The sequence below is a fragment of the Enterobacter sp. UPMP701 genome (genome assembly GCF_053709515.1).
Genome location: NZ_JBSKJN010000010.1, coordinates 52355 through 110025, shown reverse-complemented (window position 1 = coordinate 110025; position 57671 = coordinate 52355). Strand labels below are relative to the sequence as shown.

At 57.2% G+C, this 57671-nt stretch carries 48 protein-coding genes (2 of these 48 running past the window's edge); 28 read left to right on the top strand and 20 right to left on the bottom strand.

The annotated features are described in order from the left end of the window. The 6 genes from asd to glgP form a co-directional block, all read left to right on the top strand. Positions 1-12: the final stretch of an aspartate-semialdehyde dehydrogenase gene (gene asd / locus ACWKXT_RS19040; protein ID WP_454529550.1), read on the top strand. 1092 nt of this gene lie to the left of the window's left edge; only the last 12 of its 1104 coding nucleotides appear in the window; the start codon falls outside the window, past its left edge; the stop codon is at positions 10-12. Positions 13-252: 240 nt separating this feature from the next. Next, entirely contained in the window at positions 253-2439 is a 2187-nt protein-coding gene (gene glgB / locus ACWKXT_RS19035; protein ID WP_454533119.1) for a 1,4-alpha-glucan branching enzyme, read from the top strand. Beyond that, positions 2436-4409: a glycogen debranching protein GlgX gene (glgX, locus tag ACWKXT_RS19030; RefSeq protein WP_454533118.1), complete on the top strand. Its 1974-nt coding sequence runs from the start codon at positions 2436-2438 to the stop codon at positions 4407-4409. Before glgB ends, glgX begins: the two co-directional genes overlap by 4 nt. Positions 4410-4426: 17 nt before the next feature. After that, a complete protein-coding gene (gene glgC / locus ACWKXT_RS19025) occupies positions 4427-5722 on the top strand; it encodes a glucose-1-phosphate adenylyltransferase (RefSeq protein ID WP_003861582.1) in 1296 nt (431 codons plus the stop codon). Further along, the gene (glgA, locus tag ACWKXT_RS19020) at positions 5722-7155 is read left to right on the top strand and encodes a glycogen synthase GlgA (protein WP_454529547.1); all 1434 of its coding nucleotides are present in this window, start codon (positions 5722-5724) and stop codon (positions 7153-7155) included. Before glgC ends, glgA begins: the two co-directional genes overlap by 1 nt. Before the next feature lie 18 nt (positions 7156-7173). Next, positions 7174-9621 (top strand): glycogen phosphorylase, encoded by a 2448-nt coding sequence (gene glgP / locus ACWKXT_RS19015; RefSeq protein ID WP_454529546.1) that lies wholly within the window; start codon positions 7174-7176, stop codon positions 9619-9621. Between the two features lie 109 nt (positions 9622-9730). Here the strand turns inward: glgP and glpD are convergent, their stop codons facing one another. Beyond that, the gene (gene glpD / locus ACWKXT_RS19010; protein WP_454533117.1) at positions 9731-11239 is read right to left on the bottom strand and encodes a glycerol-3-phosphate dehydrogenase; all 1509 of its coding nucleotides are present in this window, start codon (positions 11237-11239) and stop codon (positions 9731-9733) included. Positions 11240-11427: 188 nt separating this feature from the next. Here glpD and glpE point away from each other — a divergent pair, with 188 nt between their 5' ends. Genes glpE through ACWKXT_RS18995 form a run of 3 tightly spaced genes read left to right on the top strand, consistent with a single transcriptional unit; the run spans position 11428 to position 13413 of the window. Beyond that, positions 11428-11760, top strand: a complete 333-nt coding sequence (gene glpE / locus ACWKXT_RS19005; protein ID WP_080329056.1) for a thiosulfate sulfurtransferase GlpE — start codon at positions 11428-11430, stop codon at positions 11758-11760. Positions 11761-11807: 47 nt separating this feature from the next. Further along, complete coding sequence (gene glpG, locus ACWKXT_RS19000; protein ID WP_454529544.1) at positions 11808-12638, top strand: rhomboid family intramembrane serine protease GlpG; 831 nt, start codon at positions 11808-11810, stop codon at positions 12636-12638. Between the two features lie 16 nt (positions 12639-12654). Next, on the top strand, positions 12655-13413 hold the full coding sequence (locus tag ACWKXT_RS18995) for a DeoR/GlpR family transcriptional regulator (protein ID WP_045259370.1): 759 nt from the start codon (positions 12655-12657) through the stop codon (positions 13411-13413). Positions 13414-13894: 481 nt separating this feature from the next. Here the strand turns inward: ACWKXT_RS18995 and malT are convergent, their stop codons facing one another. Then, entirely contained in the window at positions 13895-16600 is a 2706-nt protein-coding gene (gene malT / locus ACWKXT_RS18990) for an HTH-type transcriptional regulator MalT (protein WP_059355755.1), read from the bottom strand. Positions 16601-17185: 585 nt separating this feature from the next. Between malT and malP the strand changes: the two genes are divergently transcribed. Together malP and malQ are read left to right on the top strand one after the other, a co-directional pair. Then, a complete protein-coding gene (gene malP, locus ACWKXT_RS18985; protein ID WP_454533116.1) occupies positions 17186-19579 on the top strand; it encodes a maltodextrin phosphorylase in 2394 nt (797 codons plus the stop codon). 9 nt (positions 19580-19588) lie between these two features. Next, on the top strand, positions 19589-21670 hold the full coding sequence (gene malQ / locus ACWKXT_RS18980; protein ID WP_454533115.1) for a 4-alpha-glucanotransferase: 2082 nt from the start codon (positions 19589-19591) through the stop codon (positions 21668-21670). Positions 21671-21728: 58 nt separating this feature from the next. Here the strand turns inward: malQ and gntT are convergent, their stop codons facing one another. The 3 genes from gntT to gntX all read right to left on the bottom strand — a co-directional run bounded on the left by gntT (position 21729) and on the right by gntX (position 24673). Continuing rightward, a complete protein-coding gene (gene gntT / locus ACWKXT_RS18975) occupies positions 21729-23045 on the bottom strand; it encodes a gluconate transporter (protein ID WP_454529540.1) in 1317 nt (438 codons plus the stop codon). A 307-nt stretch (positions 23046-23352) separates the two neighbouring features. Continuing rightward, on the bottom strand, positions 23353-23928 hold the full coding sequence (nfuA, locus tag ACWKXT_RS18970) for a Fe-S biogenesis protein NfuA (protein ID WP_003861601.1): 576 nt from the start codon (positions 23926-23928) through the stop codon (positions 23353-23355). 61 nt (positions 23929-23989) lie between these two features. Continuing rightward, on the bottom strand, positions 23990-24673 hold the full coding sequence (gene gntX / locus ACWKXT_RS18965; protein WP_454533114.1) for a DNA utilization protein GntX: 684 nt from the start codon (positions 24671-24673) through the stop codon (positions 23990-23992). Positions 24674-24709: 36 nt separating this feature from the next. Here gntX and bioH point away from each other — a divergent pair, with 36 nt between their 5' ends. After that, entirely contained in the window at positions 24710-25483 is a 774-nt protein-coding gene (gene bioH / locus ACWKXT_RS18960) for a pimeloyl-ACP methyl ester esterase BioH (protein WP_454529538.1), read from the top strand. A gap of 111 nt (positions 25484-25594) precedes the next feature. After that, complete coding sequence (locus ACWKXT_RS18955; protein ID WP_454533113.1) at positions 25595-25864, top strand: YdgH/BhsA/McbA-like domain containing protein; 270 nt, start codon at positions 25595-25597, stop codon at positions 25862-25864. A 33-nt stretch (positions 25865-25897) separates the two neighbouring features. On the opposite strand, the gene feoC is transcribed toward ACWKXT_RS18955, so the two are convergent. From feoC to greB, 5 genes are all read right to left on the bottom strand, one after another. Further along, positions 25898-26134 carry a [Fe-S]-dependent transcriptional repressor FeoC gene (gene feoC, locus ACWKXT_RS18950; RefSeq protein ID WP_041911908.1) on the bottom strand — a complete coding sequence of 79 codons (237 nt, stop codon included), beginning with the start codon at positions 26132-26134 and terminating at the stop codon, positions 25898-25900. Positions 26135-26145: 11 nt separating this feature from the next. Then, complete coding sequence (gene feoB, locus ACWKXT_RS18945) at positions 26146-28464, bottom strand: Fe(2+) transporter permease subunit FeoB (RefSeq protein WP_454533112.1); 2319 nt, start codon at positions 28462-28464, stop codon at positions 26146-26148. A gap of 30 nt (positions 28465-28494) precedes the next feature. Continuing rightward, positions 28495-28722 carry a ferrous iron transporter A gene (feoA, locus tag ACWKXT_RS18940; protein WP_008503050.1) on the bottom strand — a complete coding sequence of 76 codons (228 nt, stop codon included), beginning with the start codon at positions 28720-28722 and terminating at the stop codon, positions 28495-28497. A gap of 303 nt (positions 28723-29025) precedes the next feature. Beyond that, on the bottom strand, positions 29026-31356 hold the full coding sequence (locus tag ACWKXT_RS18935; RefSeq protein WP_454533111.1) for a Tex family protein: 2331 nt from the start codon (positions 31354-31356) through the stop codon (positions 29026-29028). 86 nt (positions 31357-31442) lie between these two features. Continuing rightward, on the bottom strand, positions 31443-31916 hold the full coding sequence (gene greB / locus ACWKXT_RS18930; protein WP_454529535.1) for a transcription elongation factor GreB: 474 nt from the start codon (positions 31914-31916) through the stop codon (positions 31443-31445). A 228-nt stretch (positions 31917-32144) separates the two neighbouring features. Here greB and ompR point away from each other — a divergent pair, with 228 nt between their 5' ends. Both ompR and envZ read left to right on the top strand, forming a co-directional pair. Beyond that, positions 32145-32864 carry an osmolarity response regulator transcription factor OmpR gene (ompR, locus tag ACWKXT_RS18925; protein WP_074434975.1) on the top strand — a complete coding sequence of 240 codons (720 nt, stop codon included), beginning with the start codon at positions 32145-32147 and terminating at the stop codon, positions 32862-32864. After that, entirely contained in the window at positions 32861-34207 is a 1347-nt protein-coding gene (gene envZ, locus ACWKXT_RS18920; protein ID WP_029882169.1) for a two-component system sensor histidine kinase EnvZ, read from the top strand. The genes ompR and envZ overlap by 4 nt, the downstream gene beginning before the upstream one ends. A gap of 95 nt (positions 34208-34302) precedes the next feature. Here envZ and pckA read toward each other — a convergent pair whose 3' ends face one another. The 5 genes from pckA to ACWKXT_RS18895 all read right to left on the bottom strand — a co-directional run bounded on the left by pckA (position 34303) and on the right by ACWKXT_RS18895 (position 40463). Next, positions 34303-35922 (bottom strand): phosphoenolpyruvate carboxykinase (ATP), encoded by a 1620-nt coding sequence (pckA, locus tag ACWKXT_RS18915; RefSeq protein WP_454529458.1) that lies wholly within the window; start codon positions 35920-35922, stop codon positions 34303-34305. A 354-nt stretch (positions 35923-36276) separates the two neighbouring features. Continuing rightward, positions 36277-37161 carry an Hsp33 family molecular chaperone HslO gene (gene hslO, locus ACWKXT_RS18910; RefSeq protein WP_161495995.1) on the bottom strand — a complete coding sequence of 295 codons (885 nt, stop codon included), beginning with the start codon at positions 37159-37161 and terminating at the stop codon, positions 36277-36279. A gap of 18 nt (positions 37162-37179) precedes the next feature. After that, the gene (hslR, locus tag ACWKXT_RS18905) at positions 37180-37581 is read right to left on the bottom strand and encodes a ribosome-associated heat shock protein Hsp15 (protein WP_454529459.1); all 402 of its coding nucleotides are present in this window, start codon (positions 37579-37581) and stop codon (positions 37180-37182) included. Continuing rightward, positions 37578-38261, bottom strand: a complete 684-nt coding sequence (yrfG, locus tag ACWKXT_RS18900; protein ID WP_080329043.1) for a GMP/IMP nucleotidase — start codon at positions 38259-38261, stop codon at positions 37578-37580. The genes hslR and yrfG overlap by 4 nt, the downstream gene beginning before the upstream one ends. Before the next feature lie 66 nt (positions 38262-38327). Further along, positions 38328-40463 (bottom strand): intracellular growth attenuator family protein, encoded by a 2136-nt coding sequence (locus tag ACWKXT_RS18895; RefSeq protein WP_454529460.1) that lies wholly within the window; start codon positions 40461-40463, stop codon positions 38328-38330. Positions 40464-40788: 325 nt separating this feature from the next. Between ACWKXT_RS18895 and nudE the strand changes: the two genes are divergently transcribed. After that, entirely contained in the window at positions 40789-41349 is a 561-nt protein-coding gene (gene nudE / locus ACWKXT_RS18890) for an ADP compounds hydrolase NudE (protein ID WP_008503041.1), read from the top strand. 79 nt (positions 41350-41428) lie between these two features. On the opposite strand, the gene mrcA is transcribed toward nudE, so the two are convergent. Further along, positions 41429-43981: a peptidoglycan glycosyltransferase/peptidoglycan DD-transpeptidase MrcA gene (mrcA, locus tag ACWKXT_RS18885; protein WP_454529461.1), complete on the bottom strand. Its 2553-nt coding sequence runs from the start codon at positions 43979-43981 to the stop codon at positions 41429-41431. A gap of 120 nt (positions 43982-44101) precedes the next feature. Between mrcA and ACWKXT_RS18880 the strand changes: the two genes are divergently transcribed. The 12 genes from ACWKXT_RS18880 (at position 44102) to trpS (ending at position 54069) form a co-directional block, all read left to right on the top strand. Continuing rightward, complete coding sequence (locus ACWKXT_RS18880; RefSeq protein WP_454533110.1) at positions 44102-44878, top strand: DNA utilization protein HofM; 777 nt, start codon at positions 44102-44104, stop codon at positions 44876-44878. Next, positions 44875-45369, top strand: coding sequence for a PilN domain-containing protein (locus ACWKXT_RS18875; RefSeq protein ID WP_454529463.1), 495 nt, complete (start codon positions 44875-44877; stop codon positions 45367-45369). The genes ACWKXT_RS18880 and ACWKXT_RS18875 overlap by 4 nt, the downstream gene beginning before the upstream one ends. Before the next feature lie 3 nt (positions 45370-45372). After that, positions 45373-45834, top strand: a complete 462-nt coding sequence (locus ACWKXT_RS18870) for a HofO family protein (protein ID WP_454533109.1) — start codon at positions 45373-45375, stop codon at positions 45832-45834. Beyond that, positions 45824-46228 (top strand): HofP DNA utilization family protein, encoded by a 405-nt coding sequence (locus ACWKXT_RS18865; protein WP_454533108.1) that lies wholly within the window; start codon positions 45824-45826, stop codon positions 46226-46228. The genes ACWKXT_RS18870 and ACWKXT_RS18865 overlap by 11 nt, the downstream gene beginning before the upstream one ends. After that, a complete protein-coding gene (gene hofQ, locus ACWKXT_RS18860) occupies positions 46140-47378 on the top strand; it encodes a DNA uptake porin HofQ (RefSeq protein ID WP_454533107.1) in 1239 nt (412 codons plus the stop codon). Before ACWKXT_RS18865 ends, hofQ begins: the two co-directional genes overlap by 89 nt. Before the next feature lie 286 nt (positions 47379-47664). Next, positions 47665-48186, top strand: coding sequence for a shikimate kinase AroK (gene aroK, locus ACWKXT_RS18855; protein WP_003861630.1), 522 nt, complete (start codon positions 47665-47667; stop codon positions 48184-48186). A 56-nt stretch (positions 48187-48242) separates the two neighbouring features. After that, entirely contained in the window at positions 48243-49331 is a 1089-nt protein-coding gene (gene aroB, locus ACWKXT_RS18850) for a 3-dehydroquinate synthase (protein ID WP_454533106.1), read from the top strand. A gap of 92 nt (positions 49332-49423) precedes the next feature. Continuing rightward, positions 49424-50719 carry a cell division protein DamX gene (gene damX / locus ACWKXT_RS18845; protein ID WP_454533105.1) on the top strand — a complete coding sequence of 432 codons (1296 nt, stop codon included), beginning with the start codon at positions 49424-49426 and terminating at the stop codon, positions 50717-50719. Between the two features lie 67 nt (positions 50720-50786). Further along, complete coding sequence (dam, locus tag ACWKXT_RS18840; protein ID WP_080329033.1) at positions 50787-51599, top strand: adenine-specific DNA-methyltransferase; 813 nt, start codon at positions 50787-50789, stop codon at positions 51597-51599. 41 nt (positions 51600-51640) lie between these two features. Continuing rightward, positions 51641-52318, top strand: a complete 678-nt coding sequence (gene rpe, locus ACWKXT_RS18835) for a ribulose-phosphate 3-epimerase (protein WP_003861634.1) — start codon at positions 51641-51643, stop codon at positions 52316-52318. After that, positions 52311-53072 carry a phosphoglycolate phosphatase gene (gene gph / locus ACWKXT_RS18830; protein ID WP_454533104.1) on the top strand — a complete coding sequence of 254 codons (762 nt, stop codon included), beginning with the start codon at positions 52311-52313 and terminating at the stop codon, positions 53070-53072. The genes rpe and gph overlap by 8 nt, the downstream gene beginning before the upstream one ends. Then, the gene (trpS, locus tag ACWKXT_RS18825; protein WP_121426113.1) at positions 53065-54069 is read left to right on the top strand and encodes a tryptophan--tRNA ligase; all 1005 of its coding nucleotides are present in this window, start codon (positions 53065-53067) and stop codon (positions 54067-54069) included. Before gph ends, trpS begins: the two co-directional genes overlap by 8 nt. A gap of 144 nt (positions 54070-54213) precedes the next feature. Here trpS and ACWKXT_RS18820 read toward each other — a convergent pair whose 3' ends face one another. From ACWKXT_RS18820 to nirB, 4 genes are all read right to left on the bottom strand, one after another. Further along, positions 54214-54384: a YhfL family protein gene (locus tag ACWKXT_RS18820; RefSeq protein WP_008503029.1), complete on the bottom strand. Its 171-nt coding sequence runs from the start codon at positions 54382-54384 to the stop codon at positions 54214-54216. A 144-nt stretch (positions 54385-54528) separates the two neighbouring features. Then, positions 54529-55902 (bottom strand): siroheme synthase CysG, encoded by a 1374-nt coding sequence (cysG, locus tag ACWKXT_RS18815; RefSeq protein WP_454529469.1) that lies wholly within the window; start codon positions 55900-55902, stop codon positions 54529-54531. A gap of 135 nt (positions 55903-56037) precedes the next feature. After that, on the bottom strand, positions 56038-56364 hold the full coding sequence (gene nirD / locus ACWKXT_RS18810; protein ID WP_045268730.1) for a nitrite reductase small subunit NirD: 327 nt from the start codon (positions 56362-56364) through the stop codon (positions 56038-56040). Beyond that, a protein-coding gene (gene nirB / locus ACWKXT_RS18805; protein WP_454533103.1) for a nitrite reductase large subunit NirB crosses the window boundary here: on the bottom strand, positions 56361-57671 show its 3' portion. 1233 nt of this gene lie beyond the right edge of the window; 1311 of the gene's 2544 nt are visible here — the last part of the coding sequence; its start codon lies beyond the right edge, outside the window — the gene reads right to left on this strand; its stop codon occupies positions 56361-56363. The genes nirD and nirB overlap by 4 nt, the downstream gene beginning before the upstream one ends.

Genomic DNA, 57671 nt, shown 5'->3' with positions numbered 1-57671 from the left:
CAGCTGGCGTAATAATTTGTTAAACACGGGGGGTGATTTTCGCCCCCCTTTTTGTGCGTACTACATGGAGTAAAACGCAGATGTCTTATTTTTTATCGGGAGGAACCACGTCGTTGGCTATGCTTTAAGGAAGATTTATTTCTCACCTGAGGGTAGGACGGAGCAGAGAGGATGAGCTGCACCGTTTAGGTCACATTAAAAGTCGTCCCGGAGCGCGTAAAAAGGGCGACATAAAAAAACAGGATGAATACCATGTCCGATCGTATTTCGAGAGACGTGATTAATGCGCTTATTGCGGGTCATTTTGCCGACCCCTTTTCTGTGCTAGGGATGCACCGTACTGACGCCGGGCTTGAAGTCCGGGCGCTGTTACCGGATGCAACAGAAGTCTGGGTTATCGAACCCAAAACCGGCCGCAAGGTGGGTAATCTGGAATGCCTCGACTCGCGTGGCTTCTTCTCGGGCGTTATGCCCCGCCGTAAAAACCCCTTTCGTTACCAGCTCGCCGTCATCTGGCACGGCCAGCAAAACCTGATTGACGATCCCTATAGCTTTGGCCCGCTCTTAAAAGAGATGGACGCCTGGCTGCTGTCCGAAGGGACCCATTTACGCCCTTACGAAACGCTGGGTGCCCATGCGGATACCATGGACGGTATCACCGGCACGCGTTTTGCCGTATGGGCGCCAAACGCCCAGCGCGTCTCCGTCGTCGGGCAGTTCAACTACTGGGACGGTCGTCGTCACCCCATGCGCCTGCGCCGGGAAACCGGCATCTGGGAACTGTTTATCCCCGGTGCGCACAACGGTCAGCTTTACAAATTCGAGATGATCGATGCCAACGGCAAGCTGCGTATTAAATCTGACCCGTACGCTTTTGAGGCCGAACTGCGCCCGAATACCGCCTCGCTGATTTGCGGGCTGCCGGAAAAGGTTGTCCAGACGGAAGAGCGTAAGCAGGCCAACCGCTTCGATGCGCCAATCTCCGTTTATGAGGTGCATCTCGGCTCGTGGCGTCGTCACACCGATAACAACTTCTGGCTGAGCTATCGCGAGCTGGCGGACCAGCTGGTGCCGTACGCCAAATGGATGGGCTTTACCCATCTGGAGCTGCTGCCGATCAACGAACACCCGTTCGACGGCAGCTGGGGCTATCAGCCTACCGGGCTGTATGCGCCCACGCGTCGCTTCGGCACCCGCGATGACTTCCGCTATTTCATCGATGCCGCGCACGCCGCCGGGCTGAATGTGATCCTCGACTGGGTGCCGGGCCATTTCCCGTCGGATGATTTTGCGCTGGCAGAGTTCGACGGCACGAAGCTGTACGAGCACAGCGACCCGCGCGAAGGCTATCACCAGGACTGGAACACGCTGATTTACAATTACGGTCGCCGTGAGGTGTCGAACTACCTGGTCGGGAACGCGCTGTACTGGATCGAGCGTTTTGGCATTGATGCCCTGCGCGTCGATGCGGTGGCGTCGATGATTTACCGCGACTACAGCCGAAAAGAGGGGGAGTGGATCCCGAACGAGTATGGCGGGCGTGAAAACCTCGAAGCGATTGAGTTTCTGCGCAACACCAACCGCATTATCGGCGAGCAGGTGGAAGGCGCCGTGACCATGGCGGAAGAGTCCACCGACTTCCCGGGCGTTTCCCGTCCACCGTCAATGGGCGGCCTGGGCTTCTGGTACAAGTGGAACCTCGGCTGGATGCACGACACGCTCGACTACATGAAGCTCGACCCGGTTTATCGTCAGTATCACCACGATAAGCTCACCTTCGGGCTGCTCTACAACTACACCGAAAACTTCATGCTGCCGCTGTCGCACGATGAAGTGGTGCACGGCAAAAAATCCATTCTCGACCGCATGCCGGGGGACGCGTGGCAGAAGTTTGCCAACCTGCGCGCCTACTACGGCTGGATGTTCGCCTTCCCGGGCAAAAAGCTGCTGTTTATGGGTAACGAATTTGCCCAGGGGCGCGAATGGAACCACGATACCAGCCTTGACTGGCATCTGCTGGAAGGTGCGGACAACTGGCACCATGGCGTACAGCGTCTGGTCCGCGACCTGAACCTGACCTATCGCCACCATAAAGCGCTGCACGAGCTGGACTTCGATCCATACGGCTTTGAGTGGCTGGTGGTGGACGACCACGAGCGCTCGGTGTTTGTCTTTGTGCGCCGCGACAAGGCGGGTAACGAGATCATCGTCGCCAGCAACTTCACGCCGGTGCCGCGCGAACACTACCGCTTCGGCATTAACCAGCCGGGCAAATGGCGCGAAATTCTCAATACCGATTCCATGCACTACCACGGCAGCAACGCCGGTAACGGCGGGCTGGTGCAGAGCGATGCCATTGAAAGCCACGGCCGTCCGAACTCCCTGAGCCTGACTCTGCCGCCGCTGAGCACAATCTGGCTGGTGCGGGAGGGAGAATGACGCAGCTCACGGCAGGTAAACCCGAACCGCTCGGGGCGCGCTTTGACGGAAAGGGGGTGAACTTCACGCTCTTTTCCGCTCACGCGGAGCGGGTGGAACTCTGTGTCTTTGACGGGGAAGGTAACGAGCACCGTTACGATTTACCGGCGCGCACGGGGGATACCTGGCATGGTTACCTGGCCGGAGGACGGCCAGGGATGCACTACGGTTTTCGCGTACACGGCCCCTGGGAGCCCTCTCAGGGGCACTGGTTTAACCCGGCGAAGCTGCTGATTGACCCGTGCGCGCACCGCGTGGACGGTGAGTTTAAAGATGACCCGTTGTTCCACGTTGGCTACGGCGAACCTGACCACCGCGACAGCGCGCCCGTCGCGCCCAAAAGCGTGGTGGTGCACGATCTCTACGACTGGGAAGGCGATGCCCCGCCGCGCACGCCGTGGGGCAACACCGTCATCTATGAAGCGCACGTCAAAGGGCTGACGTATCTGCACCCGTCGATCCCTAAAGAGATGCGTGGCACCTACAAAGCGCTTGGGCATCCGACGATGGTCGCGTACCTGAAGCATTTAGGCATCACCGCGCTGGAGTTGCTGCCCGTGGCGCATTTCGCCAGCGAGCCGCGTCTACAGCGTCTTGGGTTAAGCAACTACTGGGGCTACAACCCGCTGGCGATGTTCGCCCTCGACCCGCGTTATGCGGTGCATCCGGAGAAAGCGCGGGACGAGTTTCGCGATGCGGTGAAGGCGCTGCACGCGGCGGGCATTGAGGTCATTCTGGATGTGGTGTTGAACCACAGTGCGGAAAGCGATCTTGATGGCCCGACGCTCTCACAGCGCGGAATCGATAACCGTAGCTATTATTGGATCAGGGACGATGGCGATTACGAGAACTGGACCGGGTGCGGTAACACCCTCAACCTCAGTCATCCGGCGGTCACGCATTACGCGTATGAGTGCCTGAAATACTGGGTTGAGACGTTCCACGTGGACGGTTTTCGTTTCGATCTGGCGCCCGTAATGGGGCGTACCCCGGCGTTCAGCCAGCAGGCGCCGCTGTTTGAGGTAATCAAAAACTGCCCTGTGCTTTCCCGGGTGAAGCTCATCGCGGAGCCATGGGACATCGGCGAGGGCGGTTATCAGGTGGGGAACTTCCCGCCGCTGTTTGCCGAGTGGAACGACCACTACCGCGACGCTATCCGCTGCTTCTGGCTGACGCGCGATCTGTCGCTGGGGGAGTTTGCCGGACGCTTTGCCGCTTCAAGCGATCTCTTTAAGCGCGACGGCAAACGCCCGTCGGCCACCGTTAACCTGGTGACGGCGCACGACGGTTTTACGCTGCGCGACTGTGTTTGTTTCAATCAGAAACACAATGAGGCAAACGGCGAAGAGAATCGCGATGGGACTAACAATAACCATAGCTTTAACCATGGTATAGAAGGGTTAGGCGGAAGTCTGGATGTGATCGAGCGGCGACGCGCCAGCGTTCATGCGCTGCTGACGACGCTTTTGTTGTCGCAGGGTACGCCGATGCTGCTGGCGGGCGATGAGCACGGCCACAGCCAGCACGGCAACAACAACGCCTATTGCCAGGACAACACCCTGACCTGGCTCGACTGGGGAGAAGCGAACAGCGGGTTGACCCATTTCACCGCGGCGCTGATCCATCTTCGCCAGCGCATCCCCGCGCTCACCGCCGACCGCTGGTGGGAAGAGGGCGACGGCAACGTTCGCTGGCTGAATAAAGACGCGCAACCGTTAAGCGCGCAAGAGTGGCAACACGGCATACCCTGTCTGCAAATCCTGCTTTCGGATGCGTGGCTGGTGACGCTGAACGCGACGGATGACGTCGCAGAGATTGTTTTACCTGACGGGGAGTGGCGAGCCATTCCTCCCTTTGCCGGAGCGGATAATCCGGTTGTTATGGCTGTCTGGCACGGGCCTGCGCACGGAGTGTGCGTATTCCAAAGATGATAAAAAAGGAGTTAGTCATGGTTAGATTAGAGAAGAACGATCCGTTAATGTTGGCGCGCCAGCTACCATTAAAAACAGTTGCCCTGATACTCGCGGGCGGGCGTGGTACCCGTCTGAAAGATTTGACCATCAAGCGCGCCAAACCGGCCGTTCACTTTGGTGGTAAGTTCCGTATTATCGATTTTGCACTTTCCAACTGCCTGAACTCAGGCATTCGCCGTATTGGCGTCATTACCCAGTATCAGTCGCACACGCTGGTGCAGCACATTCAGCGCGGCTGGTCATTCTTCAGCGAAGAGATGAACGAGTTTGTCGATCTGCTCCCGGCGCAGCAGCGCGTTCACGGGGAGAACTGGTACCGCGGCACGGCGGATGCGGTGACCCAGAACCTCGACATCATTCGCCGTTACAACGCGGAATACATCGTCATCCTCGCCGGAGACCACATCTACAAGCAAGATTACTCCCACATGCTGATCGACCACGTTGAAAAAGGGGCGCGCTGCACCGTGGCGTGTCTGCCGGTGCCCGTTGCGGAAGCAACCGCGTTTGGCGTGATGCATGTCGATGGCGACGACAAGATTATCGACTTTGTCGAAAAACCGGCGAACCCGCCAACCATGCCCGGTGACGACACCAAATCGCTCGCCAGCATGGGGATCTATGTCTTTGATGCCGATTATCTTTATGAGCTGCTGGAAGAGGACGACAAAGACGAAAACTCCAGCCACGACTTCGGTAAAGACATCATCCCGAAAATTACCAAAGCTGGCATGGCGTATGCACATCCCTTCCCGCTGTCCTGCGTGCAGTCTGACCCGAATGCAGAACCTTACTGGCGCGATGTGGGAACCCTGGAAGCGTACTGGAAAGCCAACCTCGATCTGGCATCCGTAACGCCTGAGCTGGATATGTACGACCAGAACTGGCCGATTCGCACGCATATGGAATCGCTGCCGCCGGCGAAGTTCGTCCAGGATCGCTCCGGCAGCCACGGCATGACCCTGAACTCGCTGGTCTCTGGCGGGTGCATCATCTCCGGTTCGGTGGTGGTGCAGTCCGTGCTGTTCCCGCGCGTGCGTATAAACTCATTCTGTAATATCGATTCGGCGGTTCTGCTGCCGGATGTCTGGGTAGGGCGTTCGTGTCGTCTGCGTCGCTGCGTGATCGACCGTGCCTGCGTCATTCCTGAAGGGATGGTGATTGGGGAAAACGCAGAAGAAGACGCGCGTCGTTTCTACCGTTCTGAAGAGGGGATCGTGTTAGTCACACGGGAAATGTTGCGGAAGCTGCAGATCAAACAGGAGCGATGATGCAGGTTTTACACGTATGTTCTGAGATGTTCCCGTTGTTAAAAACGGGCGGCCTGGCGGATGTTCTTGGTGCATTACCGGCGGCGCAAATCGCCGGTGGAGTCGATACCCGCGTCCTGCTGCCCGCCTTCCCGGATATCCGGCGCGGCATTCCCGATGCAAAGGTCGTGACGCGCCGTGAAACCTTTGCCGGACGCATCACCCTGCTGTTTGGGCATTACAACGGCGTAGGAATTTACCTGATCGACGCGCCGCACCTGTATGACCGACCGGGTAGCCCGTATCACGATACGAACCTGTTCGCCTACACCGACAACGTGCTGCGCTTTGCGCTGCTCGGCTGGGTAGGGGCGGAGATGGCCGTCGGGCTGGATCCGTTCTGGCGTCCGAACGTAGTGCACGCGCACGACTGGCACGCCGGGCTGGCGCCTGCCTATCTGGCGGCGAAAGGTCATCCTGCCAAATCTGTTTTTACCGTACACAACCTGGCGTATCAGGGCATGTACTATGCCCATCATATGAATGACATCGATCTGCCATGGTCGTTCTTTAACATGCACGGGCTGGAGTTCAACGGGCAAATTTCGTTCCTGAAGGCCGGGCTGTACTACGCCGACCATATTACGGCGGTGAGCCCAACCTACGCGCGTGAAATCACCCAGCCGGAGTTTGGCTACGGTCTGGAAGGGTTGTTACAGCAGCGCCACCGTGAAGGCCGCCTGTCGGGCATTCTGAACGGTGTGGATGAGCAGATCTGGAGCCCGGAAACCGATCTCCTGTTGGCCGCGCGCTATGGCCGCGACTCCGTGGAAGACAAAGCGGAAAACAAACGCCAGCTGCAAATTGCGATGGGGCTGAAGGTCAACGATAAGGTGCCGCTGTTTGCGGTGGTCAGCCGCCTGACCAGCCAGAAGGGGCTGGATCTGGTGCTTGAGGCGCTGCCGGGGTTGCTTGAGCAGGGCGGCCAGCTGGCGCTGCTCGGCGCGGGCGATCCGGTGCTGCAGGAAGGTTTCCTCGCCGCTGCTGCGGAGCATCCGGGGCAGGTGGGCGTGCAGATTGGCTATCACGAAGCGTTCTCGCACCGCATCATGGGCGGCGCGGACGTGATTCTGGTGCCGAGCCGGTTTGAGCCCTGCGGCCTGACGCAGCTCTACGGCCTGAAATACGGTACCCTGCCGCTGGTGCGCCGCACGGGCGGGCTGGCGGATACGGTGTCGGATAGCTCTCTGGAAAACCTGGCGGACGGTATCGCCAGCGGGTTTGTCTTTGAAGACAGTAATGCCTGGTCGCTGCTTCGGGCGATTCGGCGTGCATTCGTCTTGTGGTCCCGTCCATCCCTGTGGCGTTATGTGCAACGTCAGGCGATGTCGCTGGACTTTGGCTGGCACGTTGCGGCGCAGTCCTACCGCGACCTTTATCAACGCTTGATGTAACGAGGCGAAGTTACTGATATGAATGCTCCATTTAGCTACTCTTCCCCCACGCTCAGCGTTGAGGCGTTAAAGCACTCCATCGCCTACAAGCTGATGTTCACCATCGGGAAAGATCCGGTCATTGCCAACAAGCACGAGTGGCTGAACGCCACGCTGTTTGCGGTGCGTGACCGTATGGTCGAACGCTGGCTGCGCTCTAACCGCGCCCAGCTTTCGCAGGAGACGCGGCAGGTTTACTACCTGTCGATGGAATTTTTGATTGGCCGCACTCTCTCTAACGCGCTGCTGTCGCTGGGTATCTACGACGACGTCAAAACCGCGCTGGAAGAGATGGGACTGGATTTAGAAGAGCTGATTGACGAAGAGAATGACCCGGGCCTCGGTAACGGTGGTCTGGGGCGCCTTGCCGCCTGTTTCCTCGACTCGCTGGCGACGCTGGCGCTGCCGGGCCGCGGCTACGGTATTCGCTACGACTACGGGATGTTCAAGCAGAACATCGTCGATGGCCGTCAGAAAGAGTCCCCGGACTACTGGCTGGAATACGGCAACCCGTGGGAGTTCAAACGCCACAACACGCGTTACAAGGTGCGCTTTGGCGGACGCATTCAGCAGGAAGGGAAAAAGTCCCGCTGGGTGGAAACCGAAGAGATCCTCGCCGTGGCTTATGACCAGATCATCCCCGGCTACGACACCGACGCGACCAACACCCTGCGCCTGTGGAACGCCCAGGCGAGCAGCGAGATCAACCTCGGTAAATTTAACCAGGGCGACTACTTTGCGGCGGTGGAAGATAAAAACCACTCAGAAAACGTCTCCCGCGTGCTCTACCCGGATGACTCAACCTACTCCGGCCGCGAGCTGCGCCTGCGCCAGGAGTATTTCCTCGTTTCCGCGACGATTCAGGACATCCTCAGCCGCCACCATCAGCTGCATAAGACCTACGCCAACCTGGCGGAGAAGACGGCGATTCACCTTAACGACACCCATCCGGTGCTCTCCATTCCTGAGCTGATGCGTCTGCTGATTGACGAGCATAAGTTCAGCTGGGACGACGCGTTTGAGGTAACGTGTCAGGTGTTCTCTTACACCAACCACACCCTGATGAGCGAAGCGCTGGAGACCTGGCCGGTGGATATGCTGGGCAAAATTCTGCCGCGCCACCTGCAGATTATCTTCGAGATCAACGACTACTTCCTCAAAACGTTGCAGGAGCAGTACCCGAACGATACCGGCCTGCTGAGCCGTGCGTCGATCATTGATGAATCCAACGGTCGCCGCGTGCGCATGGCCTGGCTGGCGGTGGTGATCAGCCACAAGGTCAACGGGGTGTCCGAGCTGCACTCGAACCTGATGGTGCAGTCGCTGTTCGCTGATTTCGCGAAGATCTTCCCGACGCGTTTCTGCAACGTGACCAACGGCGTTACGCCGCGCCGCTGGCTGGCGCTGGCCAACCCGCCGCTCTCTGACGTACTGGATGAGAATATCGGTCGCACCTGGCGCACCGATTTAAGCCAGCTGAGCGAGCTTGAACAGCACATTGATTTCCCGACGGTGAACAAGGCCGTGCGTGAAGCCAAGCTGTTGAACAAAAAACGTCTCGCGGTCTGGCTGGCGATGCACCTCAACGTGGTGGCAAACCCGAAAGCGCTGTTTGATGTGCAAATCAAGCGCATCCACGAGTACAAGCGTCAGCTGATGAACGTGCTGCATGTGATTACTCACTACAACCGCATTAAGACCGATCCGACCGCCGAGTGGGTGCCGCGCGTGAAGATCTTCGCCGGTAAGGCCGCGTCCGCCTACTACATGGCGAAACACATTATTCACCTGATCAACGACGTGGCGAAGGTGGTGAACCAGGATCCGGATATTGGCGACAAGCTGAAGGTGGTGTTCATCCCGAACTACAGCGTGAGCCTGGCGCAGCTGATCATCCCGGCGGCGGATCTCTCCGAACAGATCTCCACGGCAGGAACGGAAGCGTCCGGCACCAGTAACATGAAGTTTGCCCTCAATGGCGCGCTGACCATCGGCACGCTGGACGGCGCGAACGTCGAGATGCTGGAGCACGTAGGTGAAGAGAATATCTTTATCTTCGGCAATACCACGGAAGAAGTGGAGGCGCTGCGCAGGAAAGGCTACTCACCGCGTGAGTTCTACGAAGGGGATGAAGAGCTACGTCAGGTCCTGACGCAGATTGCGACCGGTGTGTTCAGCCCCGACGAGCCGGGCCGCTATCGCGATCTGGTGGATTCGCTGATTAACTTTGGCGACCACTACCAGGTGCTGGCGGATTATCGCAGCTACGTAGACTGTCAGGATAAGGTGGACGAGCTGTACCGTCAGCAGGAGAAGTGGACCAGCGCGGCGATGCATAATATCGCCAATATGGGCTATTTCTCGTCTGACAGGACCATCAAAGAGTATGCCGAGAACATCTGGCATATTGACCCGGTGCGGTTGTAAAAACAACCCCTCACCCCAGCCCTCTCCCCGAAGGGGAGAGGGTGTTAAAGTCCCCTCTCCCCTTCGGGGAGAGGGTTAGGGTGAGGGGGCACAGCCCGCACCGATCGTATTAAGACGCCAACGACAATTCACGCTTTCCCGCATGCTGCTGCAACCACTGCGCCACGCGAGACTGCTGCTCGGCGTTGAGCCACATCCCTTCTTTAGTACGACGCCAGATGGCATCCTCAAGGCGGCGAACCCACTCGTGCTCGACCAGGTAGCGCAGCTCGGCCTCGTACAGTTCGTGGCCGAAATGCTCACCCAGATCGGCGAGCTCTTTCGCGTTACCGAGGAACAGCTCGGTATTGCTGCCGTAGGTGCGGGCGTAGTGGCGCGCCATCCCTTCGGTAATGAACGGGAAACGACGGCGCAGCTTCGCGGCGTAATCGTCGCGGTTTCCGCCAATATCGCCGCCGGGCAGCACAGCCTCTTTGGTCCACGCCGGGCCAATGCCTTTGTAGTACGGCGCCAGTTTTTCCAGCGCGTGCTCGGCCAGCTTGCGGTAGGTGGTCAGCTTGCCACCAAACACCGACAGCAGCGGCGCCTGACCGTCCACGTCGTGGATATCGAGCGTATAGTCGCGGGTGATGGCCTGCGGTGAGTCAGACTCGTCATCGCACAACGGACGCACGCCGGAGTAGGTCCAGACCACGTCATCGCGTGACAGCTGTTTCTTAAAGTGCGCGTTATACACTTTCAGCAGGTAGTTCACTTCGCTCTCGTCGATCTCGACGTTTTTCGGATCGCCTTTGTACTCCACGTCGGTGGTGCCGATGATGGAGAACTCGTCCATCCACGGGATCACAAACACGATGCGTTTATCTTCGTTCTGCAGAATGTAAGCCTGCTTCTGGGTATGCACGCGCGGCACCACAATGTGGCTGCCTTTAATCAGGCGGATGCCGTACGGAGAAGGCAGATGCATGCCGTCGTCGAAGAACTGCTTCACCCACGGACCGGTGGCGTTCACCAGGCCGCGCGCTTTCCAGCTGAATTTCTCGCCGGTATCGATGTCTTCCGCTTCCACAATCCACAGGCCGTTTTCACGACGGGCGGCGGTCGCGCGGGTGCGGGTTTTCACCTCGCCGCCTTTCTTCTCGACCATCTGCGCATTCGCCAGAACCAGGCGCGCATCGTCCACCCAGCAGTCGGAATATTCGAAACCGCGCACGATTTCAGGCTTAAGGACCGATTCTGAGCCAAAACGCAAACCGTTCGAACCCGGCAGGCTGGTGCGTTTGCCCAGGTGATCGTACATAAACAGACCGATGCGGATCATCCACGCCGGACGCAGGTGCGGGCGGTGAGGCAGGCGGAAGCGCATCGGGATCGCCAGATGCGGAGCCATTTTCAGCAGCACCTCACGTTCGGCCAGCGCTTCGCTGACCAGGCGGAATTCGTAGTGTTCCAGGTAGCGCAGGCCACCGTGGATCAGCTTGGAGCTGGCGGACGACGTCGCGCAGGCGAGATCGTTAGCTTCCAGCATCAGCACGGATAAACCGCGTCCTGCGGCATCAACCGCAATACCGGCACCGTTGATGCCACCGCCTATCACAATCAGATCTTTGGTTTCCATAACACCCTCATGCACTTTCGTTAAAGCTCAAAAATGTTCGATATCGCTCATAATAGCAAAGGAACGCGCTTTTGGTAACATCAAAAAAACAATTTAGAGTGATATGGATAACATAATGGCGTTTACCCGCCGCCAGGACGTACACTACGGGGTAAAATCGTGTCGTTGACCACTGTAAAGAGAACACCATGGATCAGTTTGAATGTATTAACGTAGAAGAAGCCCATCAGAAGATGCACCAGGGAAAAGCGGTGCTGGTGGACATCCGCGATCCGCAAAGTTTTGCGATGGGCCACACGCCGGGCGCGTTCCATCTCACCAATGACTCATTGGGCGCGTTTATGCGCGATAACGACTTCGAAACGCCCGTCATGGTCATGTGCTACCACGGCAACAGCAGCAAAGGCGCGGCGCAGTACCTGATCCAGCAAGGCTACGACGCGGTATACAGCGTCGACGGCGGCTTCGATGCCTGGCATCGTCATTTCCCGGCAGAAGTGGAATACGCGTTTGAGCGCTAATCCCGCTATACTGTCCCCTTTTGTGTGGAAATAAGCGACCGCTGCCCATGTTGATGATCACCTCTTTTACCAACCCGCGCGTCGCCCAGGCGTTTGTCGACTATATGGCGACGCAGGGCGTTATTCTGACCATCCAGCAACATACTCAGACCGACGTCTGGCTGGCCGACGAGAGCCAGGCAGGGCGGGTAAACGAGGAGCTGGCGCGTTTCCTTGAGAACCCCGGCGACCCGCGCTATCTGGCGGCCAGCTGGCAGTCCGGCCAGACCGGCAGCGGATTGCATTACAGCCGTTTCCCTTTCCTTGCCACCATTCGCGAGCGCGCGGGCCCGTTTACGCTGCTGCTGATGGCGGCCTGCATTATCGTTTTCATTATTATGAACGTGGTGGGCGACCAGAGCGTGATGATCGCGCTGGCGTGGCCCTACGATCCGTCGCTGGATTTCGACATCTGGCGCTACTTCACCCACGCGCTGATGCACTTCTCGGTAATGCATATCCTCTTTAACCTGCTGTGGTGGTGGTATCTCGGCGGTATCGTTGAGAAGCGGCTCGGCAGCGGCAAGCTGATTGTTATCACGATTATCAGCGCCCTGCTGAGCGGCTATGTGCAGCATAAATTCAGCGGCCCATGGTTTGGTGGGCTGTCTGGCGTGGTATACGCCCTGATGGGTTACGTCTGGCTTCGCGGAGAGCGCGACCCGGAAAGCGGCATCTATTTACAACGCGGATTAATAGCCTTTGCGTTAATATGGCTAATTGCCGGATGGTTTGATCTGTTTGGTATGTCTATCGCCAATGGTGCGCACGTCACCGGCCTGGCTGTCGGGCTGGCAATGGCGCTGGCCGACACGCTCCATGCGCGAAAACGAGCATAATTTTCAGGGATAATTGATGAAACAAACACAACGTCATGACGCCATTATCGAACTGGTCAAAAAACAGGGATACGTCAGCACCGAAGAGCTGGTCGAACAGTTTGCCGTCAGCCCGCAAACCATCCGTCGTGACCTGAACGATCTGGCCGATCAGAACCGCATTCTGCGCCATCACGGCGGCGCGGCGCTGCCGTCCAGCTCGGTCAACACCTCCTGGCACGACCGTAAAGCCACGCAGACGGCAGAGAAAGAGCGCATTGCGCGTAAAGTGGCGAGCCAGATCCCGAACGGGGCGACGCTGTTTATTGACATCGGCACCACGCCGGAAGCGGTCGCCCATGCGCTGCTGGATCACGAGAACCTGCGCGTGGTGACCAATAACCTGAACGTCGCCAACACCCTGATGCAGAAAGACGATTTCCGCATTATCCTCGCGGGCGGCGAACTGCGCAGCCGCGACGGCGGGATTATTGGCGAAGCGACGCTCGATTTTATCTCTCAGTTCCGCCTCGACTTCGGCATTCTGGGGATCAGCGGCATCGACACCGACGGCTCATTGCTGGAGTTTGATTACCACGAGGTGCGCACCAAGCGCGCGATCATTGAGAACTCACGCCACGTAATGCTGGTCGTGGACCATTCGAAGTTTGGCCGTAACGCAATGGTGAACATGGGCAGCATCAGCATGGTGAATGCGGTCTACACCGACGTGATGCCGCCGGCGGGCGTCATGCAGGTGATTAAAGATAATAATGTGCAGTTAGAGTTGTGTTGAAAAGCCGTTCTCCCTCTTCCACAGGGTTGAGGGTTCCCAGTAATTTTTTTATCAGAAGCAACAACGTTGTTTCAGAACGTTTGCAGGCTTTCAGCGATGCCCTGGTCCGGCTGTAAATCGCTGAGGCGTTTCCTGCAGGCCGGGGCGAGGCGCATGGATGCGCCGAGAGGGCGGCCTTTACAGGGATGTTACCTCCGCCCGTCCCCGATAAGCCGGAAGGAATAAGCCGAGGGCACCGCGAAGCGGCGATTTACCGCCGGGAGCCCGGGTTGCCAGGGTGGTGGCGACTGAGCCACCCTGGCACGTTCACCGGTCATGTCGTTACAGAGTAGCAAGGAACATAACGTGAACGGAATGACCACCAGAGCAGTATGTTCCCCCTCACCCTCACCCTCACCCTCACCCTCTCCCCAAAGGGGCGAGGGGATTGTTCACTGCTCGCATTAATTTGTGGGGATCCCTCAGCCCACGGGGAGAGGGCCTACACCCCGTACCCCATCATCTTCAACAGCTGCTGCGCATGCTGCACCGCGTCCTGACGGTGCGCCACGCCCAGCTTCTGATACAGATTGCGAATGTGCGTTTTGATGGTGGTTGCCGCCACCGCCAGCTCACCGGCAATCTGCTCGTTGCTGTAACCGGAATAGATCAGCCCCAGCACCTGCCATTCGCGCTGGGTGAGCGGGCTGGTGCGAATAAGCTCCGGCACTTCCGGGTGGTTCAGCAGACGTTCCACGAAGTTCTCATCGAAATGGGCAAACTTGTGGCGATGGTGCTGGTTAATCTCGCGCAGGATACGCTGGGCGCGATGCTGATCCAGCTCCGGCAGCGTGTTGAGCTGAATCAGCTGGCGCAGTTGCTGCGCCATCACTTCACCTTCAATCACGAAGTGGCTGATAAACCCGGTGCGGTTCGCCAGCTGCAAGGCTTCCAGCAGCACGCGCTGGGCGTCATTTTTACGTCCCGCCTGCCAGTAAAGCTGGTTTAACAGCAGCAGGTTGCGATTCAGGTCGCTCATCAGACGCAGGCTGCGGGCGTTTTCGTTCAGCTCTTCCAGCACGATCTCCGCAGGCTCGAAGTCACCCAGCAGGATCTGCACGCGGGCGATGTTGCGCCACTGGCTTTGCAGGAAGTGGTTATTGGCAAATTCCGGTTTAGGCGTCTGGCGCAGCCAGTTGGCGGCGGATTTTTTGTCCCCCGTCATCTGCCAGTAAATCACCCGAACCTTGTCAGCGTTCGATACCCAGTCGCTGTGGTACTGACCGTTGCCGAGCAGGTTTTCCAGACGGTTAAGGTGATTGCGGGCGTTATCCAGATCGCCGCGCGCCAGCGAGCACTGCACCAGCAGGGCCAGACACTGCAGCTGCTGCTGAGGCTGGAAGCCAGAGAGCACGTTCACACCCTGACGGGCGCAGCTTTCTGCTTCATCCAGGCGCGACCACGCCCACAGGAGCTGAGCGCGAATACGCAACAGGAACTCGTGCATCGGCAGCTGTTCCAGGTGCTGTTCACGAATCAGCTGGAACGCTTTTTCCTGATTTTCCCAGGCGGCCTGCAGGAACCCCTGAGCGAATAAAATCTCACTTTGCTGGATCAGGCTCCACAGCGCGTAGTGCCAGACATCATGGCGACGCGCCATCTGCTCAGTTTGCTGCATCAGCGAAAGGGAGCGCGTCAGCTCGCCCTTGCAGTGCAGCACTTCGCCGTGTACCGAGGTGGCCACAATCCGGCTGTAGAAATTCGCCAGCGGCAGCTCGTCCAGCGCGACCATCGCCAGCCGTTCAGCTTCATCCGCATCGCCGTCGTTAATCGCGACCTGCGCCCGCAGGGCGTTAAATTCGCCGTGCAGGGTGGTATCCATTTCGCTTTCCATCTCCTGCTCGGCGCGCGCCAGCAGGGTGTTCACTTCGCTGTAGCGATGCTGACTCTGCATCAGCCAGGCCTGGAGCAGCACCAGACGCGGGTTCTCCAGCAGGCTCTCCCACGGCAGGGCCTTCAACGACTCTTCCAGTAGCGTCAGTTCGCTGTGGTTAAACAGCCCCCATGCGTGGTTAAGGAGGATATCGCGCAGCATGCTGGCATCACCGGCGGCCAGCGCGTGATGGATAGCTTCGCTCGGGAAGCCTTGTGCCATCCAGCTTTCGGCGGCGGCGCGGTGGATTTCCGGCAATTCTGTTGCCAGCTCCCACTGACAGCGCTGGCGCAGGAAGCTGCCAAACAGCGGGTGGTAGCTGAACCACTCGCCGGGGTCGTCCATGCGCGTCAGGAACAGGCCCTGACGCTCAATCTCTTCCAGCTGCAGCTGACCGTTCTCACAGCCCGTTACGCGCACGATGAGCGCATCGTTCATGGAACGCAGCAGGGAGCTTTTCAGCAGGAAATTGCGGGTGGAGGGATCGACGCTGTTGAGCACCTCATCCACCAGGTAATCAGAAAGATGGCTGGCGTTGATGCCGGCCAGACGACGCGCAGACTGGTGCGTCGGGCTGTTGTTTTGTCGCGCAGAGAGGGCAATCAGCTGTAGCGCCGTGGCCCAGCCTGCGACATCATCACACAGGCGGCTGCTTTCGGAGGCCTCAATGGGTGAGGTCAGGCGGCAGTCGAAGAACTGTTTCGCTTCCTGGTGGGTGAAGGCCAGCTGCTGGCTGCCCACTTCCAGAAGCTGATCGCGCACGCGCAGGTTAGCAATACCGAGCTGCGGCAGGTTTCGTGACAGTACGACCAGGGTCAGGTTTTCCGGCTGGTGGCGCAGGAAGAAGCGCATCGACTCATGGATAACCGGATTTGTGATCAGATGATAGTCATCAATCACTACGTACAGCGGACGATGCCATTCGGCCAGCTCGATAAACAGCTGGGAGAAAAGGGAGGACAGGCTGGCGTACTGGCGCTTTTGCACCATTGCCTCGCTGGCGACGCAGTGTCCATTGGTTGCCTGTTGAATAGCGGCAATCAGATAGCTGGCAAAACGCTCTTGCTGGTTATCGCCCTCGTCGAGGGAGTACCAGCCAAGATCGCTCTTACCTGCGGCCCATTGTGAAATGAGCGTTGTTTTTCCATAACCTGCAGGGCTCGTAACCAGCGCCAGTCGGAAATTATGCGCGCCGGAAAGTTTAGCCAACAGACGCTCGCGGACCACTGTATGGTCAAGACGAACCGGGCGACTTAATTTAGACGGAATCAACATAGGTTTCACTTCACTGTGGGGAACGAGAGAATTTATTTTTTTTGCGCTTCGTAATTAATAGCTATAAGGTCGGTCAGAAAGAGAACTATTGCAAGTTATGTCTGGCTTTTGTGGCTCTGAATTTGCACTCTGTCACAAAACATTCAGACTGTTGCTGGAACTTTTTCAAAAATGCGTTTACACCGCGCCAGTGCTGGCTTGTATGGATGTCAGGCGGTTGCGCTGAAACTGGTTTCAGAAAGGGATAATGACGTCGAATTTAATAAACTTCGGGTAAAGTTGAGTGAGATTAATAATCTCCTTAGGCAGGACCCGATTGCTGAAATATTATTCTCCGTAAGCAATCATTTCTGCGTGGATTAATTTTATCCAAAACCGCATTTCATTTCTTTGATATTCTCCCCGGTTACTTTTTCCTCTTCCGGGCACACTCAAACTATGCTCTCTGAGTGGCCTCGATCACACTTTTACGCTCATCCCCGCTACTCCTCCCTGTCTAATCCCCCACGGGAGGAGGAAGAGGCGAAATGAGCCAGGCACACTAGCGCTAACTTGTGTTTTCTTTCTAAAGGATGCCGATCCCCTATGTCACAGCCTACCTTCAACAAAGCTCAATTCCAGGCTGCCCTGACGCGTCAGTGGCAGCGTTTTGGCCTTCATGCTGCAAACGAGATGACGCCTCACCAGTGGTGGCAGGCGGTGAGCGGGGCGCTTGCAGAGCAGCTGGATGCTCAGCCCGTGGCGAAGCCCGTCAAAGGCCAGCGTCACGTTAACTATATCTCGATGGAGTTCCTGATTGGCCGCCTGACCGGCAACAATCTGCTGAACCTTGGCTGGTATCAGGAGGTGGGTGACGTGCTGAAAGAGCACGACATAAACCTGACCGACCTGCTGGAAGAAGAGATTGACCCGGCGCTGGGCAACGGCGGTCTGGGTCGTCTGGCGGCCTGTTTCCTGGATTCTATGGCGACCGTTGGCCAGTCGGCGATTGGCTATGGCCTGAACTACCAGTACGGTCTGTTCCGTCAGTCATTTGCCGACGGTCATCAGATGGAAGCGCCTGACGACTGGCACCGCAATACCTACCCGTGGTTCCGCCACAACGCGCAGCTGGATGTGCAGGTGGGCATTGGCGGGAAAGTGACGAAGCAGGGGCTCTGGGAGCCAGCGTTCACTATTACCGGTGAAGCCTGGGATCTGCCGGTGCTTGGCTACCGTAACGGCGTGGCGCAGCCGCTGCGTCTGTGGCAGGCGAAGCACGCGCATCCGTTTAACCTGACCAAATTCAACGACGGCGATTTCCTGCGCGCCGAGCAGCAGGGCATCGACGCCGAGAAGCTGACCAAAGTGCTCTACCCGAACGACAACCACCTGGCGGGTAAAAAGCTGCGCCTGATGCAGCAGTACTTCCAGTGCGCCTGCTCCGTGGCGGACATTCTGCGTCGCCACCACCTGGCGGGCCGCAAGCTGGCGCAGCTGCCGGACTTCGAAGTGATTCAGCTCAACGACACGCACCCAACCATTGCCATCCCGGAACTGCTGCGCGTGCTGATCGACGAGCATCAGCTGAGCTGGAACGACGCCTGGGCCATCACCAGCCGCACCTTCGCCTACACCAACCACACCCTGATGCCAGAAGCGCTGGAGTGCTGGGATGAGAAGCTGGTGAAAACGCTGCTGCCGCGCCATATGCAGATCATCAACAAGATTAACGACCAGTTTAAAACCCTGGTGGAGAAAACCTGGCCGGGCGACAAAGCCGTCTGGGCGAAGCTGGCGGTGGTGCACGACAAGCAGGTGCGCATGGCGAACATGTGCGTGGTCAGCGGCTTTGCGGTGAACGGCGTGGCGGCGCTGCACTCGGATCTGGTGGTGAAAGATCTCTTCCCGGAATACCACCAGCTGTGGTCGACCAAATTCCATAACGTGACCAACGGCATCACGCCGCGTCGCTGGATCAAGCAGTGCAACCCGCTGCTGGCTGGCCTGCTGGACAAGACCCTGAAGAAAGAGTGGGCCAACGATCTGGACCAGCTGATCAATCTGGAAAAACAGGCCGACGACGCGAAATTCCGCGAGCAGTACCGCGCGATCAAGCTGGAGAACAAGGTTCGCCTGGCGGAGTTCGTGAAAGTGCGTACCGGGATCGCGATCAACCCGAACGCGATTTTCGATATCCAGATCAAACGTCTGCACGAGTACAAACGTCAGCACCTGAACCTGCTGCACATTCTGGCGCTGTACAAAGAGATCCGCGAGAACCCGCAGGCCGACCGCGTGCCGCGCGTGTTCCTGTTCGGTGCGAAAGCGGCGCCGGGCTACTACCTGGCGAAAAACATTATCCTCGCCATCAATAAAGTGGCGGCGGCGATCAACAGCGATCCGAAAGTGGGCGACAAGCTGAAGGTGGTGTTCCTGCCGGATTACTGCGTCTCTGCAGCTGAAATGCTGATCCCGGCGGCGGATATCTCCGAGCAGATCTCGACGGCCGGTAAAGAAGCCTCCGGTACCGGCAACATGAAGCTGGCGCTGAACGGCGCGCTGACCGTCGGCACGCTGGACGGTGCGAACGTCGAAATCGCCGAGAAGGTCGGTGAAGAGAACATCTTTATCTTTGGCCATACCGTGGAAGAGGTGAAAGCCATCAAGGCCAAAGGCTATGATCCGGTGAAATGGCGTAAGAAAGACAAAGTGCTGGATGCGGTGCTGAAAGAGCTGGAAAGCGGTAAATACAGCGACGGCGACAAGCACGCGTTTGACCAGATGCTGCACAGCATGGACAAACACGGCGGCGACCCGTATCTGGTGATGGCGGACTTCACGGCCTACGTTGAAGCGCAGAAACAGGTCGACGTGCTGTACCGCGACCAGGAGGCGTGGACCCGGGCGTGCATCCTGAACACCGCGCGCTGCGGCATGTTCAGCTCTGACCGTTCAATCCGTGATTATCAGGCCCGTATCTGGCAGGCAAAACGCTAAGGAAGCGCGATGGAGAGTAAACGTCTGGACAGTGCCGCGCAGGCGGCGGGAATTAGCCTCAGTTACATCAATGCGCACGGCAAACCGCAGTCTATTGGTGCGGACACCAAAAGACGTTTGCTGGATGCGATGCACAAAACCGACGCGAACGCGTCGGTTGCGCCGGTGCCAAACGTGAAGGTGTTCACCGCTGGCAAAAAGATGCCGCTGGCGGTGGAGGGGCGCGGCGAGTTTAGCTGGCTGCTCACCACCGAAGAGGGGCATCAGCACAAAGGCCACGCCACCGGCGGCAAAACGCTTAACCTTCCGGCGAAGCTGCCGGAGGGGTATCACAGCCTGACACTCACCCAGGACGAACAGCGTTTTCACTGCCGGGTGATCGTCGCGCCAAAACGCTGCTATGAGCCGCAGGCGCTGCTCGAAGGCAAAAAACTGTGGGGCGCCTGCGTGCAGCTCTATACGCTGCGTTCCGACAGCAACTGGGGTATCGGTGATTTTGGCGATCTGAAAAAGATGCTGGCATCTGTTGGTGAGCGCGGCGGCGCGTTCATCGGTCTCAACCCGATCCACGCGCTCTATCCGGCGAATCCGGAAAGCGCCAGCCCGTACAGCCCGTCTTCCCGGCGCTGGCTGAACGTGATTTACATCGACGTTAATGCGTTAGACGATTTCAAAAACAGCAAAGAGGCGCAGGCGTGGTGGAAGCTTGAGACCACACAGCAGATGCTGAAGCAGGCCCGTGATGCGGACTGGGTAGATTATGTCTCCGTGACCGCGCTGAAGATGGCGGCTCTGCGTCTGGCGTGGAAAGGCTTTGCGAAACGCGACGACGAGCAAATGGCGGCCTTCCGCCAGTTCGTGATGCAGGAAGGTGAAAGCCTCTACTGGCAGGCGGCATTCGATGCGCTGCACGCGTATCAGGTGAAAGAGGACGAAATGCGCTGGGGCTGGCCGGTCTGGCCGGACGCGTATCAGACCGTGGATACCCCGGAAGTCAAAGCGTTCTGTAAAACGCATGCCGACGAGGTGGACTTCTACCTGTGGCTGCAGTGGCTGGCGTACAGTCAGTTTGCCGCCTGCTGGCAGGTAAGCCAGGGCTATAAGATGCCGATCGGCCTGTATCGCGATCTGGCCGTCGGCGTGGCGGAAGGCGGGGCGGAAACCTGGTGTGACCGTGAACTTTACTGCCTGAAAGCTTCTGTGGGTGCGCCGCCGGACATTCTGGGCCCGCTTGGTCAGAACTGGGGCTTACCGCCGATGGATCCGCACGTGATGGCGGCGCGCGCCTACGAGCCGTTTATCGATCTTTTGCGCGCTAACATGCAGAACTGCGGCGCGTTGCGTATCGACCACGTGATGTCCGTGCTGCGCCTGTGGTGGATCCCGTACGGTGAAACGGCCGATCACGGGGCATACGTGCAGTATCCGGTGGACGATCTGCTCTCGATCCTGGCGCTGGAGAGTAAACGCCACCAGTGCATGGTGATCGGTGAAGATCTCGGTACCGTGCCGGTGGAAATTGTCAGTAAGCTCCGCGACAGCGGCGTCTACTCCTACAAAGTGCTCTATTTTGAAAACGACCATGAGAAAACCTTCCGCGCGCCGAAAGCGTACCCTGAACAGTCAATGGCAGTCGCGACGACGCATGACCTTCCTACGCTTCGTGGCTATTGGGAAAGCGGCGACCTGACGCTCGGTAAAACGCTGGGACTCTATCCTGATGAAGAGGTTCTGCGCGGGCTGTATCAGGATCGCGAGCTGGCGAAGCAGGGGCTGCTGGATGCGCTGCATAAGCATGGCTGTCTGCCGAAGCGTGCCGGACATAAGGCCTCGCTGATGGCGATGACGCCAACGCTCAACCGTGGCCTGCAGCGCTATATTGCCGATAGCAACAGCGCGTTACTCGGCCTGCAGCCGGAAGACTGGATTGATATGGCGGAGCCGGTGAACGTTCCGGGCACCAGCTATCAGTACAAGAACTGGCGCCGCAAGCTGTCCACAACGCTTGAGACGATGTTTGCCGATGATGGGGTGAACAGGTTGATTAAGGATTTGGACAAGCGCAGAAAGGCGGTGGGTAAGAAGCCGTAATTTGCCCCTCACCCTGGCCCTCTCCCCAAAGGGGAGAGGGAACCGATTGAGCAGGAGGTCAGATTGCCATATTCAGCAGCAGACACCCTACCAGGCCGCACACCGAAATAATGGTTTCCAGCGCGGACCAGGACTTGATGGTTTCACCGATGGTCAGGTTGAAGTATTCCTTAAACAGCCAGAAGCCCGGATCGTTCACGTGAGAGAAAATCACGCTGCCGGAGCCTACCGCGATAACCATCAGCTCAGGGCTGACGCCCGTGGTGGCAATCAGCGGCGCAACGATACCGCCCGCAGTAATCGCCGCAACGGTTGCAGAACCCAACGCGATACGCAGAACGGCGGCAATAGACCACGCCATCAGGATTGGAGATATGTTGGTTTCATGCATCATGGAAGCGATGTATTTGTCCACGCCGCTGTCGACCAGAACCTGCTTGAACGCACCGCCACCGCCGATAATCAGCAGCATCATGGCAATGATTTTGATGGACGAGGTCAGCGTGTCGTTGATCTGATCCATGGAGCGGCCACGGTTCAGACCGAAGGTGAACATCGCAATCAATACCGCAATCAGCGTTGCCATCACCGGGTCGCCGAGGAATTCTGCAACGGCCAGGAACGCGTGTCCTTTTGGCAGGATCATCTCCGCCACGGCGCGCATCGCCATCAGGATCACTGGCACCAGTGAGGTCCAGACGCTGACACCAAAGCCTGGCATCTCTTCTTCGGTGAAGGTTTTGGCGCTGTACAGACCTTCCGGGATAGGCTTATCAATGCCTTTCAGGAAACGGGCATACACCGGGCCTGCCAGAATCACGGTCGGGATCGCCAGAATCGTACCGAACAGCAGGGTTTTACCCATATCGGCGTGGAAGATGGTGGCGATAGCGGTTGGACCCGGGTGCGGCGGCAGGAAGCCGTGGGTCACGGACAGCGCGGCAGCCATTGGCACACCCACGAACAGCAGCGGGATGTTGGCCGCGGCGGCGATGGTGAACACCAGCGGCAGCATCAGCACGAAGCCCACTTCATAGAACAGCGCGAAACCGACGGTAAAACCGGTTAACACCACCGCCCACTGAATATTCTTCTTACCAAATTTTTCGATAAGCGTGGTGGCAATACGCTGTGCGCCCCCGCAGTCCGCCAGCATTTTACCGAGCATGGCGCCGAAGCCCATGATCAGCGCCAGGCTGCCGAGCGTGCCGCCGACACCGGCTTTAATGGAACTGATAACTTTAACCAGCGGCATACCCTGCATCAGACCGACTGCAAGTGCCACCAGAACCAGAGCGATAAACCCGTTCATTTTGAAACGGATCATCAAGAGCAGTAATAACACAACACCGATAGCAACGATGACTAATGGCATGATTTACCTGGCCTTTGAATTGTTATGGGTAACGTCATTGTTTCAACGACAATTTCCGATTGTCCCAACTGGGAACAGAGTGGTTAACGGCACTAATACTGATACCTCGGAAACTATTTAGTTTAGTCGGCTGTTATGAGTGTGCTTAGTGCCCACGAGAATGATACGGGTAACATGTTGTGGTTGAGAATCACCCAGGGAGGCAAAATTTAAATTATGAGACGCAGGTCAACATATAGAGGGAGAAGATAAGGGAAGGGAGGCCCGGTAAGCGCAGTGTCACCGGGCAATACAGACGGGGACTGAATTAGTAGTAAGAGTGCTCGCCGCGCTGGTGCTCGGTCAGATCGCGCACGCCTTTCAGTTCCGGGAATTCGTTCAGCAGCTGCTTCTCGATCCCTTCTTTCAGGGTCACGTCGACCATGGAACAGCCGTTACAGCCGCCGCCGAACTGCAGGATCGCCAGGCCGTCTTCGGTGATTTCCATCAGGGAAACGCGACCGCCGTGGCCCGCCAGCTGTGGGTTGATCTGGGATTGCAGCAGATACTCAACGCGCTCCATCAGCGGCGCATCGTCAGAGACTTTACGCATTTTCGCGTTCGGGGCTTTCAGGGTCAGCTGAGAACCCAACTGGTCGGTGACAAAGTCGATCTCCGCATCTTCAAGATACGGCGCGCTCAGTTCATCGACATACGCGGTGAGCTGTTCAAATTTAAGGGCAGTGTCAGTTGCTTCCACAGCGTCCGGAGGACAATAAGAAACACCACATTCTGCATTCGGAGTGCCTGGATTGATCACAAACACGCGGATCTGCGTCCCTTCTTCCTGATTTGCCAGCAGTTTGGCAAAGTGCGCTTGTGCAGAATCGGAAATACGGATCATAGCTTTGGCCTAATAGTTGACTAAATTACCTGGGTATAATCATACGCCCATTGAAGAAGGGCTACAAGGTACGGCACAGACACCATACCTGAACCGACGCGGCGCCGCTTTGCAAAAGCAGTCGGGAAAGTTCAGCAACGGTACTGCCTGTGGTGACGACGTCATCCACGATGGCGATATGGAGGCCGCTGACCGGCAATTCAAGGCGAAAGGCATTTTTAAGGTTTCTTTTGCGAAGCCGGGCGTTGAGCTGATGCTGGATGGCGGTGGCATGCACGCGGGTAAGTGCGCTGGCATCATAGCGACAGCCCAGCCACCGGGCGAGCGGGCGACAGAGCAGGTCGCTCTGGTTATAGCCGCGCCGCCAGTGCCGGCGTCGGTATAAGGGGACATTCACAACCATATCGATTTTCGGCAGAGCGCGGGTGCGTCGCGCCTGTAAAACCGCCAGCAGTAACAGGCGGGCAAGGGGCGGCGCCAGCGAGCTCTGGCCGGAAAACTTCAGGGCGTGAATAAGCCCGCTCAATGGCGGAACATAATCATCCACGGCAACCAGCGCGCGCCACGGTGGGGATTTTTTCAGGCAGCGGCCGCAGGGCAAATCGGGGTGAGTCCCCGGTAAACCGCATTGTGGGCAGCGGGTGATTGGCCTTTCCAGCGAGCGCGTGCAGACGGAACAGACACCCCACGCGCTGAGGGCAAGCGGCATTTTGCATAGCCAGCACAAGCCAGGCACTGTTAGCATGTGCAACCTCCATGTGAAAAAAGAGAACAGTAACTGATGAAGACGCTGTGGTGGCAGACCGTAGGGACAGGAAATTGCCATCTTGTGCTGCTGCACGGATGGGGCCTGAATGCGGAAGTATGGCATTGCATAAGCGAGGAACTTGCCTCGCACTTTACGTTACATCTGGTTGATCTGCCGGGATATGGCCGCAGCCGCGGCTTTGGCGCGATGTCGCTTGATGAGATGGCCAGGCAGGTTGTGGACGCCGCGCCGCAAAATGCCATCTGGCTGGGCTGGAGTCTGGGCGGGCTGGTGGCAAGCCAGATTGCGCTCTCCTGGCCCGAGCGCGTAAGGGCGCTGGTCACCGTGGCGTCGTCGCCATGCTTTAGTGCGCAAGAGGCGTGGCCCGGCATCAAACCTGAGGTTCTGGCGGGCTTTCAGCAGCAGCTGAGCGACGATTTCCAGCGGACCGTCGAGCGATTCCTCGCCTTGCAGACGATGGGGACCGAAACCGCGCGCCAGGATGCCAGAGCGCTGAAACAGGTGGTACTTTCCCTGCCGATGCCGGACGTTGACGTGCTTAACGGAGGGCTTGAGATCCTGAAAACGGTTGACCTGCGTGAGCCGCTGGCCGGGCTGACCCTGCCGCACCTGCGCATCTATGGCTATCTCGACGGGCTGGTACCGCGCAAAGTGGTTCCATTACTGGATTCCCTCTGGCCGGACAGCGAATCACAGGTCATTGCCAAAGCCGCACATGCGCCGTTTATCTCCCACCCGGTTGAATTTTGTTCAGCGCTCATTGCGTTAAGTCAACGTTTAGACTGATTATTTTCTATCCAGCCTGGAAAAAGTAACACACCGCAACCATACTCCAGATGTCGTTGCGGTTGTTCTGCCTACGATAATCAAAACAACAATCCTATGGAGAGTCAGGCTATGAAACTTGTTACAGGTATTGTCACTTCTCTGGTTATTGGGTCACTGTCATTTGGCGTCTTTGCAGCAAAAGAGCTGGAAAAAGATAAAGTTGCCGGGATGAATCTGACGAAAATTGGTGAGATTTCTACGTCTGACACCACCGCGCCGATGGATGCAAGAAAAGAGCTGTCGAAGAAAGCGGATGAGCTGGGCGGGGCATACTACGTTGTCACCAGCGCAGAAAAACAGACCAAAAACGTGCGCGCTACTGCGGACGTCTATAAGTAATACGATAAAGCCGGGCAGCAATGCCCGGCTTTATTAGCGCAGAGCCCACCATTCCCTGAGGCAGGCCTTTCCTTCCGGGCAACTTTTACAACTGCCGGAGAGGCAACCCTCCGCTTCCTCCTGAATCCGCACGGCTTTACCCATCGCTTCCAGGCGTTCCAGCATGGCATCGATCATCGGCTGCGGCGTATGCAGGCTGAGGCTGAGCTGTTTTGCCTCCATCCGCCCCTGAAGCGCCAGCAAGTCACGAACCTGAATCAACGATGCCATCTGTTTCCCTCTTAGTGACAGTCGCCAGCCGGGCTGTTGCAGCAGGTGGTCGGGGTTTTACGCGTCGCCAGCAGGTTGATATCAACGCGGCTCCGCGCCCGGCGCAGCAGTCCAATCACAATCACATTAAACAGGACGACCGCCAGGATGCTGACCAGGCTGTAGCGCGGGTGCTGGCTGAAGTTAACGGTCTGATAAAACAGCGTCGCCAGCGAGTAAGCGATATTCAGCCCCCACAGAATGGAGAAGCCCATCCAGCCGCGGCTGGATTCACGGGCAATTGCCCCCATCACCGAGATGCACGGAATATACAGCAGCACGAAGATGAGGTAGCTGTAGGCGGCAGAGGCGCTGCCAAATTTCTCGCCCATCACGCCCATGGCCCCGGTCGCCATTTCGCCGTCGCCTTTGCTGGCCTCAATCGGGTTAGCCAGCACGCTCAGGCTGAAGGTGTCTTTCAGGCTCTGCCAGGTTTCCTCTACGGCACCCAGCAGTTCGTCACCGAGGTGAAACTCCGCCGGGTTAAATTCCTGCTCCTGAATGTTCTCTGCGGTGTAAAGCGTGTTCAGCGTCCCGACGACCACCTCTTTTGCCATCGCACCGGTGAACAGGCCCACGGTCGCCTGCCAGTTATCCTCCTGTACGCCAATCGGTTTGAAGACCGGCGTGATGACGCGACTGACGGAGGCGAGGGCGGAGTCATTGATGTTGTCTGCCGCCTGACCGCTGAGGGTGAAGCTGTTCAGCGCGCTCAGGAAGATACTGACGATGACAATCACCTTACCGGCGCGCAGCACAAAGCCTTTCAGGCGCTGCCAGGTCTGGATCGCCAGGCTTTTCAGATGCGGAACGTGATAGACCGGCAGCTCCATCACGAACGGTGACGCTTCACCGCGCATGATGGTGTGCTTGAGCATCAGGCCGGTCAGGATCGCCATCACGATGCCCAGCACGTACAGCGAGAAGACCGCCAGTGCGCCCTGCTGGCCAAAGAAGGCAGCTGCAAAGACGGCAAAGATTGCCAGACGGGCACCGCAGGACATAAACGGCGCCATCATGATGGTCATCAGACGTTCACGCGGTGCATCCAGGGTGCGTGCGCCCATTACCGACGGCACGTTACAGCCGAAGCCGACGATCAGCGGGACGAAGGATTTACCCGGCAGGCCCAGCGCCTGCATCAGACGGTCCATCACGAAGGCGGCGCGCGCCATGTAGCCGGAGTCTTCCAGGAACGAGAGGAACAGATACATCATGCCGATCTGCGGCACCAGCGGCAGGACGGTGTTGATACCGCCGCCAATCCCCTGTGCAAGGAAGATGGTCAGCCATTCCGGGAAGTGCAGGGTGTAACCCACCCACTGAATACCGTGTACGAAGACCGCGACGGAACCGGCGTCAAAAATGGGCTGCAGCGCGCCGCCGATGTTAATCGCGAGCAGGAACATCACGTACATCACCAGCAGGAAGATCGGCAAACCGAGGAAGCGGTTAAGTACAATCTTATCCACCGCCGCCGTAAAGCGGCTGGGTTCTGCGGTAAGCGCGTTACTGACCACGTCGCAAATCGAGGCGATGGCCTGGTAGCGCGCATCGGCGATGTGCAGGGCGGGGTCGTCCAGTTCATCGCTCAGGCGTGCGAGCGCGACGTCAAGTTTATCTGCTGCGTCACCTGCATAGGCGCGGCTGTAGATATCCCCTTCCAGCATCTGCAGGCCGAGCCACAGACGCTGTTTTGCTGGCATGCTGCTGTCCATTTCCTGCGCCAGCAGATCGGCTTCGCGCAGCAGGGGCTGGGCGTAGTGCACCAGCTCAACGTCGCGGTTTCCCGCGTGACGGTCAATCGCCAGCTTCAGGGCGTCGATACCGCGAGCGCGCGTTGAGACCAGCGGAACCACCGGACAGCCCAGGCGCGCGGAGAGCGCATCGACGTCGATGCGCAGCTTTTGTTTCTCCGCAATGTCGAGCATGTTGAGCGCCACGATACAGGGGATCCCCAGCTCCAGCAGCTGCAGCGTCAGGTATAAGTTTCGCTCAAGATTGGAGGCGTCAACCACGTTAATCAGCAGATCCGCGTCGCCACCCAGTATGTAGTGACAGGCGATCTGCTCATCGAGCGAGGTCTGTGACGAAATGGTGGTTAAGGAGTAGGTGCCGGGAAGGTCAACCAGGGTGACCTGATTGTCCGTTGTCGTGAACTGGCCTTCTTTACGTTCAACCGTCACGCCCGCCCAGTTGCCGACGCGCTGGCGAGCGCCGGTTAACTGATTAAATAACGTTGTCTTGCCGGAATTAGGATTGCCAATTAAGCCAATAGTTAACTTTTTCATTTTTTTAGACTCACTGAAACCGCTGGCTTGTTATCGGGATAAGGCTTCGACTTCTATTAATGCGAGGTCTTTTTTACGCAGAACCAGATTGACGCGTCGGGTTTCGATATGAACAGGATCGCCTAACGGCGCCACGCGCACGACCTGGAATGACGAGCCCGGCAGCATGCCCAGCGACAGCAGCTTTTGCCGATAGGCCGGGCTAATTTCACGGGTAAAACCGGTAATTTTCCATGCACTGTCTGGAGTGAATTGCATAATGCCTGATTCCACGAAAGGTTAAATAATCTACACTGCGATGATAATGAGAATAGTTTTTATCAGCAATAATAAAAATGTGACCGGATGTTGTTAATCGTATTAATTTGCGGTCAGATTGACCTTGCTCAATATTTACGGAAATACCCGGGAAGGAATAAAAAGCGTATTTGTTAATGGAGTGATAAATAGCGGTTTAAATATGGATATGCAATCGGTTTCATATTTTACGATATAATTTTTCCCCTCACCCCGACCCTCTCCCCTTTGGGGAGAGGGTTAGGGTGAGGGGCATTTACAGCATTAGCGTTTCTTACCCATCGCCGCTGCCAGCGCGTCCATCATCGCGCTGTTGCCTGCTGGCTGTGCGTCACGTCCGCGTGGCTTCGCGGCTTTCGCTGCCGGACGTTGCTGTTCACGGCCTCCGCCATTACCGCCACGGCGCGCGTTGGTGTCGCCCGGCTGCTCGTCCAGACGCATGGTCAGAGCAATACGCTTGCGCTGCAGATCCACTTCCAGCACTTTCACCTTCACGATGTCGCCCGCTTTGACCACGGTGTGCGGGTCTTCAACGAACTTGTCGGCAAGGGATGAGATATGCACCAGACCGTCCTGGTGCACGCCGATATCGACAAACGCGCCAAAGTTGGTGACGTTGGTCACTGCACCTTCCAGCACCATTCCCGGCAGGAGATCGTTCATGGTCTCAATGCCGTCAGCAAAGGTCGCGGTTTTAAACTCTGGACGCGGATCGCGGCCCGGTTTTTCCAGCTCTTTGATGATATCGGTGACGGTTGGCACGCCAAATTTGTCGTCGGTGAAATCCACCGCTTTCAGGTTGCGCAGCGCGCTGCTGTCGCCCATCAGATCTTTCAGCGCCTGCTGGGTGGCGGCCAAAATGCGCTCTACAACCGGGTACGCTTCCGGGTGAACGGTGGAAGCATCCAGCGGGTTATCGCCGTGGTTAATGCGCAGGAAGCCCGCACACTGCTCAAACGCTTTTGGCCCCAGGCGGCTCACTTTAAGCAGCTGCTGACGGTTCTGGAACTGTCCGTTCTCATCACGCCAGGCCACGATATTCTGCGCCATCATGCGGGTTAAGCCCGCCACGCGGGTCAGCAGAGGAACGGAAGCGGTGTTCAGGTCCACGCCGACGGCGTTTACGCAGTCTTCCACGACCGCGTCCAACTTGCGCGCCAGCTGAGTCTGGCTCACGTCGTGCTGATACTGGCCCACGCCGATGGATTTCGGATCGATCTTCACCAGCTCCGCCAGCGGATCCTGCAGGCGGCGAGCGATGGAGACCGCACCGCGCAGGGAAACGTCCAGGTCCGGGAACTCCTGCGCCGCCAGTTCAGAGGCGGAGTAGACCGATGCGCCCGCTTCACTGACGATCACTTTCTGTGCCGTCACTTTCGGGAACTGCTTCTGCACGTCGAGGTAGAAACGCTCGGTTTCACGTGAGGCCGTACCGTTGCCGATGGCAACCAGCTCCACGTTGTACTTCTCGCATAGCGCCGCTACCACGACGGCCGCTTTCGCTGCCTGCCCGGTATGCGGGTAAATGGTGTCAGTGGCGACCAGCTTACCGGTGCCGTCAACGACAGCGACCTTCACGCCGGTACGCAGGCCCGGATCGAGACCCATGGTTGCGCGCAGGCCCGCAGGGGCGGCCATCAGCAGATCGTGCAGGTTACGGGCGAAGACGTTAATTGCTTCATCTTCGGCGCGCTCGCGCACGGTGCCCATCAGCTCGGTTTCAAGGTGCATCAGCACCTTGATGCGCCAGGTCCAGCTCACCACGCCTTTGCGCCAGCTGTCCGCCGGAGCGTTGTTCAGGCGCAGGCCGAGATGGTCAATAATGATCTGCTCGCAGTGGCTCTCTTTCGGCGGCTCGTCAAACTGCGGGTCGGCGTTCAGGGAGAGCTGCAGCACGCCTTCGTTGCGGCCGCGGAACATCGCCAGCGCGCGGTGTGAAGGCGTGGTTGAAATCGGTTCGTGGTGATCGAAGTAGTCGCGGAACTTCGCGCCTTCTTCCTCTTTACCCGCGACGACGGTAGAGACGATGTGCGCATTCTTCCACAGATAATCACGCACTTTGGCGAGCAGGGCGGCGTCTTCCGCGAAGCGCTCCATCAGGATGTAGCGCGCGCCGTCCAGAGCGGCCTTGGTATCAGCGACGCCTTTGTCGGCATCGATAAATTTCGCCGCTTCGGTTTCCGGGTCGTGCGAAGGCTCGTTCCACAGCAGGTCGGCCAGTGGCTCAAGGCCCGCCTCAATCGCAATCTGCCCGCGCGTGCGGCGCTTCGGCTTGTACGGCAGATAGAGATCTTCGAGTTCGGTTTTGCTCAGGGTGCCGTTAATGGCGCTTTCCAGCTTGCTGGTCAGCTTGCCCTGTTCGCCGATGGATTTCAGGATCGCCTGACGTCGGTCTTCCAGCTCGCGCAGATAGCCCAGACGGGTCTCCAGGTTACGCAGCTGCGTGTCATCCAGACCGCCGGTGACTTCCTTACGATAGCGTGCAATAAACGGCACGGTGTTCCCTTCATCAAGCAGGCGAACGGCAGCTTCTACCTGTTCGGCTCTGGCCTGAAGTTCACCCGCAATAATGCGGCAGAGCGAATCTTTCATCATGGCTTTATCATCTTGTGGGTCAAAAATCAGGGGATAGTTATACGGGCTGACACGGCAAAATGCCAGCCGGGGAGGGCGCTCTCGGACTATTTTACGTAGTCGATCTCATTGACGTACCAGCTGGCTTCACCGGCGGGGGTCTGAACGACGGCCAGGTCACCCACTTCCTTTTTCAGCAGCGCGCGCGCCATCGGGGAGTCGATGGAGATGTAATCCTTACGACCAAAAATTTCATCATAGCCGACGATGCGAAAACGCAGGGTGTCACCGTTGTCGTTTTCTATCTCCACCCACGCGCCGAAGAACACTTTGCCCTCCTGCTGCGGGGAGTAATCGACAATTTTGAGATTTTCGAGGCATTTGGTCAGATAGCGTACCCGACGATCGATCTCACGCAGTCGCTTTTTGTTGTACTGATAGTCCGCATTTTCGCTGCGATCCCCCAGGCTTGCTGCCCAGGTCACTTTTTTGGTTACCTCAGGACGCTCTTCGCGCCACAGGTAATCCATCTCTTTTTTAAGCTTTTCGTACCCTTCGCGGGTGATCAGGGGCGTTTTCATCGTGAAGCCTTTGCTGCCGGTTTTCTGTCTTGCGCACAATACGTACCACACAGTGTAACAGACAGGATTAATAATGATTTATGTGATGAAATGAGCAGATAAGCTGCTGTTAAATATGCTTTGTAACAATTTCGACTAGAATTTATACCAGAATTCGCTGGTCGAATACGTGCACTTTTTTAGAATACGCTGTTACAAAGACTATCCGAACCTTTGGGAGTACACACAATGCAAGAGAACTACAAAATTCTGGTCGTGGATGACGACATGCGCCTGCGCGCGCTGCTTGAGCGTTATCTGACCGAGCAGGGCTTCCAGGTTCGTAGCGTCGCGAACGCTGAGCAGATGGATCGTCTGCTGACCCGTGAATCTTTCCATCTGATGGTCCTTGACCTGATGCTGCCTGGCGAAGACGGGCTTTCCATCTGCCGACGTCTGCGCAGCCAGAGCAACCCGATGCCAATCATCATGGTGACGGCGAAGGGTGAAGAGGTTGACCGTATCGTGGGCCTCGAAATCGGCGCGGACGACTACATTCCAAAACCGTTTAACCCGCGTGAGCTGCTGGCGCGTATTCGCGCCGTGCTGCGCCGTCAGGCGAACGAGCTGCCGGGTGCGCCGTCCCAGGAAGAAGCCGTCATTGCCTTCGGCAGGTTCAAGCTGAACCTTGGCACCCGTGAGATGTTCCGTGAAGATGAGCCAATGCCGCTCACGAGTGGCGAGTTCGCGGTACTGAAAGCGCTGGTCAGCCACCCGCGCGAGCCACTTTCCCGCGACAAGCTGATGAACCTGGCGCGCGGACGCGAATATTCCGCAATGGAACGTTCCATCGACGTGCAGATCTCCCGCCTGCGCCGCATGGTGGAAGAAGATCCAGCGCATCCTCGCTATATTCAGACCGTGTGGGGTCTGGGCTACGTGTTCGTCCCGGACGGTTCTAAAGCATGAGGCGAATGCGCTTCTCGCCGCGAAGCTCGTTTGCCCGCACCCTGTTACTGATCGTCACCCTGCTGTTCGTCAGCCTGGTGACGACCTACCTGGTGGTGTTGAACTTTGCGATCCTGCCGAGCCTACAGCAGTTTAATAAGGTCCTGGCCTACGAAGTGCGTATGCTGATGACCGATAAGCTGCAGTTGGAGGACGGCACGCAGCTGGTTGTTCCCCCGGCGTTCCGCCGTGAAATCTACCGTGAGCTGGGCATTTCGCTCTACTCCAACGAAGCGGCGGAAGACGCGGGCCTGCGCTGGGCGCAGCACTATGAATTCCTGAGCCAGCAGATGGCGCAGCAATTGGGCGGCCCAACGGAAGTGCGCGTTGAGGTCAACAAAAGCTCGCCCGTCGTCTGGCTGAAAACCTGGCTGTCACCCAATATCTGGGTGCGCGTCCCGCTGACGGAAATCCATCAGGGCGATTTTTCTCCGCTGTTCCGCTACACCCTGGCCATTATGCTGCTGGCGATAGGCGGCGCGTGGCTGTTTATCCGTATCCAGAACCGACCGCTGGTCGACCTGGAGCACGCGGCGCTGCAGGTCGGTAAAGGGATAATACCTCCTCCACTGCGCGAGTATGGCGCCTCTGAAGTCCGTTCGGTGACGCGCGCCTTTAACCATATGGCGGCAGGCGTGAAGCAGCTGGCGGATGACCGTACGCTGCTGATGGCGGGAGTCAGTCATGACCTGCGCACGCCGCTGACGCGTATTCGTCTGGCGACGGAGATGATGGGGGAAGAAGACGGTTATCTCGCGGAGTCCATTAACAAGGACATCGAAGAGTGTAACGCCATCATCGAGCAGTTCATCGACTACCTGCGTACCGGGCAGGAGATGCCGATGGAAATGGCCGATCTGAACGCGGTGCTGGGCGAGGTGGTGGCGGCGGAAAGCGGCTACGAGCGCGAGATTGATACCGACCTTCAGGCGGGTGAAATTCAGGTACGCATGCATCCGCTCTCCATCAAACGTGCCGTCGCCAATATGGTCGTCAACGCGGCGCGCTACGGCAATGGCTGGATTAAGGTCAGCAGCGGGTCTGAACTCAACCGCGCCTGGTTCCAGGTGGAAGACGACGGTCCGGGCATTAAGCCTGAGCAGCGTAAGCATCTTTTCCAGCCGTTTGTGCGCGGCGACAGCGCGCGCAGCACCAGCGGAACGGGCTTAGGCCTGGCGATCGTGCAGCGAATTGTGGATAACCATAACGGACTGCTGGAGATTGGTACCAGCGAGCGGGGCGGGTTAAGCATTCGCGCCTGGCTGCCGGTGCCGGTGACGCGGGGGCAGGTGAAAGAGGGTTAAAAAAGTGCGGCCTGATGCCCTCACCCCGGCCCTCTCCCAAAGGGAGAGGGAGAAAACATTAAAAAAGGCAACTTTCGTTGCCTTTTTGCTTTTACCTACAGCTTCGGTCCCGCACTCACCAGCGCAGCACCCGCCGGGGTATCGGTATACTTCTCGAAGTTCTCGATAAACAGCTTCGCCAGCGATTCCGCCTTCTCGCGCCACTGCTCCGGCGAGCCGTAGGTGTTGCGCGGGTCAAGGATACGCGTATCCACGCCCGGCAGTTCCGTCGGAATGGCCAGATCAAACATCGGCAGGGTGAAGGTTTCGGCGTTATCCAGTGAACCATCCAGAATGGCGTCGATAATTGCGCGGGTATCTTTAATAGAGATACGCTTGCCGGTGCCGTTCCAGCCGGTGTTCACCAGGTAGGCCTGCGCGCCGGAGGCCTGCATGCGCTTCACCAGCACTTCCGCGTACTGCGTCGGGTGCAGCGACAGGAATGCCGCGCCGAAGCAGGCGGAGAAAGTCGGGGTTGGCTCCGTGACGCCACGCTCGGTACCCGCCAGCTTGGCGGTAAAGCCCGAGAGGAAGTGGTACTGCGTCTGGCTGGCGGTCAGGCGGGAAACCGGAGGCAGCACGCCGAAGGCATCTGCCGTCAGGAAAATCACCTTCGTGGCATGGCCCGCTTTTGACACCGGCTTGACGATGTTATCGATGTGGTAGATCGGATAAGAAACGCGGGTGTTTTCCGTTTTCGACGCGTCGTCAAAGTCGATAGAGCCGTCGGCACGTACAGTGACGTTTTCCAGCAGCGCGTCGCGGCGGATCGCGTGGAAGATATCCGGCTCGGCCTCTTCAGACAGGCGAATGGTTTTCGCGTAGCAGCCGCCTTCGAAGTTAAACACGCCGTCATCGTCCCAGCCGTGCTCGTCATCGCCAATCAGACGGCGTTTTGGATCGGTGGAGAGGGTGGTTTTACCGGTGCCGGACAGGCCGAAGAACACCGCCACGTCGCCTTTCTCGCCGACGTTCGCCGAGCAGTGCATGGAGGCGATACCGCGCAGCGGCAGCAGGTAGTTCATGACCGAGAACATCCCTTTCTTCATTTCGCCGCCGTACCAGGTACCGCCGATCAGCTGAATACGCTCGGTCAGGTTGAAGGCAATGAAGTTTTCGGAGTTCAGACCCTGCTCTTCCCACTGTGGGTTGGTGCATTTCGCACCATTCATCACGATGAAGTCAGGCGTGAAGTCCTGCAGCTCTTCGTCGGTCGGACGAATAAACATATTCTTAACGAAATGCGCCTGCCAGGCCACTTCGGTAATGAAACGCACGGAAAGGCGGGTGTCGGCGTTAGCGCCGCAGAAAGCGTCGACGATGAACAGACGCTTGCCGGAAAGTTGATGGGTGACGAGCCCTTTCAGATGCTGCCAGGTTTCCGGGGAGAGCGGTTTGTTGTCGTTCTTCCCTTTGCCCTTGTCAGCCCACCACAGCGTATCGCGGGTGGTTTCGTCTCGGACGATATACTTATCTTTCGGCGAACGACCGGTAAAGATACCGGTATCGACGGCGATAGCACCAAGGTTCGTCAACACACCTCGCTCGTATCCTTCCAGTGCTGGATTGAGCTCTTCCTGATACAGCGTATCGTAGTCGGGGTTGTAGACGACTTCCTGGACGTCGTGAATACCATAAGCCTTGAGATCTTGCGGGGTTAAACCAGTAACACGCATATCACTGCTCCTTAGCCAATATGTACTGCCTGAAATTGTAGGGTCTTTCTGGGGATGTTAACCGCGACGGGGCTCATAGATTTATGCATCTGGACAAAACCCTTACTAACGGAAAACGCTGCGACTCCAGTCACAGTGCAGGCGGATTATCGCAGGAAACGCTTTTTGGTTGGGGAAAATGTTCCGAAAAGGTTAAAGGCTGGTGATTTTATCGGAAAGAATGTGAATGTAATCGCATACATGTAAGAAAATTACGTAAGGGTTACATTATGAAAACGATTCAGCTTGAGCGGGATATTTGCCCCTCACCCTAACCCTCTCCCCTTTGGGGAGAGGGCAGGGTGAGGAGGGGTATTAATGAACCTGCGGATCCGCCGGAGAGGCGTTATTGCGGATCTCAGCGATATCCATTGAATTGAACACGTAGTGCGTACCGCAGTAGTCACAGTGCATATCAATTTCGCCGTCTTCCGCCATGATGCTGTCGATCTCTTCATCCGGCAGGGTTTTCAGGGCGCCAGCGCAGCGTTCGCGGGAGCAGGTGCACTTGAACTCCACAGACTGCGGATCGTACACGGTTACTTCTTCTTCGTGGTACAGACGCCACAGCACGTCGGTCGCCGATAAGTTGAACAGCTCTTCCGCTTTGATGGTTTCGGTCAGCGTCGCCAGATGCTCAAAGTCATTGGTCTGCGCATCCTGCGCTGGCAGAACCTGCAGCAGCATGCCGCCCGCAGCAGGCTGGCCGTCCACTTCACCGGTACGGATGAACAGACGCGTTGGCAGCTGTTCGGAGCGCATGAAGTAGTCTTCCAGGCAGGCTGCCAGGGTATCACCTTCCAGACCGACGACGCCCTGATAGCGCTCACCTTCCTCCGGGGAGATGGTGATCACCAGGTAGCCATTACCTACCAGCGTTTTGAGGTCTGCATTTTCAGGCACATCGCCCTGAACGCGCGCTACGCCGCGCATCTGCTGCTGATTATTACCGTTGATCACTGCCAGCGTCATCGGGCCATCACCCTGCAGCTGCACGGTGATATCACCGGCAAACTTCAGCGTGGCGGTCAGCAGGCTGGTGGCAACCAGCAGTTCGCCCAACAGGGTCTTCACCGGCAGCGGGTAGTTGTGGTTTTCCAGAATCTGTTTCCAGGTTTCGGATACGGTGACCAGCTCGCCGCGCACGGCGAATTGTTCAAACAGATAGCGGTGTAATTGGTCGTGTTGGGCCATTTTCATCTCTCGTGCGGGTGAGGGTTACTCAGTCTCACCGTGTTTAAATTTCATCAGATCGCGGCGCTCTTTTTTATCCGGCCGCCGGTCCGGGTGAGGCATCGTCAACGCATTCATTTTGCGCGCCAGCGCGGTCTTCTCGCGCTTTTCAATGCTTTCAGCCGTCTCTTCATAAAGCAGTACGGCTTCCGATGCGGGCCGTCGCTGTTCGGTAATGGCTTTAATCACTACCGTACGTTCATCGTTGCCCTGACGCAGCGTTAAGGTGGCATTCAGCTCAACCAGCTTGCTCGGCTTGCTGCGCTGGCCGTTGTAATGCACTTTACCGCCGTCAACCATCTCGCGGGCAAGGGCGCGCGTTTTATAAAAACGGGCGGCCCACAGCCATTTATCCAGTCTTACCCCGTCAGAGGGTTTTTCTTTCATGGCGTCTCCTTCACGGTGAGTGAGGGGATCATCTGGCGGTAGTCGTTCAGTCCGGGATGTCGCAGATAGCTTTTTTCAGCCAGGCCAGAGTCAGGATTGGTAACGCCCAGACAATAGCGAATGCCAAACGCTGCCGCAGAATCCAGAATGGGCTCGCTGTCGTCAATGAACAGCGTGCGCTCCGGCTGCAAACCGGTCTCTTCCTTCACCGCATGCCACAACCGCTGATCCTCTTTCGGATAACCAAATGTGTGGGTGGAAAGTAATAAATCAAGGTGCGACGCCAGCCCCGTATGCTCCAGCTTCACGGCCAGGTTATGCGGATGCGCGTTGGTCAGCAAAATACGGCGCTTGCCGCTTGCTTTCAGCGCATCCAGGAACGGAACCGTATCCTCGCGCAATACGGCGCGTGGTCCCTGGGCGGTGGTCATGGCACAAATATCCAAACCGAGGCGCTCGCTCCAGTAGTCAAGACAGTACCAGTTTAGCGTATGTTGCACCGCGCTATATTGCGAACGAATGAACGCCTGCGCTTCTGCCGGGGAGATCCCCTGCTGTTCGCCATAGGTTTCCGGCACCAGCTTTTGCCAGAAATAGTTATCAAAGGCGAGATCGAGCAGCGTGCCGTCCATATCCAGCAGAACGGTGTCGACCTCCTGCCAGGCGATATCAAGATGCATAAGGGGAACTCCAGCCAGAAGAAACGTGCGCGACAGGGTAGCACATCTTGCCGCGCAACGACGTTATCAGATCAGGCTCTCAGAGGAGGGGATCAGCTTAGGATTAAGGCAGTTTTCGTAGTATTGCTGGATCTCAGCCAGACGCGTGCGCGAGCGCTGGTAACGACGCAGGGCCATAAAACCGTTCCAGAAAATGGCGATCAGCATCGCGGCCATCAGCAGAGAGGTGCCAATGTAACGCCACAGCCCTGCGCTGTCCGGCATCCGGTGCAGGCCGATATGTCGGGTGCCGTTGGCGTCGGTGTAGATGCTTGTAACAATCCCTTCGGCACTGAACGGGGTTTGCATCAGCATCTGTGCCAGACGCTGGAACTGGGCCCACTGTTCCTGTGCCGGATAGTCATACAGCGCGACCTGCGGGTAAGGCTGATCGACCAGGTCGCTGCCTTCATCGCTGGCAATCACAAAGCCGCCCGGCGCCGGGCTGTTGAGCGCCTGAGCCGCACGGGTGGTTTCGCGCATCATAAACGGCGATGTCGACGTGGCGACCAGGTTATCCAGCGACTCCGCGCTGACCGGGCGCAGCAGCACGTTAACGCCATCCAGTCGTCCCGCTTCGGCGCGTTTCACCAGCGAGTCCCAGTCTTTACTGTTCCCGAGGTTAACCAGCGCGTTTTTGAGGCGTACGCACTCATCCTGCGAGGAGCATAAATCCTGAGTTTTCAGGACGATATCGCCAAAGTCATCCAGCAGCACCATGCCTGATTTCTGAATGGCCGAGCGCAGCGCGGGGCTGACGCGTGAATCATCATCCGGTTTCGGGTGCAGCTGGCGGTTAACCGTCTGGGTCAGCGCCGTGGCTTTATTCACCACTTCAGATTCCGGCAGCGGCAGCGGCGGCGCGTCGTTCCAGATAATTTGCGAGCAGTCGAACGGCATGAAAGGTGAGTTCTGGCGCGTGTTCCACGCCCCCGGAGTGTGGATGTTACACATCCCGGTGCCTTTCAGGCGCAGCGTATCGCCTACTCGTACACCCGCTTCATCGAGTTGGTTGACGCTGGTCGCTTCGATGGTCTGCGCCCCTTTGATCCACGACAGGGTAAATTTGATGGGCATATCCAGCGGGACGAAAAGCAGCAGCATGATAAATACCAGCGCGGCGCCTGCGGCGATAACCGTGCTGCGCAGCCAGTGCTGAAGCGGGAAATTTTTTACTTCATCGTGCAGAGAGAGAAAACGCCCCTGACGCACAACGTGGCGGTCAAGGTAGATATCAATGTCGGTTTTCTGCCCTAAATCCTGCGCGATCCACGGCTGCCAGTGGCGCGGGTAGATCAGGTCGATGATACCGAGCGAAATATTGTTGAGATGCTCCTGATCGTTTTCACCGAACAGGCCCCAGCGCTTTGGCGTGCCGCGCAGGCAGTGGATCTCCCGCAACGAGGTTTTTGCCGGCGGAGCAAAGATCCCCCACATCCCGGCAGCAAGTAGCAGCACTGCGCCCCCCGCCAGCCATGGGACAAACACGTCCGGCGTCAGCAGGCAGACAAAAAAGAGCAGGAAAGCGGCAACGATCAGGATGGCTTCACGAATGCCATCAGGACGGCTCAGGGCGTACTCTTCATGCGTCTCCTGACGAATGTTCAGCAGTTCGATCTGCTCGGTCTCTTCACCACGAATGGAGGCCTGCGTTGAGCTCGCGCGCTCCAGCGCAAAACGCGGGGCTTCGTGAAGATAGTCGTTCAGGGTATGGCCGTTGAGCGAAATAACCAGCGGCAGCGAATCGGTGTGAATCAGTTCAACGCTGTTTTCGTCGTTAATGTACTGCTCCCAGGACGGAGGCAGGTGCACTTCGACGGAATCGAGATAGTAGCGCCACTTATTAGGGTCGTCGGTGGTGATGCCATAGCGCGTGATGGAGCGCGTCACGCAGAGTACGGTATCACTCTGCGCGTTAAGCTTCAGTGCGACAGGCGCAGCGGTAGCTCCCGTCGGCCCGGGCGTTAACTGAGAACGGTTCAGCGTTTCGAGATAGTTTTCAACCGCATCACGTTCGTCTTGCGTGAGTTTACGGGTTGTCGCCCCCGCGAAAGCATTTAAAAAAGGCAGCCGGTAACGGCGCTGCGCGCGTCTCCTGTACAGCCATCCTGCAATCAATGCGCTGGCCAGCATAGCAGCGAGAACAATCAAAATGGTGCTCATGCTTTCCCCATCTTACTTATCTTCTTACAGGTGTAGTCAGTAGCACCTTTACATTGAATGAGAGTCTGTGGCTGGCTATCGGCAAGTATGGAGTCGAACTTGAGCATTCTGAAGCGCATCCCAGTGACCGGTGATGATAGCAAAGCCTGTCATGGCGCGATATCAGCAAATTCCTGGAAACATTTCAACCTCTTGACATTTGTTTTGAATTGAGGATTGATCCCGAATACGTTGCATAAATGTAAATAAAGAACAATTGACATTGCCGAAACCGTGCGGCATATCGCACAATAAAGCCAGTTCACACTGCTAAGACCCCATCAAGATGAGCAAACCACTACAAAAACCCACCATTCTGAATGTTGAAACTGTCGCCAAATCGCGGCTGTTTAATGTCGAGAGTGTGGATCTGGAGTTCAGCAACGGTGTGCGTCGCGTTTATGAACGTATGCGCCCCTCTTCGCGCGAAGCGGTGATGATAGTCCCTATTGTCGACGATCATCTGATTTTGATCCGCGAATACGCCGTGGGGACGGAATCTTACGAGCTTGGGTTCTCGAAAGGGCTCATCGACCCGGGTGAAACGGTTTTTGAAGCAGCAAACCGCGAGCTGAAAGAAGAGGTGGGGTTTGGCGCGAACGAGCTGTCGTTCCTGAAAAAGCTGAGCATGGCGCCGTCCTATTTTTCCAGCAAAATGAATATCGTGGTGGCTGAGGATCTCTATCCTGAATCACTGGAGGGAGATGAACCAGAGCCGCTGCCGCAGGTTCGCTGGCCGCTGGCGCATCTGATGGATCTGCTTGAAGACCCTGACTTTAACGAAGCTCGCAACGTGAGTGCGCTGTTCCTGGTTCGCGAGTGGTTGAAGGGGCAGGGGCGGCTGTAGGGCATAAAAAAGCCGGGTGGCGGCTTCGCCTTACCCGGCCTGGATTTCTTTGCCCGGTTTTTACCGGGCATTTTTATGCTTAAAACAGCTCGTGCGTCTCGCCGTTATCAATAATCTCTGTTCCCACCTCGTGCACCGCCTGTGTGGTTGGCTGCGTACCTTCGATGAAATACTCGGCACGGCTATTGCCGCCGTTAGCGAGCTGGCCAGTGCTGCGGTCGATATTGACCGTCACCACGCCCGGAGGCGGCGTCAGCGGCTGCTCTGGCACGCCTTCAAGAACGGATTTCATGTACGCATCCCAGGCGGGTTGCGCACTTTTGGCGCCACCTTCGTAGCCGGAAATCTGATCTTTAATCGCGCCGGATGCGGTTGTACGACCTAAATCACGGCGGTGGTCGTCGAAACCGATCCAGACTGACGTCACCACGCCCGGACCGTAGCCGGAGAACCACGCATCTTTCGAGCTGTTGGTCGTCCCGGTTTTACCGCCGATATCGTGACGCTGCAGATCGCGTCCTGCTCGCCAGCCGGTACCCTGCCAGCCCGGTTCACCGAAGATGTTGGTGTTCAGCGCGCTCTTGATCAGGAATGACAGCGGCGTGTTGATCACGTGCGGGGCGTATTCCTGCGCACCGGTCTGGGCGACCAGCGACTGGTTAGCCTGCTCCAGCTGCGGCTGCGGCACGACGATATTTGGCTGCTCCTGAGAAACAGCAGGGTCTTCCATGTCCTTGTTTTCAAGCACCTCGGATTTCGGCGTATTGCCGTAAATGACCGGAATATCGCACTCAGGGCAGGCAATTTTCGGCCTTGCTTCAAACAGCACGCCGCCCTGATCATTCTCGATTTTACTGATGAAGTACGGATCAACCAGGAAGCCGCCGTTGGCCATCACCGAGTATCCGCGCGCGACCTGAAGCGGCGTAAAGGAGGCTGAACCTAACGCCAGCGATTCGGTACGAACGATATTCTGCGCCGGGAAACCGAAGCGTTGCAGATACTCTGCTGCATAGTCGACGCCCATTGCGCGCATGGCGCGTACCATCACCACGTTTTTCGACTGCCCCAGACCCTGGCGGAGACGAATAGGGCCGGCATACTGCGCAGGGGAGTTCTTCGGCTGCCAGTCGGAACCGGCACCGGCATCCCAGCGGGAGATCGGTACGTCGTTAAGGATGCTGGCAAGGGTCAGTCCTTTATCCATCGCAGCCGTGTAAAGGAACGGCTTGATGTTGGAACCCACCTGACGCAGCGCCTGCGTGGCGCGGTTAAATTTGCTCTGGTTGAAATCGAACCCGCCAACCAGCGCCATTACCGCCCCGTTCTGTGGATTGATAGAGACCAGAGCCGAGTTCACATCCGGCACCTGCGCCAGCCACCAGGCATCGCCCACCTTGCGCACCCAGATTTGCTGCCCGGTCTGTACCACGTCGGTCACTTTGCGCGGCGTTGGCCCTTGCAGGGTGTCTGAACGGTATGGACGCGCCCAGCGAATACCGTCCATACGCAGGGAGACGGACGTGCCGTCCGCCAGCGTCGCAACGGCTTCCTGAGGATCGGCCTGAGTTACCACGGCTGGAAGGAGCGGACCATAAGTTGGCAGCGCTTTCAGCGTACTGGTGATCTTTTTGCTGTCCCAGGCACTCTCACCCACTTTCCAGAGCACGTTCGACGGGCCGCGATAGCCGTGGCGCATATCGTAGTCCATCACGTTATTGCGCACCGCGTCCTGGGCCGCCTGCTGTACTTTGCGGGTGACGGTAGTGTAAACGCGATAGCCATCTTCATAGGCCTTATCACCATAACGATTCACCATCTCCTGGCGCACCATTTCGGTCAGATATGGGGCAGAGAAGGCGATCTCAGGGGCATGGTAATTGGCGTCAATGACGTCGTTACGCGCCTGGTCGTACTCGCTCTGGCTGATATAGCCTTCGCTCAGCATACGTGACAGAACGACGTTACGACGTGAGGTGGCGCGATCGAGCGAGTAGAGCGGGTTGAACGTGGAAGGCGCTTTAGGCAGACCGGCGATGGTTGCCATTTCGCTTAAGGTGAGCTGCTCAACAGGCTTACCGAAGTAGACCTGTGCGGCAGCCCCCACGCCATAGGCGCGGTAGCCCAGGTAGATTTTATTGAGGTACAGCTCAAGGATCTCGTCCTTGCTCAGCAACTGCTCAATACGGATCGCCAGGAACACCTCTTTGATCTTACGTGTCAGCGTCTTTTCAGGGCTAAGGAAGAAGTTACGCGCCAGCTGTTGCGTAATGGTACTCGCCCCCTGGGAGGCGTGACCAGAGAACAGCGCAATGCTCGCGGCGCGGAAAATCCCCACCGGATCGACACCGTGGTGCTCGTAGAAACGGCTGTCCTCTGTGGCGATAAAGGCTTTCACCATGACGGGGGGGATTTGGTTTAAGGTCAGCGGGATACGACGCTTTTCGCCATACTGCGCCATCAGCTCGCCATCGGCGCTATAGACCTGCATCGGGATCTGGAGTCGCACATCGCGAAGCGTGGCGACATCAGGTAGCTGTGGCTCAATATATTTGTACAAACCATAAATCGAGCCTGCTCCCAGCAGAATGCAACAGACTGCAAGGATGAATAAATACTTTACGAACTTCACCGGAGATTTCCCATTTGGTTTCACTTGGGCAGTTTCTAAACAATCGCGCGGTAGTATAAAGGCAAGCCTGATTCATTGATATAGCCGTCAAGGTGACGGGCGATAAGGAGATCGTGAAGCATGGCTTTAAAAACATGGCAAACGGGCGTTCATATTCAACAGGATAGGGTGCTGATTGTTGCGCTGGTCAAGGAGCGATCCGGCTGGTGCTTACGTCGTTGGTGGGCCATCCCTCTGGCCGAAGGCATCATCCGCGACGGCAAAATAAGTCAGCCAGAACAGATGGTTGACGCGTTGCGCGACTGGCGGAAAACGTTGCCGCACTATCACCGGGTGTTTCTCTCTTTTCCAGCTGCACGCACTCTGCAAAAAGCGCTTCCCAGACCATCCGTTGCCCTGCGCGACAGTGAGCAACTCACGTGGCTGGGGGCGGCGCTCTCGCGCGAACTGGAAATGTCTGCAGATACCCTCTGCTTTGATTACACCCAGGATACGTTCAGCAATACGTTTCACGTGACTGCCGCACAAAACAAAGAGGTTGAAACGCTTCTGGCGCTGGCGAAAACGCTACGTTTGCGGCTGGCGGCTATCACCCCGGACGCCAGCGCGCTGGCGAACCTGCTGCCTGCGGTGGCGCCGACGCAGTGCGTCGCCTGGCGGGATGCGCATCAATGGCTGTGGGCCATGCGCCATCAGTGGGGACGTCGTTATACCACTGAAGCTGAAAACGTCGCTGAACTGGCGGCGCTGCTGGCCCTCCACCAGAACGACATTGCGCTGTTTGATACCCAACGGAACCCATGGGAAACCCTGCAGCGCTGCCATGCGCCTCTCCCCGAGTGCGGGGCTGACTATACCGTCGCGCTGGCGCTGGCCATGGGCGAGGTGCCTGAATGAACGTGACCAATCTCCTTCCCTGGCGTCAGCAGCGACGCACGCGATGCCTGCGTTTCTGGGGAGCCGTGTTTTTCGGCGCATCGCTGATGATGCTCATAGCCGTTTTCACTCTGCGAATGAACCATCTCGTGACGCTGCGCGCGCTGCAAACGCAACTGGCGGGAATGCAGTCCGTGCAGCGGGGGCTTGTCTCTCGTCAGAGGCTCACCGCAGAGGCACAGAAACCTGCGCTCACGCTGCAACGCCGCGCATGGCAACCGGTACTGGAATCCCTTTCCGGCACCATTCCGACGCAGGTCTGGCTGACAGAACTGCGTTATCAGCCTCCAGCGCTGATGTTGATCGGGTATGCCGCTACCTTGCCAGCCCTCTCTGCCCTGCGCGATGGGCTGAGACAAATCGCTGGCTTTATGCCTGGCCCGGAGGGGGAACTGCGGCAGGATAGCCAGGGGCGCTGGATGTTCACACTGCACCTGATAAGTGAGGGGTAACGCGTGAACACCTTGTCAGAACGCTGGTGTGCAAGCCGTCCCTGGTGCCGTCTGGCCTGCGGAGGGCTGGGTATTCTTCTTGTGGGACTGGCAGCGTGGAGCATCTTGCTCCGGCCAGTAGAGCGGCAGTGCGCGGAGCGGCAGCGCCAGCTGATACAGGACGCGCGGACTAACGCGTCGCTCTGGCCTACCGCCAGCCAGGTGCCGTTTCGCCCGGAAACCCTGGCGGCAGTGGAGATGCAGCCCTTTTCACCGCTCGACTTTCAGGGCGAGGGCACGGCGCTGGTTCACTGGAAACCATTGCAGAATGGAGGTGAACTGGCGCTGGACGCGGAATGGCAGACGATCACGCGTGTTTTTTCCCGGCTGGCACAGCGGGATGTGAAGGTCGCTGCGTTCACTGTTTCGCCTCAGGGCGCGGCGTTACGCCTGCAGCTGACGCTGGAGCCAGATAATGCGAAATAGCGCGAAATATCTGCTGGTTTGCTCCGCGCTGTTATTGGCCGGCATGCGCGATCCGTTTCGCCCACCAGACGATCCTTGCGCCACCAGTGAGCTGGCGCGATGGCACTACCGTGGAATGGTGGAGGGGCAGCAGGCCATCGCCATTTTGCAGGATGGGCAACAGCGCTGGTATCGCCTGAAAGCGCAGGAACGTTTCCCGGCGGGCTGGCGGATAACGGACATGAATGAAACGGAACTGTCCATTGTTGTGGGCGAAACATGTGAGCCCGAACAATGGACGTGGCAACGAGAAGGAAAGAATAAAAATGAAGTTAAGGATAGTGCTGTTGCTGCTGGCGTTCAGCCACCCGCTGTGGGCCGCCGCGCCAAAGCCGGTCACGCTGATGGTGGATGACGTTCCTGTGGTCCAGGTGCTGCAGGCGCTGGTTGCACAGGAGAACCGCAATCTGGTGGTATCGCCTGATGTCAGCGGCACGCTTTCACTCAACCTGACCCGCGTTCCCTGGCGGCAGGCGCTACAGACGGTTGTCACCAGCGCCGGGCTCGTTTTGCGTGAGGAGAGCGGCATTTTTTATGTTCATACCGCGGCATGGCAGCGTGAACAGCGGGAGCGTTCGGAACAGGAGAAGACGCGTCGGCTGCTCGATGCGCCGCTGGTTTCACACAGCATCCCTTTTTCTTATGCTGATGCCGGGGAGCTTCAAAAAGCGGCTGAAAAGCTCCTGAGTCCAAAGGGGAGTTTGTCTGTCGACAAACGTACCAACCGTCTGCTCATCAGGGATAACCAGGCGGTACTGGAGACGCTGCAGCACTGGGCGGCTCAGATGGATATACCCGTCGAGCAGGTCGAACTGGCGGCGCACATTGTCACCATTAATGAAAAAAGCCTGCGAGAGCTGGGGGTGAAGTGGAATCTTGCCGAGGCCACCGAAGCGGGCAAGGTTGGACAGATTACGACGCTTGGCAGCGATCTTTCTGTGGCCAGTGCTACCACTCATGTGGGGTTTAACATCGGGCGGATTAACGGCAGACTGTTGGATCTGGAGCTGTCGGCGCTGGAACAAAAACAGCAGGTCGATATCATCGCCAGCCCGCGTCTGCTGGCCTCGCATATGCAACCGGCCAGCATCAAGCAGGGAAGCGAGATTCCATATCAGGTTTCAAGCGGTGAAAGCGGAGCGACCTCGGTGGAGTTTAAAGAGGCGGTCCTCGGGATGGAGGTCACCCCCGTGGTCTTGCCCGGTGGACGCGTGCGTCTGAAGCTACACATCAGTGAAAACATGCCGGGGCAGGTTCTGCAGCAGGCCGATGGCGAAACGCTGGCGATCGACAAGCAGGAGATAGAAACTCAGGTAGAGGTAAAAAGCGGAGAAACGCTGGCGCTGGGGGGAATTTTTTCACAAAAAAATAAAACCGGCAGTGACAGCGTGCCGGGGCTGGGGAAAATCCCCTGGCTTGGTCAGCTTTTTCGCCACGATGGTAAGGATAACGAACGGCGTGAGTTAGTGGTGTTTATTACGCCACGTCTGGTCGGTATTCACTGACGGGCGACGATCCCCGCAATGATTTTGCATTCAGTTTGTTGCAGATGTTTGACGTGGGGCATGAATTAGCATACAAGGAGTACCGATTTGAGTTGGACTTACGTCTTATTACCTTATGCGCCCGACGCGGTGATTTAATCAGTTGCCAAACAAGCCGGAGTATTGAGATAATTTTTAGTCTGACTCTCGCTCTATTGCATATGAGGTTTCAGTTCATGTCCTGCTACGCTGGGTGTCTGCGAAGCGGGGATTACCATTAACGAATAGTCTTAGTAGTACCGATAAAATGGCAGAGAAACGCAATATCTTTCTGGTTGGGCCTATGGGTGCCGGCAAAAGCACTATTGGGCGTCAGTTAGCTCAACAACTCAATATGGAATTTTACGATTCTGATCAAGAGATTGAGAAACGAACCGGAGCTGATGTGGGCTGGGTTTTCGACGTAGAAGGCGAAGAAGGTTTCCGTGACCGAGAAGAAAAAGTGATCAACGAACTCACGGAAAAACAGGGCATCGTTCTGGCAACAGGCGGCGGCTCTGTGAAATCTCGCGAAACCCGCAACCGTCTCTCCGCCCGTGGCGTAGTGGTCTATCTTGAGACGACCATTGAGAAACAGCTGGCACGCACGCAGCGCGATAAAAAGCGCCCGCTGCTGCAGGTTGAAACGCCACCACGCGAAGTGCTGGAAGCGTTGGCCGATGAACGCAATCCGCTGTATGAAGAGATTGCCGATGTGACCATTCGTACTGACGATCAGAGCGCTAAAGTGGTTGCAAACCAGATTATTCATATGCTGGAAAGCAACTGATTCTGGCTTTATATACACTCGCCTGCGGGTAAAGCATTAAAGGTGGATGTCGCGTCATGGAGAGGATTACAGTTACTCTCGGGGAACGTAGTTACCCTATCACCATCGCGGCTGGTTTGTTTAACGACCCAGCTTCCTTTTTACCACTTAAAGCGGGTGATCAGGCGATGCTGGTCACCAATGAGACGCTGGCTCCGCTTTATCTCGACCGTGTACGCCACCTGCTTGAGCAGGCAGGCGTAAAAGTCGACAGTGTGATTCTGCCCGATGGCGAGCAGTATAAAAGCCTGACGGTACTGGATACCGTCTTTACCGGATTGCTGCAAAAACCGCACGGTCGCGATACAACACTGCTTGCCCTGGGCGGTGGTGTTGTGGGCGATCTGACCGGCTTTGCGGCCGCAAGCTACCAACGTGGCGTCCGTTTTATTCAAATTCCAACCACGTTGCTGTCTCAGGTTGACTCCTCTGTCGGTGGCAAAACGGCAGTCAACCATCCGCTCGGCAAAAACATGATTGGCGCGTTCTACCAGCCCGCATCGGTGGTGGTGGATCTCGACTGTCTGAAAACCCTGCCGAAGCGCGAGCTGGCTTCGGGTCTGGCTGAAGTGATCAAATACGGCATTATTCTGGATGGCGAGTTCTTTAACTGGCTTGAAGAGAATATGGATGCGCTGCTGCGCCTGGATGAGGCGAAACTGGCATACTGCATTCGTCGTTGTTGTGAGCTGAAAGCAGAAGTTGTCGCGGCAGACGAGCGTGAAACCGGCTTACGTGCTTTACTGAATCTTGGGCATACGTTTGGTCATGCCATTGAAGCCGAGATGGGTTACGGCAACTGGCTGCACGGTGAAGCCGTCGCGGCTGGCATGGTCATGGCAGCCCGCACCTCTGAACGTCTGGGTCAGTTTAAACCTGAAGAGACGGCACGTATCATCGCGCTGCTGGAACGTGCAGGTTTGCCGGTAACCGGGCCGCAGGAGATGTCGGCGCAAGCGTATTTACCCCACATGATGCGCGATAAAAAAGTATTGGCAGGTGAGATGCGTCTTGTACTCCCGCTTGCAATAGGGAAGAGTGAAGTGCGCGGCGGAGTGTCGCACGATGTCGTTCTTGGCGCTATCGCTGATTGTCAGCAGGCGTAACAACTAGAAAGGTCAGGCCACTGTTACCGGTGGTCGTTTAGCTTCAGGCGAAATGCAAAGACGTAGGCATAAGCCTTTGAGTGGGGTGTTAAATGGATGAATTCAAACCAGAAGACGAGCTGAAACCCGATCCCAGCGATCGTCGTACTGGTCGTTCTCGTCAATCTTCAGAACGTGATAACGAGCCGCAGATCAACTTTGACGATGTTGATCTGGATGCAGACGATCGTCGCCCTTCGCGCAGCCGCAACGCGCGTGATGAGCGAGAAGAAGAGGATTATGAGTCCGAAGAAGATTCAATGGACGAACAGCCTGTAGAGCGTCGCCCGCGTAAACGTAAAAAAGTGGCTGCGCAGAAACCGGCCTCCCGTCAGTACATCATGATGGGCCTTGGCGTTCTGGTGCTTGTGCTGCTGATTGTTGGCATTGGCTCCGCGCTGAAAGCACCGTCTACGAACTCAACCGAACAAACCGCCTCCGCAGAGAAGAGCATCAACCTTTCTGGCAATGATGCGACGGATCAGGCGAATGGTACACAGCCTGCGCCGGGCACCACTTCTGCTGAGCAGACTGCGAGCAATACAACGACGCCGCAGGATGTTTCTCTGCCGCCCGTTTCGTCAACGCCTGCTCAGGGCCAGGCACCTGCCACGCCTGAAGGCCAGCAGCGTGTAGAAGTACAGGGTGACCTGAACAATGCGCTGACGCAGCCGCAAAACCAGCAGCAGGTTGATAACGTCGTGGTGAACTCTACGCTGCCAACGGAACCTGCAACCGTCGCGCCGATTCGCGGTGGTAACGCTCAGCCACAAACGGCGGCCACGGAAACCAAACCGCACCAGACGCAAACTGCGACGCGTCCTGAACGTAAGCAGGCGGTGATTGAGCCTAAGCGTGAAACCAAACCTCAGGCCGTGGTGAAAGCGCCTGAAGTGAAGGCCGCACCGGCACAGCCGAAACGCACAGAAACGGCTGCGGTAAGCGAGCCGGCTAAAGCGCCAGTCACTCAGACCGCGCCGAAAGCAACCGCGACCACAACGGCACCTGCTGCCACCACTGCTCCTGCCGCAACTGCATCCAGCACTGCAGCAGGTAAAACAGCAGGCAACGTAGGTTCGCTGAAATCTGCGCCATCCAGCAATTACACGCTGCAGTTGAGCAGTTCGTCTAACTATGACAACCTCAACGGTTGGGCGAAGAAATCGAATCTGAAAAACTACGTTGTTTATCAGACGACCCGTAACGGTCAGCCGTGGTACGTGCTGGTGAGCGGTGTGTATGCTTCCAAAGATGAAGCGAAACGCGCCGTGGCGACACTGCCAGCAGACGTTCAGGCGAAAAACCCGTGGGCGAAGCCGATTCATCAGGTGCAGGCCGATCTGAAGTAATGTTTAAAGCGCAGGATGCTGTCGGAGCTTTCTCCACAGCCGGAGAAGGTGTAATCAGTTAGTCAGCATGAAAAAAAATCGCGCTTTTCTGAAATGGGCAGGGGGGAAATACCCCCTGCTCGATGATATTAAAAAGCACCTGCCAAAAGGCGAGTGTCTTATCGAGCCCTTCGTGGGCGCGGGATCGGTGTTCCTGAACACCGATTTTTCTCGTTATATCCTGGCGGATATCAACAGCGACCTTATCAGCCTCTATAACATCGTCAAGCTGCGTACCGATGAGTATGTGGAAGAGGCGCGGAAGCTGTTTACGCCTGAGAACAACCAGCCTGACGTCTACTATCAGTTCCGCACTGAGTTTAATCAGAGCCAGGATCCGTTCCGCCGCGCGCTGCTGTTCCTCTATCTTAATCGTCATGGCTACAACGGCCTGTGCCGGTATAACCTGCGCGGGGAATTTAACGTGCCGTTTGGTCGTTATAAGCGCCCGTATTTCCCGCAGGACGAGCTGTATCACTTTGCTGAAAAAGCGCAGAATGCAGAATTCCATTGCCTCTCCTACGAGGAGTGCATGGAGCTGGCTGGCGTAAACTCGGTGGTTTACTGTGACCCCCCTTACGCGCCGCTCTCTGCAACGGCGAATTTTACCGCCTACCACACCAATAGCTTCAGCCCGGCCGAACAGGCCCGTCTGGCGGAGATGGCGGAAAAGCTGGTCAGCAAAAGAATTCCGGTGTTAATTTCGAATCACGATACCCCTGATACGCGCGAATGGTACAAAGCCGCGAAGCATTTTCAGGTTAAGGTGCGGCGTAGCATTAGCAGCAACGGCGGCACACGTAAAAAGGTGGACGAACTTCTGGCTCTTTATCGCCCCTGAGCCGTTTTGCCCGCCGGTAAACACATTTCAAGGAGATGCGGATGAAACAGTTTTTGATTGCCCCCTCAATTCTGTCGGCCGATTTTGCCCGCCTGGGTGAAGACACCGCTAAAGCTCTCGCGGCTGGTGCGGATGTCGTCCATTTCGACGTTATGGACAACCACTATGTTCCCAACCTGACGATTGGCCCAATGGTGCTCAAGGCGCTGCGTAACTATGGTATTACCGCGCCGATCGACGTTCACCTGATGGTGAAGCCTGTCGACCGCATCGTGCCTGACTTTGCCGCAGCGGGTGCCAGCATCATCACTTTCCATCCGGAAGCCTCCGAACACGTTGACCGCACGCTGCAGCTGATCAAAGAGAACGGCTGTAAGGCGGGGCTGGTGTTTAACCCGGCCACGCCGCTGAGCTATCTCGATTACGTAATGGATAAGCTGGATGTGATCCTGCTGATGTCCGTTAACCCGGGCTTTGGCGGCCAGTCATTTATCCCTCAAACGCTTGATAAGCTGCGTGAAGTGCGCCGTCGTATCGATGAGTCGGGTTATGACATTCGTCTGGAAGTGGATGGCGGTGTGAAAGTGAATAACATTGGTGAAATTGCGGCCGCGGGCGCGGATATGTTCGTTGCAGGCTCAGCGATTTTCGACCAACCGGATTACAAAAAAGTCATTGATGAAATGCGCCGTGAACTGGCGAAGGTAAGTCATGGATAAATTGCAGGCAACCCGGGGTATCGCATTTGACCTCGACGGCACGCTGGTCGACAGCGCGCCAGGCTTAACGAGCGCCGTCGATCAGGCGCTGTATGCGCTCGAATTACCCGTTGCGGGCGAAGAGCTCGTGGTGACGTGGATTGGTAACGGTGCCGACGTGCTGATGGAGCGCGCGCTGACCTGGGCTCGCCAGGAGCGCGCATCGCAGCGTGCTGCGCAGGGTAAACCGAGCGTCGATCACGCCGACATTCCTAAAGATGAGCAGCTGCGTATTCTGCGTAAACTGTTCGATCGTTTCTATGAAGAGACGGTCGAGGAGGGGAGCTTCCTGTTCCCGGACGTTCTGGAGACGCTGAGCGCGCTGCATGCGAACGGCATCCCGCTGGGACTGGTGACCAACAAGCCAACGCCGTTCGTTGCACCACTGCTGGAAGCGCTGGATATCGCGAAGTATTTCTCTGTGGTTGTGGGCGGCGATGACGTGCAGAACAAGAAGCCACATCCGGAACCGCTGTTGCTGGTGGCAGGAAAATTATCCTTAACGCCTGCGGAGCTGCTCTTTGTTGGGGATTCACGCAATGATATTCTGGCTGCCCGAGCGGCTGGGTGTCCTTCCGTCGGATTAACCTATGGCTACAACTACGGTGAAGCCATTACGCTGAGTGAGCCGGATGTTGTGTTCGACCACTTCAAAGATTTGTTGCCCGCACTCGGGCTTTCGCACAGTGAACATCAGGAATTGAATAATGACTAAGCCCATCGTTTTTAGTGGCGCACAGCCTTCAGGTGAATTGACCATTGGTAACTACATGGGTGCGTTACGTCAGTGGGTCAGCATGCAGGATGACTACCATTGCATCTACTGCATCGTAGATTTGCATGCTATCACCGCGCGCCAGGATCCTGAGAAGCTGCGCAAAGCCACGCTGGATACGCTGGCGCTGTACCTGGCCTGTGGCATCGATCCTGAGAAGAGCACCATTTTCGTTCAGTCCCATGTGCCAGAGCACGCACAGCTGGGCTGGGCGCTGAACTGCTATACCTATTTCGGCGAGCTGAGCCGCATGACCCAGTTCAAGGATAAATCCGCGCGCTACTCTGAAAACATCAACGCCGGTCTGTTTGACTATCCGGTGCTGATGGCGGCAGATATTCTGCTGTACCAGACCAATCAGGTGCCGGTGGGTGAAGACCAGAAGCAGCACCTGGAGCTGAGCCGCGATATTGCCCAGCGCTTCAACGCGATTTACGGTGACGTGTTCAAAGTGCCTGAGCCGTTTATTCCGAAATCCGGCGCGCGCGTGATGTCGCTGCTGGAGCCGACCAAAAAGATGTCCAAGTCTGACGATAACCGCAACAACGTTATCGGCCTGCTGGAAGATCCGAAATCGGTAGTGAAAAAACTCAAGCGCGCGGTCACCGACTCCGATGAGCCGCCTGTGGTGCGCTACGACGTGCAGAACAAAGCGGGCGTCTCCAACCTGCTGGATATCCTCTCCGGCGTGACCGGGCAGAGCATTCCTGAGCTGGAGCAGCACTTCGAAGGTAAGATGTACGGCCACCTGAAAGGTGAAGTCGCGGATGCTGTTTCCGGCATGCTGACCGAGCTGCAGGAGCGCTATCACCGCTACCGTAACGACGAAGCTTTCCTGCAGAAGGTAATGAAAGACGGCGCGGAAAAAGCCAGCGCGCGCGCGTCCGAAACCCTGAAAGCGGTGTACGAAGCGATTGGGTTTGTTGCGAAGCCGTAGGTAAAAGCAAAACGGTAACGGCGTTACCGTTTTTAGGGTTTGTACCCTCTCCCTGTGGGAGAGGGCCAGGGTGAGGGCATCACGCCGCACTTTTCTAAATAAAAAAACCGGGAAATCCCCGGTTTTTTTACGCCTGAAAAACGCTTACTGCTGTGCCGCCGGGCCGCAACCGCCAATGATCTTCGAAATGGAGATCGCCGGGTGCAGCAGGTAATCGTAGCTGCAGTTATTTTTAGTATTTTGAACGTGACCGGTGCAGGCGGTCAGAGTCGATAACAGGCCAACCAGAACGGCGGCTTTTGCCAGCTTGAACATACGCATTCCTTGTCTAAAAATCTTAAATTGGATGTAACACGAGGGAATAAATGGAAAAGTTCCACTATGCGAGCGGTATGTTATCGACTGAGGTATGAAGGGAGTAGTCCGCTTAAGGACTACTCGAAGGGGGGAGAATATGCGTTAGTGATTCGAGAACCAGTTCAGCTTATCGCGCAGTTCAACCACACGACCCACAACAATCAGCGCCGGGCTTTCAACCTGCTGCGCCAGCTCACCGAGCTGCGTCAGCGCGCCATTCACCACGCGCTGCTTGATTGACGTACCGTTTTCCACCAGCGCAACGGGCATATTCGCCTCCATGCCGTGCTCCAGCAGTTTCGTCTGGATAGTGGCGGCCTGGTTCAGCCCCATGTAGAACACCAGCGTCTGCTTTTCAGCGGCCAGGTTATGCCAGTCCAGCTCGCTGCCGGTTTTCAGGTGGCCCGTCACCAGGCGCACGCTCTGGGCGTAGTCGCGATGGGTCAGCGGTATTCCGGAGTAAGCTGAACAGCCGGACGCCGCCGTAATGCCCGGCACCACGGAGAACGGAATGCCCGCGTTACACAGGGTTTCCAGCTCCTCGCCGCCGCGACCAAAGATAAACGGATCGCCGCCCTTAAGGCGCACCACGCGCTTACCTTTCTGCGCCTCGCGCAGCAGGATCTGGTTAATCTCCTCCTGCGGCACGCAGTGGTAGCCCGCGCGTTTGCCTACGAAAACGCGGTCAGCGTCGCGGCGTACCAGGTTCATGATGTCATCGGAAACCAGGCGGTCATAAACCACGATATCGGCCTGCTGGATCTGCTGCAGTCCTTTTAGCGTCAGTAACCCTGCATCACCCGGGCCTGCACCTACCAGCACGACTTCACCACGGTGATCCAGCGGCTCGCTCAGCAGCTGCTCGGTCGTCTCTTCAACGGCCTTGGTGTCCTGATTCGCCAGCGACTGCGCCAGCCTGTCGTTCACGAAGAATTTTTCCCAGAAGCGACGACGTTCGCCCACGGTTGAGAAGGTTTGCTTCACGCGTGAACGCAGTTGCCCTGCATAGTGGGCAATCTGACCAAGGTGCTGCGGCAGCACGGCCTCCAGTTTTTCCCGCAGCAGGCGGGCGAGAACCGGCGAGCGACCGCCGGACGACACCGCAATCATCAGCGGCGAGCGGTCGATAATCGACGGCATGATGAAGCTGGCCTCTTTCGGCGCATCCACCACGTTGCAGAAGATGCGGCGCGCTTCACAGGCGTCGCTGACGCGCTGGTTCACTTCATCGTCATCCGTCGCGGCAATCGTCAGCCAGCAGGTATCCAGCAGGGATTCATCAAACTCCCCCCGCACCAGCGTGAGCATCCCTTCCTGGGCCCAGACCTCAAACTGCGGGGCGAAGGTGAGGGCGTTGACGGTCAGTCGGGCGCCAGCCTCCAGCAGCAGGCGAGCTTTGCGTTCAGCCACATCGCCGCCGCCCACAAGCAGGCAGTCGCGATGGCGTAATTGACAGAAAATCGGCAGGTGGTCCACGACGTTACCTCACAGCATTCAAGGAGGGGGTAAGAATTGACGTCAGGATAACAGCAGGAATCGTACAGAACATACGGTTTTTCCTGCCGTTACCCATAAGGGGTCATAAGCCTTTCCTATTGAAAAGGCGGGGGGTTAGGCTTTGAGCTGCACCTTGCCGTCCTTCACGCGGACGTCGTAGTGCTTCACAGAGAAGCTTTCATCTTCCATGCAGCGTCCGTCGGTTAAACGGAAACGCTGCTTTTTCAGCGGGCTGGCAACCCACAGCTCGCCCTGATGCTCCGCAATCAGTCCGCGGGAGAGCACGCTGGCTTCGAAGAACGGATCGATATTGCTGATGGCAAAAACCTGTTCATCGTGGCGAGGACGGAAAATGGCGACCTGTTCGTTGCCCAGCAGCGCACACACGCCGGTGGCGGGCAGAATGTCGTTAATCTCGCAGATGTTTACCCACTGGCTCATGCGTTTTCCTCCACCAGCGTCACTGGAATGCGTTCATACGGTGTTGCCGGGCGATGCTGTTCACGCTCTGGCACTACCTGCACGTTCGGATCGCGCTGGGTGCTGTTGATAAAGTGTTTGAAGCGCGTCTGCGCCGCCGGGGTGTTGACGGTTTCAGTCCACTCGCAGATCACCGCCTCGCGCAGGCGAGCCATCTCAGCTTCCAGATGCTCGTTCAGGCCCAGCTTGTCGTCGATGATCACCGCTTTCAGGTAGTCGATGCCGCCTTCCAGGTTATCGAGCCAGGAAGCGGTACGGGTCAGCTTATCGGCGGTACGGATGTAGAACATCATGAAGCGGTCGAGATACTGAATCAGCGTGTCACGATCGAGATCCGCCGCCAGCAGGTCCGCATGGCGTGGCTTCATCCCGCCGTTACCGCAGACGTACAGGTTCCAGCCTTTCTCGGTGGCGATGATCCCCACGTCTTTACCCTGCGCTTCCGCACATTCGCGGGTACAGCCGGAGACGCCAAACTTCATTTTGTGCGGGGTGCGGATGCCTTTATAGCGGTTTTCCAGCTCCACGCCGAAGCCCACGCTGTCGCCGACACCGTAGCGGCACCAGGTGCTGCCCACGCAGGTTTTCGCCATGCGCAGCGCTTTGGCGTACGCGTGGCCGGTTTCGAAGCCTGCTTCAATCAGCTGACGCCAGATTTCCGGCAGGTCATCCTTCTGCGCGCCAAACAGGCCGATACGCTGGGAACCGGTGATTTTGGTGTACAGGTTAAATTCACGGGCGATACGGCCCACCGCGACCAGCCCTTCCGGCGTAATTTCGCCACCAGCAGAGCGCGGAATCACGGAGTAGGTACCGTCTTTCTGGATGTTCGCCAGGAAGTTGTCGTTGGTGTCCTGCAGCGGTGTGTGTTCTGGTTTGAGCACGTACTCATTCCAGCAGGAGGCCAGCAGGGAGCCGACGGTCGGTTTACACACTTCACAGCCGTAACCCTGGCCGTGCTTCGCCAGCAGCTCGTCGAAGGACTTAATACCTTCCACGCGGATCAGGTGGTACAGCTCCTGGCGAGAGTAGGTAAAGTGCTCGCACAGGTTGTTGTTCACTTCGATGCCCTGTTTCGCCAGTTCGGCGTTCAGTACCTGAGTGACCAGTGGAATACAGCCGCCGCAGCCGGTACCGGCTTTGGTTTCCGCTTTCAGTGCCGCCACGGTGTGGCAGCCATTGTTGATAGCGGAGATCAGCATGCCTTTGGTGACGTCGAAGCAGGAGCAAATCTGCGCGCTGTCCGGCAGTTTATCCACGCCGATAGA

Excerpts from the sequence above, each read along its gene's own strand:
- glgB (WP_454533119.1), top strand. The coding sequence starts at position 253 with ATGTCCGATCGTATTTCGAGAGACGTGATTAATGCGCTTATTGCGGGT.
- glgX (WP_454533118.1), top strand. The coding sequence starts at position 2,436 with ATGACGCAGCTCACGGCAGGTAAACCCGAACCGCTCGGGGCGCGCTTT.
- glgC (WP_003861582.1), top strand. The coding sequence starts at position 4,427 with ATGGTTAGATTAGAGAAGAACGATCCGTTAATGTTGGCGCGCCAGCTA.
- glgA (WP_454529547.1), top strand. The coding sequence starts at position 5,722 with ATGCAGGTTTTACACGTATGTTCTGAGATGTTCCCGTTGTTAAAAACG.
- glgP (WP_454529546.1), top strand. The coding sequence starts at position 7,174 with ATGAATGCTCCATTTAGCTACTCTTCCCCCACGCTCAGCGTTGAGGCG.
- glpD (WP_454533117.1), bottom strand. The coding sequence starts at position 11,239 with ATGGAAACCAAAGATCTGATTGTGATAGGCGGTGGCATCAACGGTGCC.
- glpE (WP_080329056.1), top strand. The coding sequence starts at position 11,428 with ATGGATCAGTTTGAATGTATTAACGTAGAAGAAGCCCATCAGAAGATG.
- glpG (WP_454529544.1), top strand. The coding sequence starts at position 11,808 with ATGTTGATGATCACCTCTTTTACCAACCCGCGCGTCGCCCAGGCGTTT.
- ACWKXT_RS18995 (WP_045259370.1), top strand. The coding sequence starts at position 12,655 with ATGAAACAAACACAACGTCATGACGCCATTATCGAACTGGTCAAAAAA.
- malT (WP_059355755.1), bottom strand. The coding sequence starts at position 16,600 with ATGTTGATTCCGTCTAAATTAAGTCGCCCGGTTCGTCTTGACCATACA.
- malP (WP_454533116.1), top strand. The coding sequence starts at position 17,186 with ATGTCACAGCCTACCTTCAACAAAGCTCAATTCCAGGCTGCCCTGACG.
- malQ (WP_454533115.1), top strand. The coding sequence starts at position 19,589 with ATGGAGAGTAAACGTCTGGACAGTGCCGCGCAGGCGGCGGGAATTAGC.
- gntT (WP_454529540.1), bottom strand. The coding sequence starts at position 23,045 with ATGCCATTAGTCATCGTTGCTATCGGTGTTGTGTTATTACTGCTCTTG.
- nfuA (WP_003861601.1), bottom strand. The coding sequence starts at position 23,928 with ATGATCCGTATTTCCGATTCTGCACAAGCGCACTTTGCCAAACTGCTG.
- gntX (WP_454533114.1), bottom strand. The coding sequence starts at position 24,673 with ATGCTAACAGTGCCTGGCTTGTGCTGGCTATGCAAAATGCCGCTTGCC.
- bioH (WP_454529538.1), top strand. The coding sequence starts at position 24,710 with ATGAAGACGCTGTGGTGGCAGACCGTAGGGACAGGAAATTGCCATCTT.
- ACWKXT_RS18955 (WP_454533113.1), top strand. The coding sequence starts at position 25,595 with ATGAAACTTGTTACAGGTATTGTCACTTCTCTGGTTATTGGGTCACTG.
- feoC (WP_041911908.1), bottom strand. The coding sequence starts at position 26,134 with ATGGCATCGTTGATTCAGGTTCGTGACTTGCTGGCGCTTCAGGGGCGG.
- feoB (WP_454533112.1), bottom strand. The coding sequence starts at position 28,464 with ATGAAAAAGTTAACTATTGGCTTAATTGGCAATCCTAATTCCGGCAAG.
- feoA (WP_008503050.1), bottom strand. The coding sequence starts at position 28,722 with ATGCAATTCACTCCAGACAGTGCATGGAAAATTACCGGTTTTACCCGT.
- ACWKXT_RS18935 (WP_454533111.1), bottom strand. The coding sequence starts at position 31,356 with ATGATGAAAGATTCGCTCTGCCGCATTATTGCGGGTGAACTTCAGGCC.
- greB (WP_454529535.1), bottom strand. The coding sequence starts at position 31,916 with ATGAAAACGCCCCTGATCACCCGCGAAGGGTACGAAAAGCTTAAAAAA.
- ompR (WP_074434975.1), top strand. The coding sequence starts at position 32,145 with ATGCAAGAGAACTACAAAATTCTGGTCGTGGATGACGACATGCGCCTG.
- envZ (WP_029882169.1), top strand. The coding sequence starts at position 32,861 with ATGAGGCGAATGCGCTTCTCGCCGCGAAGCTCGTTTGCCCGCACCCTG.
- pckA (WP_454529458.1), bottom strand. The coding sequence starts at position 35,922 with ATGCGTGTTACTGGTTTAACCCCGCAAGATCTCAAGGCTTATGGTATT.
- hslO (WP_161495995.1), bottom strand. The coding sequence starts at position 37,161 with ATGAAAATGGCCCAACACGACCAATTACACCGCTATCTGTTTGAACAA.
- hslR (WP_454529459.1), bottom strand. The coding sequence starts at position 37,581 with ATGAAAGAAAAACCCTCTGACGGGGTAAGACTGGATAAATGGCTGTGG.
- yrfG (WP_080329043.1), bottom strand. The coding sequence starts at position 38,261 with ATGCATCTTGATATCGCCTGGCAGGAGGTCGACACCGTTCTGCTGGAT.
- ACWKXT_RS18895 (WP_454529460.1), bottom strand. The coding sequence starts at position 40,463 with ATGAGCACCATTTTGATTGTTCTCGCTGCTATGCTGGCCAGCGCATTG.
- nudE (WP_008503041.1), top strand. The coding sequence starts at position 40,789 with ATGAGCAAACCACTACAAAAACCCACCATTCTGAATGTTGAAACTGTC.
- ACWKXT_RS18880 (WP_454533110.1), top strand. The coding sequence starts at position 44,102 with ATGGCTTTAAAAACATGGCAAACGGGCGTTCATATTCAACAGGATAGG.
- ACWKXT_RS18875 (WP_454529463.1), top strand. The coding sequence starts at position 44,875 with ATGAACGTGACCAATCTCCTTCCCTGGCGTCAGCAGCGACGCACGCGA.
- ACWKXT_RS18865 (WP_454533108.1), top strand. The coding sequence starts at position 45,824 with ATGCGAAATAGCGCGAAATATCTGCTGGTTTGCTCCGCGCTGTTATTG.
- hofQ (WP_454533107.1), top strand. The coding sequence starts at position 46,140 with ATGAAGTTAAGGATAGTGCTGTTGCTGCTGGCGTTCAGCCACCCGCTG.
- aroK (WP_003861630.1), top strand. The coding sequence starts at position 47,665 with ATGGCAGAGAAACGCAATATCTTTCTGGTTGGGCCTATGGGTGCCGGC.
- aroB (WP_454533106.1), top strand. The coding sequence starts at position 48,243 with ATGGAGAGGATTACAGTTACTCTCGGGGAACGTAGTTACCCTATCACC.
- damX (WP_454533105.1), top strand. The coding sequence starts at position 49,424 with ATGGATGAATTCAAACCAGAAGACGAGCTGAAACCCGATCCCAGCGAT.
- dam (WP_080329033.1), top strand. The coding sequence starts at position 50,787 with ATGAAAAAAAATCGCGCTTTTCTGAAATGGGCAGGGGGGAAATACCCC.
- rpe (WP_003861634.1), top strand. The coding sequence starts at position 51,641 with ATGAAACAGTTTTTGATTGCCCCCTCAATTCTGTCGGCCGATTTTGCC.
- gph (WP_454533104.1), top strand. The coding sequence starts at position 52,311 with ATGGATAAATTGCAGGCAACCCGGGGTATCGCATTTGACCTCGACGGC.
- trpS (WP_121426113.1), top strand. The coding sequence starts at position 53,065 with ATGACTAAGCCCATCGTTTTTAGTGGCGCACAGCCTTCAGGTGAATTG.
- ACWKXT_RS18820 (WP_008503029.1), bottom strand. The coding sequence starts at position 54,384 with ATGTTCAAGCTGGCAAAAGCCGCCGTTCTGGTTGGCCTGTTATCGACT.
- nirD (WP_045268730.1), bottom strand. The coding sequence starts at position 56,364 with ATGAGCCAGTGGGTAAACATCTGCGAGATTAACGACATTCTGCCCGCC.